Source organism: Pseudomonas sp. BF-RE-21 (genome assembly GCF_019947305.1).
Lineage (GTDB): Bacteria > Pseudomonadota > Gammaproteobacteria > Pseudomonadales > Pseudomonadaceae > Aquipseudomonas > Aquipseudomonas migulae.
In genome coordinates, this window is the sequence record NZ_JAGYGF010000057.1 from 1 (window position 1) to 43693 (window position 43693).

38 protein-coding genes, 1 other RNA gene and 1 pseudogene are annotated in these 43693 nt (G+C 60.7%); 22 read left to right on the forward strand and 18 right to left on the reverse strand.

From position 1 onward, the window contains the following. Positions 1-72: 72 nt before the first annotated feature. The 4 genes from KGB25_RS25515 to KGB25_RS25530 all read right to left on the reverse strand — a co-directional run bounded on the left by KGB25_RS25515 (position 73) and on the right by KGB25_RS25530 (position 3519). Positions 73-651: a BON domain-containing protein gene (locus KGB25_RS25515; protein WP_008025960.1), complete on the reverse strand. Its 579-nt coding sequence runs from the start codon at positions 649-651 to the stop codon at positions 73-75. Beyond that, positions 648-1241, reverse strand: coding sequence for a phosphoheptose isomerase (locus KGB25_RS25520; protein WP_008025961.1), 594 nt, complete (start codon positions 1239-1241; stop codon positions 648-650). Before KGB25_RS25520 ends, KGB25_RS25515 begins: the two co-directional genes overlap by 4 nt. A gap of 104 nt (positions 1242-1345) precedes the next feature. Beyond that, positions 1346-1708 carry a YraN family protein gene (locus KGB25_RS25525; protein ID WP_008025963.1) on the reverse strand — a complete coding sequence of 121 codons (363 nt, stop codon included), beginning with the start codon at positions 1706-1708 and terminating at the stop codon, positions 1346-1348. Next, entirely contained in the window at positions 1708-3519 is a 1812-nt protein-coding gene (locus tag KGB25_RS25530; RefSeq protein ID WP_008037284.1) for a penicillin-binding protein activator, read from the reverse strand. Before KGB25_RS25530 ends, KGB25_RS25525 begins: the two co-directional genes overlap by 1 nt. A 176-nt stretch (positions 3520-3695) precedes the next feature. Between KGB25_RS25530 and rsmI the strand changes: the two genes are divergently transcribed. The 18 genes from rsmI (at position 3696) to lpxC (ending at position 23186) form a co-directional block, all read left to right on the forward strand. Next, the gene (gene rsmI, locus KGB25_RS25535) at positions 3696-4601 is read left to right on the forward strand and encodes a 16S rRNA (cytidine(1402)-2'-O)-methyltransferase (RefSeq protein ID WP_162130705.1); all 906 of its coding nucleotides are present in this window, start codon (positions 3696-3698) and stop codon (positions 4599-4601) included. 75 nt (positions 4602-4676) lie between these two features. Next, positions 4677-5030: RNase P RNA component class A (gene rnpB, locus KGB25_RS25540), an RNA gene on the forward strand. A gap of 353 nt (positions 5031-5383) precedes the next feature. Next, entirely contained in the window at positions 5384-5839 is a 456-nt protein-coding gene (mraZ, locus tag KGB25_RS25545; protein ID WP_008025967.1) for a division/cell wall cluster transcriptional repressor MraZ, read from the forward strand. Then, a complete protein-coding gene (gene rsmH / locus KGB25_RS25550; protein ID WP_404943254.1) occupies positions 5836-6783 on the forward strand; it encodes a 16S rRNA (cytosine(1402)-N(4))-methyltransferase RsmH in 948 nt (315 codons plus the stop codon). The genes mraZ and rsmH overlap by 4 nt, the downstream gene beginning before the upstream one ends. Beyond that, positions 6780-7073 (forward strand): cell division protein FtsL, encoded by a 294-nt coding sequence (gene ftsL, locus KGB25_RS25555; RefSeq protein ID WP_032828607.1) that lies wholly within the window; start codon positions 6780-6782, stop codon positions 7071-7073. Before rsmH ends, ftsL begins: the two co-directional genes overlap by 4 nt. Continuing rightward, positions 7073-8812, forward strand: a complete 1740-nt coding sequence (locus KGB25_RS25560; RefSeq protein WP_177318160.1) for a peptidoglycan D,D-transpeptidase FtsI family protein — start codon at positions 7073-7075, stop codon at positions 8810-8812. Before ftsL ends, KGB25_RS25560 begins: the two co-directional genes overlap by 1 nt. After that, entirely contained in the window at positions 8812-10275 is a 1464-nt protein-coding gene (locus tag KGB25_RS25565; protein WP_223437230.1) for a UDP-N-acetylmuramoyl-L-alanyl-D-glutamate--2,6-diaminopimelate ligase, read from the forward strand. Before KGB25_RS25560 ends, KGB25_RS25565 begins: the two co-directional genes overlap by 1 nt. Beyond that, on the forward strand, positions 10268-11635 hold the full coding sequence (locus KGB25_RS25570) for a UDP-N-acetylmuramoyl-tripeptide--D-alanyl-D-alanine ligase (protein WP_008025974.1): 1368 nt from the start codon (positions 10268-10270) through the stop codon (positions 11633-11635). Before KGB25_RS25565 ends, KGB25_RS25570 begins: the two co-directional genes overlap by 8 nt. Next, the gene (gene mraY / locus KGB25_RS25575) at positions 11635-12717 is read left to right on the forward strand and encodes a phospho-N-acetylmuramoyl-pentapeptide-transferase (RefSeq protein WP_008037292.1); all 1083 of its coding nucleotides are present in this window, start codon (positions 11635-11637) and stop codon (positions 12715-12717) included. The genes KGB25_RS25570 and mraY overlap by 1 nt, the downstream gene beginning before the upstream one ends. A gap of 6 nt (positions 12718-12723) precedes the next feature. Continuing rightward, positions 12724-14070: a UDP-N-acetylmuramoyl-L-alanine--D-glutamate ligase gene (gene murD / locus KGB25_RS25580; RefSeq protein ID WP_223437232.1), complete on the forward strand. Its 1347-nt coding sequence runs from the start codon at positions 12724-12726 to the stop codon at positions 14068-14070. Further along, positions 14067-15284 carry a putative lipid II flippase FtsW gene (ftsW, locus tag KGB25_RS25585; RefSeq protein ID WP_008037295.1) on the forward strand — a complete coding sequence of 406 codons (1218 nt, stop codon included), beginning with the start codon at positions 14067-14069 and terminating at the stop codon, positions 15282-15284. The genes murD and ftsW overlap by 4 nt, the downstream gene beginning before the upstream one ends. Then, complete coding sequence (gene murG / locus KGB25_RS25590; protein ID WP_008037296.1) at positions 15274-16344, forward strand: undecaprenyldiphospho-muramoylpentapeptide beta-N-acetylglucosaminyltransferase; 1071 nt, start codon at positions 15274-15276, stop codon at positions 16342-16344. The genes ftsW and murG overlap by 11 nt, the downstream gene beginning before the upstream one ends. Next, positions 16337-17797, forward strand: a complete 1461-nt coding sequence (murC, locus tag KGB25_RS25595) for a UDP-N-acetylmuramate--L-alanine ligase (RefSeq protein WP_008037298.1) — start codon at positions 16337-16339, stop codon at positions 17795-17797. Before murG ends, murC begins: the two co-directional genes overlap by 8 nt. Continuing rightward, positions 17794-18750, forward strand: coding sequence for a D-alanine--D-alanine ligase (locus KGB25_RS25600; protein WP_223437234.1), 957 nt, complete (start codon positions 17794-17796; stop codon positions 18748-18750). The genes murC and KGB25_RS25600 overlap by 4 nt, the downstream gene beginning before the upstream one ends. A 4-nt stretch (positions 18751-18754) precedes the next feature. Continuing rightward, a complete protein-coding gene (locus KGB25_RS25605) occupies positions 18755-19624 on the forward strand; it encodes a cell division protein FtsQ/DivIB (protein ID WP_008025986.1) in 870 nt (289 codons plus the stop codon). Between the two features lie 14 nt (positions 19625-19638). Next, entirely contained in the window at positions 19639-20898 is a 1260-nt protein-coding gene (gene ftsA / locus KGB25_RS25610; RefSeq protein WP_008025987.1) for a cell division protein FtsA, read from the forward strand. Positions 20899-20968: 70 nt separating this feature from the next. Beyond that, positions 20969-22162, forward strand: coding sequence for a cell division protein FtsZ (ftsZ, locus tag KGB25_RS25615; RefSeq protein ID WP_008025988.1), 1194 nt, complete (start codon positions 20969-20971; stop codon positions 22160-22162). Positions 22163-22274: 112 nt separating this feature from the next. After that, positions 22275-23186, forward strand: a complete 912-nt coding sequence (lpxC, locus tag KGB25_RS25620) for a UDP-3-O-acyl-N-acetylglucosamine deacetylase (protein WP_008025989.1) — start codon at positions 22275-22277, stop codon at positions 23184-23186. Positions 23187-23365: 179 nt separating this feature from the next. Here lpxC and KGB25_RS25625 read toward each other — a convergent pair whose 3' ends face one another. The 7 genes from KGB25_RS25625 to KGB25_RS25655 all read right to left on the reverse strand — a co-directional run bounded on the left by KGB25_RS25625 (position 23366) and on the right by KGB25_RS25655 (position 33270). Next, positions 23366-24862, reverse strand: coding sequence for a sensor domain-containing diguanylate cyclase (locus tag KGB25_RS25625; RefSeq protein ID WP_223437236.1), 1497 nt, complete (start codon positions 24860-24862; stop codon positions 23366-23368). A 147-nt stretch (positions 24863-25009) separates the two neighbouring features. Further along, positions 25010-26320 carry an OprD family porin gene (locus KGB25_RS25630; protein ID WP_223437238.1) on the reverse strand — a complete coding sequence of 437 codons (1311 nt, stop codon included), beginning with the start codon at positions 26318-26320 and terminating at the stop codon, positions 25010-25012. Between the two features lie 194 nt (positions 26321-26514). Further along, entirely contained in the window at positions 26515-26739 is a 225-nt protein-coding gene (locus tag KGB25_RS25635) for a hypothetical protein (protein ID WP_032832350.1), read from the reverse strand. Positions 26740-26970: 231 nt separating this feature from the next. Continuing rightward, entirely contained in the window at positions 26971-28335 is a 1365-nt protein-coding gene (locus KGB25_RS25640) for a heavy metal sensor histidine kinase (RefSeq protein ID WP_223437240.1), read from the reverse strand. Beyond that, positions 28325-29002 (reverse strand): heavy metal response regulator transcription factor, encoded by a 678-nt coding sequence (locus KGB25_RS25645; RefSeq protein WP_007916978.1) that lies wholly within the window; start codon positions 29000-29002, stop codon positions 28325-28327. Before KGB25_RS25645 ends, KGB25_RS25640 begins: the two co-directional genes overlap by 11 nt. Before the next feature lie 9 nt (positions 29003-29011). Beyond that, complete coding sequence (locus KGB25_RS25650; protein WP_223437242.1) at positions 29012-32113, reverse strand: multidrug efflux RND transporter permease subunit; 3102 nt, start codon at positions 32111-32113, stop codon at positions 29012-29014. After that, on the reverse strand, positions 32110-33270 hold the full coding sequence (locus tag KGB25_RS25655) for an efflux RND transporter periplasmic adaptor subunit (protein WP_008032295.1): 1161 nt from the start codon (positions 33268-33270) through the stop codon (positions 32110-32112). The genes KGB25_RS25650 and KGB25_RS25655 overlap by 4 nt, the downstream gene beginning before the upstream one ends. Before the next feature lie 339 nt (positions 33271-33609). Between KGB25_RS25655 and KGB25_RS25660 the strand changes: the two genes are divergently transcribed. The 3 genes and pseudogenes from KGB25_RS25660 (at position 33610) to KGB25_RS25665 (ending at position 35606) form a co-directional block, all read left to right on the forward strand. Beyond that, positions 33610-33867 carry a hypothetical protein gene (locus KGB25_RS25660; protein WP_008026610.1) on the forward strand — a complete coding sequence of 86 codons (258 nt, stop codon included), beginning with the start codon at positions 33610-33612 and terminating at the stop codon, positions 33865-33867. 155 nt (positions 33868-34022) lie between these two features. After that, a pseudogene (locus tag KGB25_RS30705) lies at positions 34023-34304 on the forward strand (PAS domain-containing protein); the annotation flags it as partial. 258 nt (positions 34305-34562) lie between these two features. Next, entirely contained in the window at positions 34563-35606 is a 1044-nt protein-coding gene (locus KGB25_RS25665) for a methyl-accepting chemotaxis protein (protein ID WP_411740534.1), read from the forward strand. Here the strand turns inward: KGB25_RS25665 and KGB25_RS25670 are convergent. The 5 genes from KGB25_RS25670 to norR form a co-directional block, all read right to left on the reverse strand. Beyond that, positions 35603-36352 (reverse strand): YkgJ family cysteine cluster protein, encoded by a 750-nt coding sequence (locus tag KGB25_RS25670; protein WP_008037308.1) that lies wholly within the window; start codon positions 36350-36352, stop codon positions 35603-35605. The two genes, KGB25_RS25665 and KGB25_RS25670, sit on opposite strands and share 4 nt — an antisense overlap. Before the next feature lie 83 nt (positions 36353-36435). Next, positions 36436-36762, reverse strand: coding sequence for a hypothetical protein (locus KGB25_RS25675; RefSeq protein ID WP_223437244.1), 327 nt, complete (start codon positions 36760-36762; stop codon positions 36436-36438). Positions 36763-36906: 144 nt separating this feature from the next. Then, positions 36907-37365 carry a GNAT family N-acetyltransferase gene (locus tag KGB25_RS25680; RefSeq protein ID WP_223437245.1) on the reverse strand — a complete coding sequence of 153 codons (459 nt, stop codon included), beginning with the start codon at positions 37363-37365 and terminating at the stop codon, positions 36907-36909. Positions 37366-37390: 25 nt separating this feature from the next. Next, on the reverse strand, positions 37391-38293 hold the full coding sequence (locus tag KGB25_RS25685; RefSeq protein ID WP_008026621.1) for a chemotaxis protein CheV: 903 nt from the start codon (positions 38291-38293) through the stop codon (positions 37391-37393). 222 nt (positions 38294-38515) lie between these two features. Then, positions 38516-40066: a nitric oxide reductase transcriptional regulator NorR gene (gene norR, locus KGB25_RS25690; RefSeq protein WP_207286064.1), complete on the reverse strand. Its 1551-nt coding sequence runs from the start codon at positions 40064-40066 to the stop codon at positions 38516-38518. A gap of 156 nt (positions 40067-40222) precedes the next feature. Here norR and hmpA point away from each other — a divergent pair, with 156 nt between their 5' ends. Further along, positions 40223-41404 carry an NO-inducible flavohemoprotein gene (gene hmpA, locus KGB25_RS25695; RefSeq protein ID WP_223437247.1) on the forward strand — a complete coding sequence of 394 codons (1182 nt, stop codon included), beginning with the start codon at positions 40223-40225 and terminating at the stop codon, positions 41402-41404. Between the two features lie 326 nt (positions 41405-41730). On the opposite strand, the gene KGB25_RS25700 is transcribed toward hmpA, so the two are convergent. Together KGB25_RS25700 and KGB25_RS25705 are read right to left on the reverse strand one after the other, a co-directional pair. After that, positions 41731-42357, reverse strand: coding sequence for a transcriptional regulator (locus tag KGB25_RS25700; protein ID WP_008026625.1), 627 nt, complete (start codon positions 42355-42357; stop codon positions 41731-41733). 90 nt (positions 42358-42447) lie between these two features. Next, positions 42448-43575: an NAD(P)/FAD-dependent oxidoreductase gene (locus KGB25_RS25705; RefSeq protein ID WP_192228978.1), complete on the reverse strand. Its 1128-nt coding sequence runs from the start codon at positions 43573-43575 to the stop codon at positions 42448-42450. Between the last annotated feature and the right edge of the window lie 118 nt (positions 43576-43693).

Sequence of the window (43693 nt, forward strand, 5' to 3'; positions counted from 1 at the left end):
CGCCATCGCCGGCAAGCCGGCTCCTACAAGGGTGAAGGTCTTCTCAAGAATGCCGTCACCAATCAACAGGTATCAGTCGATGTACTCAAACAACTTCACAATCTTCTGCACGCCGGAAACGCCCTGCACCAGATTGGTCGCCTGGGCGGCTTCCTGCTTGGTCAGCAGACCCAGCAAATAGACGATGCCGTTTTCAGTGACAACCTTGATGCGAGAGCCCGGGATGTTCGGATCGGTGAGCATCTGGGTCTTGATCTTGGAGGTCAGCCAGGTGTCGTTCTGGCGGGCGAGGAAGCCGGAAGGCGGCAGCACCTGCAGTTCGTTGTGCACCGTTTTCACGCGCTGCACGGCGGCAGCGGCCTGTTCGGCCTTGGCCTTGAGGTCGGCGCGCGGCGTTTGGCCGGCGAGCAGTACGACGCCGTTGAAGCTGGTGACGACGATGTGCGAATCGTTGTCCAGGGCCGGGTCGGCCTTGGCGATGTTCACGCCGACTTTGGTGTCGATCAGAGAGTCGTCGATCTTGCTGCCTAAGGTGCGTGTGCCGCGATCATCATCGATCGGCGCTTCACGGCTGGCATTCACCACCGAGGTGCAGCCGCTGATGCCGAGGCACAGGGTCAAGGCCAGAAGGCCTAGGCGATTAGGGGTCATTCTTCACTCCCGAACAGTTGGCTGTCGATCAAGTCGCAAAGGCAATGGATCGCCAGCAGGTGGACTTCCTGAATACGTGCGGTGACGTTGGCCGGTACGCGAATCTCGACGTCCTCGGGCAATAGCAGCGACGCCATGCCGCCGCCATCGCGGCCCGTCAATGCTACGACAATCATTTCGCGATCATGTGCGGCCTGGATCGCTTGAATAATGTTCGCCGAGTTGCCGCTGGTGGAAATCGCCAGCAGTACGTCGCCTGGCTGGCCGAGCGCGCGGATCTGCTTGGAGAAGATTTCGTTGTAGCTGTAGTCGTTGGCGATCGAGGTGATCGTCGAACTGTCGGTGGTCAACGCGATGGCCGGCAGGCTCGGGCGCTCACGTTCAAAGCGGTTGAGCAGCTCGGACGAGAAATGCTGGGCATCGCCCGCGGAACCGCCGTTGCCGCAGGAGAGCATTTTGCCCTCGTTGAGCAGGGCGTTGACCATCACTTGGCTGGCTTGCTCGATGTGCGGTGCAAGTACGTCCATCGCCATTTGCTTGGTGTCGATACTGGCCTGAAAAAGCTGGCGAATTCGGGATTGCATGTCCATCTGTGTGACCTTAATTAGCGCGGCTACTCGGCACATGAATGTGCAGCCCGCAAAGCAAAGAGCAAAATTGTCGGGTGAAAGTGTCCGGTTCGGGACGCACGCGATCAGCTGTCGAAGGCATTCTGCAGCCAGTTCAACTGATCGAGGCTGCTATCGATGGCAACCACGTCGAAACGGCAAGGGGAATTGGCCCAACGCGACTCGCGCTGAAGAAAATACTGCGCGGCAAAAATCAGTTTCTGCCGTTTGCGCTCATCGATGCTATCGAGCGCGCCACCCCATTGAGTGTTTTTTCTGTAGCGAACTTCAACGAATACTACTGTATCGCCATCAAGCATGACCAGATCAAGCTCGCCGCGTTTACACAACCAGTTCTGCGCCAGCAGGCGCAGACCCTGTTGTTGCAGATGCTCGAGCGCATGGCGCTCGGCATCTTTACCGCTTTGCTGGCGTGACCGGTCAGGCATCAGCGCGGGGTGTCCGGCAGGCGTTGAACCTGGCCGTTGGCGAACTGTGCCCACGGCAACTGGCGCACGACGCGCTGGTTCTGAGTCATGCCCAGGCTACCCGATTGACCTTCGATGCGGCTGTCCGGCAGCGCCTTGAGTTGCCCCAGGCGCGGAGCCAGGCGGTAGGCGTCGACGCCCATCGCATACAAACGACCCAGGCTGCCGGCGGCTTGTGGCCATTGTGTGGTCACTTGCTTGCGCAGCGGATCATTGGCGTCCAGCAACCATGGGGTTTCGCAGAAGCGAATGCCGTTCATGTCGTTGTACTGGTTCACGTCGCCGCTGGCACTGAATACGTGGGAGGTGGCATAAACCGGCACATCGCCTGCGTATTGGAAGTTCAGGGTCGGTTTGATCTGCTGGGCTTGCTGAGGTGTGGCGGCCAGGAAGATGAACTCGATGTCCTGGCGACGCGAAGGCTGGGCAGCGACCTGCGAACCGACGGTGCTTTGCAGGCTCTTGGCGCGGCCTTCGCTCTGGCGCAGCTGGAACATGTCGGCAATCTGCTGGGCCAGTTGCACTGGCTGATCAACGCGCTCGGTGGCAACGATGCTGCCGCCGTTTGCCTGCCAGTCCTGGCTGAACGCTCGGAGTACGCGGTCGCCCCATTCGCCTTTTGGCACCATGATCGCGGCGCGATGCAGGCCATCGGCGCGAGCGCGACGGGACACTTCGCGGGCTTCGTCTTCAGCGGCAAGACCGAACTGGAACAACTGGGCCGGGCCTTGTTCGCCTTCGCTGTAGTTCAGCGCCAGGGTCGTGATCGGCAGCTGCGGGCGAGTGCTGAGCTGTTTGACCAGTGGTTTTTCCAGCGGACCGACAACCAGTTGCACGCCATCGGCCTGAGCCTTGCGATAGAACTCGTCAAGGGAAGTCAGGCGCGAGCTGTCATAGAACTCGATGGCAGGCGGCTTCTGGCCGGCCTGTTGAGCCTGGTAGTGCGCTGCCATGAAACCTTCGCGAAGCGCTTTGCCAACCGATGCCAGCGGGCCGTCTTGCGGCAGCAGCAGGGCGATCTTGCTCAGAGGCTGGCTGGCCAGTTCCTTGAGTTTGGTCAGTGACAGCGGCAACTGAATGGCGGCTGGGTGTTTAGGGTTCTGGGCGCGCCAGTTGTCGATCGCAGCTTGTTGTTGCTCAAGCGTGCCGGCCGTTTTAACCGCCAGCGCCAGGCCCATCCAGCCACCGAGGTCGTCCTTGGTGGTTGGTTGCAATTGGTCGGTTGGCAGCGAAGCGATCAGGGTCCAGATCGCTTCGTGGTTTTTGCCTGCCGCTTCACCGCTCAACATCGGCGCGATGAAAATACGCTCCCGTGCGGCGGCGAGGGTCTGGCCATCGGCCTCAAGGGCGCGGGCGTGCACGGTGCCGGTGCGAATCTGTTGTTCCTCCGGCAATTCACCCAGGCGTTGCAGGCTTGGATGGCTCAAAGCGGTCAGCGCCGCTTTCGGCTGATTGCGGGTCATGGCCAGTTCAGCCGCCAGTGTGTTGGCGAAGACCTGTTGGCCTGGCTTGAGTTGCTCGACCGGCACTTGTTGCAGGATTTGCGCGGACTGGCCGGCATTGCCCTGGCGATAAGCGAGGTCGGCCGCGCTCAGGCGAAACAGCGCGGCTTGTTCCGGCGTTTTGCTTTTGGCGGCCTGATCGAGCAGTTGCTCGATACTGGCATCCGGGGTCCGTGGAAGTTCGCCAAGGCTGGAAGAGGGCGAGCTGGCGCAAGCCGCCAGCAAGGCAGCGAGGCAGAGGGCAGTGAACAGCCGCAGGCAAGCGATCATGTAGTGTTCCTGATACTCGATCAAATAAGCGTGGAATTGTACCCAAGCACTGGCCGGGGCGCGATGCTACTGGCGTGAATCGATCAATTTAGCTCGTACAAATGTTGCAGCACTGCACCGTAGCCTGAAAAACCCGGGGTTGCTTGCGCGTATCGCAATCGTCGCTACGCGCTACAATGGCGGCTTTTACCGATCATGAGGTGTGCGCTTTGACTGCTCCAGGTGCTTTGAATTCCGCTGCTGGCTCGCTTTATGTGGTGGCGACGCCCATCGGCAACCTGGACGACATCAGTGCGCGCGCGCTGAAGATCCTGCGCGAAGTGGCATTGATCGCTGCCGAAGACACCCGTCACTCCCAGCGGTTGATGCAGCATTTCGGCATCCCCACGCCGCTGGCGGCTTGCCACGAACACAACGAGCGGGATGAAGGTAGCCGCTTTATTACCCGCCTGCTCGCCGGTGACGATGTGGCGCTGATCTCCGACGCCGGGACGCCGCTGATCTCCGATCCGGGTTATCACCTGGTGCGTCAGGCCCGTGCGGCCGGAATCAATGTCGTGCCGGTCCCGGGGGCTTGTGCATTGATTGCGGCGCTGTCGGCGGCGGGTTTGCCGTCGGACCGTTTTATCTTCGAAGGCTTCCTGCCGGCCAAGGCGGTCGGTCGTCGGGCTCGTCTGGAGCTGGTAAAGGAAGAGCCGCGCACGCTGATTTTCTACGAGGCCCCGCACCGGATCCTGGAATGCCTGCAAGACATGGAGCTGGTCTTCGGTGGCGAGCGTCTGGCGTTGCTGGCGCGCGAACTGACCAAAACCTTCGAAACCCTGAAAGGCCTGCCATTGGCCGAGCTGCGCGAGTTTGTCGAGTCGGACAGCAATCAGCAGCGCGGTGAGTGCGTGGTGTTGGTGGCGGGCTGGTCCGCCCCCGAGACGGAAGATGCCGTCAGCAGTGAAGCCATGCGCATCCTCAATCTGTTGCTCGAAGAAATGCCGCTCAAGCGGGCCGCAGCATTGGCCGCGCAAATTACCGGCGAACGCAAGAATGTCCTGTATCAGGTCGCGCTGGATAAGCAGAAGGGCGAGTAAATCCCGACGTGCAGGCGTGGCTGATGGCGTTTAACGCTTGTTCTTCGGCCGCTCTGCCGTTAACCTTCGCGGCGGAGAGTCGATCGGACAGTCGCTGCCCTCTATGAAAATTAGGGGGGGGAGGAAAGTCCGGGCTCCATAGGGCGAAGTGCCAGGTAATGCCTGGGAGGCGTGAGCCTACGGAAAGTGCCACAGAAAATAACCGCCTAAGCGCTTCGGCGCCGGTAAGGGTGAAAAGGTGCGGTAAGAGCGCACCGCACGTCTGGCAACAGTTCGTGGCTAGGTAAACCCCACTTGGAGCAAGACCAAATAGGGTCCCAAGGCGTGGCCCGCGCTGGGACCGGGTAGGTTGCTAAAGATGTCCAGTGATGGCCATCGTAGACGAATGACTGTTCAAGACAGAACCCGGCTTACAGATCGACTCTCCACCTTTTTCCCTCCCTGTTTGAATCGTTGAGCAGGGCGCTCGTAATGGCAATTTCCCTCCTGCACAATCAATCGCATAACCTCTTTTGTAATACCGAAAAAATCTTACTCTTAACAAACTACTTTAACTTCTGAACGCAGCCTTCTGTGCTGATTCAAGTTATCGAGCAAATTCATCCGCCAGATTGCCGTTACCCCTCCCAATACGCTCCTAAATCTCAGTTCTGTAAGGGTTTTCCTTTAATCCGCGCCTTGACGGTGCGGTGGCCGCATTCCTATAGTGTGCGCAAGTGGTGGAAAGTGGCATGAAGTGGGTTTTTTGAACGCAAAACGCTAATATTTGGAGAAACGCTGACGTGTTTCGCGGAGCTAACGCTATCAGTCTCGACGCAAAGGGCCGTCTCGCCATGCCGAGCCGGTACCGTGACGAGCTCGTTTCGCGTAGTTCCGGTCAGTTAATCGTCACAATTGATGCCGTTGATCCGTGTTTGTGTGTTTACCCCCTCGATGAGTGGGAAATTATTGAAACCAAACTGCGCGCACTGCCTTCGCTTCGCGAAGAGAACCGCCGCCTGCAACGTTTACTGATTGGTAATGCCGTCGACCTCGAGCTCGATGGCAGTGGTCGTTTCCTGGTTCCGCCGCGTCTTCGTGAATATGCCCGGCTGGATAAGCGCGCGATGCTGGTAGGCCAACTGAACAAGTTCCAATTGTGGGACGAGGATGCCTGGGATGCGGTTTCTGCCGCTGACCTGGCTGCTATTCAACAACCGGGCGCCATGCCTGATGAACTGCGTGATTTGATCCTGTGACTATTGATAGCGGCTTTAACCACATCACCGTACTGCTTGACGAAGCCGTCGAGGCTCTCGCCGTACGTCCTGATGGCTGCTATCTGGACGGCACGTTCGGGCGCGGCGGACACAGCCGGTTGATCCTCAGCCAGCTTGGTCCCGAGGGTCGGTTGCTGGGATTCGACAAGGATCCTCAAGCGATTGCCACCGGGCAGACGCTAGCGGCCGAAGACGGCCGCTTTGTCGTTGTGCAGCGCAGCTTTGCCGAGCTCGGTTCGGAAGTTGCCGAACGCGGTCTGGCCGGCAAGGTCAGCGGTGTTCTGCTTGACCTGGGCGTGTCTTCGCCGCAACTCGACGACCCTGAGCGCGGTTTCAGTTTCCTCAATGATGGCCCGCTGGACATGCGCATGGACCCGTCCCGCGGGATCAGCGCTGCCGAATTCGTCAACACCGCGCCGGTGGAAGAAATCGCCCGGGTGTTCAAGGAATACGGCGAAGAACGTTTCTCCGGCCGCATGGCCCGTGCCGTGGCCGAGCGTCGCGACATCAAGCCGTTCGAACGCACCGGCGATCTGGCTGAAGTCCTGAAAGTCGCCAACCCGGCATGGGAAAAGGGCAAGAACCCTGCGACCCGTGCATTCCAGGGCCTGCGTATTCACGTCAACAACGAACTGGGCGATCTGGAAACCGGCCTTGAAGCTGCGCTGGAATCCCTGGAAATCGGTGGCCGCCTGGTGGTCATCAGTTTTCACTCGCTGGAAGACCGCATCGTCAAACTGTTCATGCGCAAGCTGGTGAAAGGCGAAGCCGACAACCTGCCGCGCAACCTGCCGGTCCGTCACGTCGCGTTCGAACCGAAAATCAAAATCCATGGCAAAGCGCAGTCCGCCTCCGAGGCCGAACTCAAAGCCAACCCACGTTCCCGTAGCGCCGTCATGCGCGTGGCGGAGAAGCTGCGGTGAGCAAGCTTTTCGCCAAGCCACTTCCCGGCGGAAGCTTTTTCATGCTCCTGCTGTTTGTTGGCGTGCTCGTGTCGGCCATCGGCGTGTCGTACAGCGCCCACTGGAACCGTCAGCTGTTGAACTCGCTTTACAACGAGTTGAGCGTGCGCGACAAGGCGCAGGCGGAATGGGGCCGGTTGATTCTCGAGCAGAGCACCTGGACGGCGCACAGCCGCATCGAAGTCCTGGCCACCGAGCAACTGAAGATGCACATTCCTGGCGCCGCTGACGTGCAGATGGTGGCGCCATGATGAAACTCGAAGGCGCACTCTTTCCATGGCGGTTTCGCCTGGTGGTGGGTTTGCTCGGCGTCATGGTCGCGGCAATTTGCTGGCGCATCATTGACCTGCAAGTGGTCGACCGTGCCTTCCTGAAAGGCCAGGGCGACGCGCGCAGCGTTCGTCATATTCCAATTCCGGCTCACCGTGGTCTGATCACCGACCGTAACGGCGAGCCTTTGGCTGTCAGTACTCCGGTCACCACGTTGTGGGCCAACGCCAAGGAAATGCAAACGGCCAAAGAGAAGTGGCCAGCATTGGCGGCCGCGTTGGGTCAGGATCCGAAAGCCCTCGCCGAACGTCTCGAAGCTCAGGCTAATAAAGAATTTATCTATCTGGTGCGCGGGCTGACGCCTGAGCAAGGCCAGTCCGTGCTCGACCTGAAGGTGCCGGGCGTCTACGGCATCGAAGAATTCCGCCGTTTCTACCCGGCCGGTGAAGTGACTGCTCATATGGTCGGCTTTACCGACATTGATGACCACGGTCGTGAAGGTGTCGAGCTGGCCTATGACGAATGGCTCGCCGGTGTCCCTGGCAAGCGGCAGGTCATCAAGGACCGGCGCGGTCGACTTATCAAAGATGTTCAGGTGACCAAAAACGCCAAGGCCGGTAAGCCCTTGGCGTTGTCCATTGACCTGCGTCTGCAATACCTGGCCAACCGCGAACTGCGCAACGCGATCATCGAGAACGGCGCGAAAGCCGGCAGCCTGGTGATCATGGACGTGAAGACCGGCGAGATCCTCGCCATGGTCAACCAGCCGACCTACAACCCGAACAACCGTCGCAACCTGCAACCGGCGATGATGCGTAACCGCGCAATGATCGACGTGTTCGAACCGGGTTCGACCATGAAAGCGATCTCCATGAGTGCCGCGATCGAAACCGGCCGCTGGAAACCGACCGACACCGTCGAGGTGTACCCGGGCAGCCTGCAGATTGGCAAGTACACCATCAAGGACGTATCCAAGACTGAAGGTCCGGTACTCGACCTGACCGGCATTCTGATCAACTCCAGTAACGTCGGCATGAGTAAGGTCGCGTTCGATATCGGCGGCGAAACCATTTTCCGTCTGGCGCAGAAAGTCGGCCTCGGCCAGGACACCGGCCTCGGCTTCCCGGGCGAGCGCGTGGGCAACCTGCCGAACTACCGCGAATGGCGCAAGGCTGAAACCGCCACGCTGTCCTATGGCTACGGTATTTCCGTGACCGCGATCCAGTTGGTCCACGCCTTCTCGGCACTGGCCAACAACGGTCGCCTCGCGCCACTGACCCTGATCAAGACCGACAAGGCGCCGCAAACCACGCAAGTGCTGCCGGAAGCCGTGGCCAAGACCATGCAAACCATGCTGCAACAAGTGATCGAAGCCCCGCGCGGTGTATTCCGTGCGCAAGTGCCGGCGTATCACGTCGGCGGCAAGTCCGGTACCGCGCGTAAAACGTCGGTCGGCACCAAAGGCTATGCCGAGAATTCCTACCGCTCGCTGTTCGCAGGCTTCGGCCCGATGAGCGATCCGCGATACGCCATCGTGGTGGTGATCGATGAACCGACCAAAGCCGGCTATTTCGGTGGCCTGGTATCGGCGCCGGTGTTCAGCAAAGTGATGTCCGGGACCCTGCGCCTGATGAACGTCACGCCGGACAACCTGCCGCCGGTGCAACAAGCCAACGCAACACCGGTTGTTCCGCTGAAAGCCAATGGAGGGCGCGGCTGATGTCTCTGAGCCTGAACAAGATTTTCGCCCACGCCGGCCGCGATCTGTTGATCCGCGAACTGACACTGGACAGCCGTAATGTACGGGCTGGCGATCTGTTTCTTGCCGTTCCTGGTGGCAAGTTTGACGGTCGCGCGCACATTGCCGACGCCTTGCAGCGCGGTGCTGCAGCCGTGGCGTATGAAGTCGAAGGCGCAACCGTGCTGCCGATCACCGACGTGCCACTGATTCCGGTCAAAGGCCTGGCGGCGCAGCTGTCCGATATCGCCGGGCGTTTCTACGGTGAACCGAGCCGCCACCTGAACCTGGTCGGCGTGACCGGCACCAACGGCAAAACCAGCGTGACCCAATTGGTTGCGCAAGCACTGGATTTGCTCGGCCAGCATTGCGGCATTGTCGGCACACTGGGCACCGGTTTCTACGGCGCGCTGGAAAGCGGGCTGCACACCACACCGAACCCGATCGCCGTACAAGCGACCCTCGCCGACCTGAAAAAGGCCGGCGCCAAAGCCGTGGCCATGGAAGTGTCTTCCCATGGTCTGGATCAGGGCCGCGTAACGGCATTGGCGTTTGATGTGGCGGTGATGACCAATCTGTCCCGCGATCATCTGGATTACCACGGCACCATGCAGGCCTACGGCGAAGCCAAGGCCAAGCTGTTCGACTGGAACGATCTGAAATGCCGGGTGGTGAACCTCGACGACGATTTCGGCCGGCAACTGGCTGCTGAAAAACGTGAGTCGCGCTTGATCACCTATAGCCTGCTCGACAGCAGCGCCTACCTGTTTTGCCGCGAAGCGCAGTTCGACGACGAAGGCGTGCGCGCCACGTTGGTCACGCCGCAAGGCGAGCATCATCTGCGCAGCACCTTGCTCGGTCGCTTCAACCTGAGCAACGTCCTGGCTGCGGTCGGGGCCTTGCTCGGTCTCGACTACGCGCTGGACGAAATCCTCAAGGTCCTGCCGAAACTCGAAGGCCCGGCCGGCCGCATGCAGCGCCTGGGCGGCGGTAATCAGCCGCTGGTGGTGGTCGATTACGCCCACACCCCGGATGCGCTGGAAAAAGTATTGATGGCCCTGCGTCCGCACGCCAAAGGTCGCTTGCTGTGCCTGTTCGGCTGCGGCGGTGATCGCGATCGCGGCAAGCGCCCGCTGATGGCTGAAGTGGTCGAGCGTCTTGCTGACGGCGTGCTGGTCACCGATGACAATCCGCGCACCGAAGACCCGGCAGTGATTTTCGATGACATCCGCGCCGGTTTCACCAACGTGGATAAGGTGACGTTTGTCGCTGGTCGTGGCCAGGCCATTGCGCAATTGATCGCCAGTGCTTCGGTGGATGACGTGATTGTCCTGGCCGGTAAAGGTCACGAGGACTATCAGGAAATCAACGGCCAGCGTCATGACTTCTCTGATCTGGTCGAGGCTGATCGCGCACTGACCGCGTGGGAGGTGGCTCATGCTTAAACACTTGAAACTGAGCGAACTGACCGGCGCGCTGAATGGCCGCATGATCATCGCCGATGCCACGTTCGATGGCGTCAGCATCGACAGCCGTGCGATCAAGCCGGGCCAACTGTTTATTGCCTTGACCGGCCCGCGTTTCGACGGCCATGACTATCTGAACGACGTGGCGAACAAAGGCGCGGTGGCTGCCCTGGTCGAGCGCGAAGTGCCCGACAGTGGGCTGCCGCAATTGCTGGTCAAGGACGCCCGTCAGGCCCTTGGGCAACTGGGTGCGATGAACCGTGCTGCGTTTACTCACCCAGTCGCCGCCATCACCGGCTCCAGCGGCAAGACCACGGTCAAGGAAATGCTTGCGAGCATCCTGCGCACACGCGGTCCGGTGTTGGCGACCCGTGGCAACCTGAACAATGATCTCGGCGTGCCGCTGACCTTGCTTGAACTCGCGCCGGAACATACCGCCGCCGTGATCGAGCTGGGTGCTTCGCGGCTCGGCGAAATTGCCTACACCGTCGGCATGACCAAGCCCCACGTGGCCGTGCTCAACAACGCCGGGACCGCCCACGTCGGCGAGTTCGGCGGGCCGGAAAAAATCGTGGAAGCCAAGGGCGAGATTATTGAAGGGCTGGCGGCCGATGGCATCGCCGTGCTCAATCTTGACGACAAGGCCTTCGACATCTGGAAGACCCGCGCCGCCGGTCGCAAAGTGCTGACCTTCGCCCTGAGCAACGTCAGCGCCGACTTCTACGCCAGCGATCTGGACCGCGATGCTCGCGGTTGCCCGGCGTTCAATCTGCACAGCCCTGACGGTGTGGAGCGCGTTCAACTGAACCTGCTCGGCACCCATAACGTCGCCAATGCCATGGCCGCCGCCGCTGCCGCTCACGCCTTGGGCGTGTCGCTGTCCGGCATCGCCACCGGCCTCGGCGCGGTGCAGCCGGTCAAGGGTCGCACCGTCGCGCAACTGGCCAGCAATGGCATGCGCGTGATCGATGACACTTACAACGCGAACCCCACCTCGATGTGCGCGGCCGTTGATATACTCGCCGGCTTTTCCGGCCGCACCGTTCTGGTGCTCGGGGATATCGGCGAGTTGGGCGACTGGGCGGAGCAGGGGCACCGCGACGTGGGCGAGTATGCCCGTGGCAAGGTTTCTGCGCTTTACGCGGTCGGGCCATTGATGACTCACGCCGTAAACGCTTTTGGCGAGCAGGCTTATCACTTCACCACTCAGGCTGAACTGATCAAGGCCCTCGGCGCCGAGCAAGACACAAACACCACCATTTTGATCAAGGGCTCGCGCAGCGCTGCGATGGAAAACATCGTCGCCGCTTTGTGCGGGTCCAGTCTGGAGAAACATTAATGCTGCTGCTGCTAGCGGAGTATCTGCAACAGTTCTACAAAGGCTTCGCGGTCTTTCAGTACCTGACCCTGCGCGGGATTCTCGGTGTGCTGACCGCGCTGGTTTTGTCGCTGTGCTATGGCCCGTGGATGATCCGCACGTTGCAGAACCGTCAGATCGGTCAATCCGTTCGTAACGACGGCCCGCAATCGCACCTGTCCAAATCCGGCACCCCGACCATGGGTGGCGCGCTGATCCTGTCGTCCATCGGCGTCAGCACCTTGCTCTGGGCTGACCTGAGCAACCGCTATGTGTGGACCGTGTTGCTGGTGACGTTGCTGTTCGGTGCCATCGGCTGGGTCGATGACTATCGCAAGGTCATCGAGAAAAACTCCAAAGGCCTGCCGAGCCGCTGGAAGTATTTCTGGCAGTCGGTGTTTGGCCTCGGCGCGGCGATCTTCCTCTATATGACCGCCGCGACGCCGGTTGAAACCACCCTGATCCTGCCAATGCTCAAGGACTACAGCATTCCGCTGGGCGCAGGTTTCATCGTGCTGACTTACTTCGTGATCGTCGGTTCGAGCAACGCGGTCAACCTGACCGACGGCCTCGACGGCCTGGCGATCATGCCGACCGTGATGGTCGGTGGTGGTCTGGGGATCTTCTGCTACCTGTCGGGTAACGTGAAATTCGCCGAATACCTGCTGATCCCGTACGTACCCGGCGCCGGTGAACTGATCGTGTTCTGCGGTGCGTTGATCGGTGCGGGCCTCGGCTTCCTCTGGTTCAACACCTACCCGGCACAAGTCTTCATGGGCGACGTCGGCGCGCTGGCGCTGGGCGCGGCCCTGGGCACCATCGCGGTGATCGTTCGCCAGGAAATCGTCCTGTTCATCATGGGCGGCGTGTTCGTGATGGAGACCCTGTCAGTCGTCATTCAGGTTGCCTCCTTCAAACTGACCGGTCGCCGTGTGTTCCGCATGGCACCGATTCACCACCACTTTGAACTCAAGGGCTGGCCCGAGCCGCGTGTGATCGTCCGTTTCTGGATCATCACCGTGATTCTCGTGCTGGTCGGCCTTGCCACCCTGAAGCTGAGGTAGAAACTCGTGTCTCTGATCGCTTCTGACCACTTCCGCATCGTTGTCGGCCTCGGCAAGAGCGGCATGTCCCTGGTTCGCTTCCTGGCGAACCGGGGCACGTCGTTTGCCGTGGCCGATACGCGGGAAAATCCACCGGAACTGGCCACGCTCAAGCGTGACTATCCGCACGTGGAAGTGCGTTGTGGCGAGCTGGACGTCGAATTCCTGTGCCGCGCCGACGAGCTCTACGTGAGCCCCGGCCTGGCGCTGGCGACCCCGGCCCTGCAGGCGGCCGCCGCTCGTGGCGTGAAGCTGTCCGGCGACATCGAGCTGTTCGCGCGTAACGCGAAGGCGCCGATTGTCGCCATCAGCGGCTCCAATGCGAAAAGCACCGTGACCACGCTGGTGGGCGAGATGGCGGCTGCGGCCGGCAAGCGCGTCGCTGTCGGCGGCAACCTCGGTACGCCGGCGCTGGACCTGCTTCGCGATGACATCGAGTTGTACGTGATGGAACTGTCGAGCTTCCAGCTCGAAACCACCGACCAGCTCAACGCCGAAGTGGCGACCGTGCTCAACGTCAGCGAAGACCACATGGACCGCTACAGCGGCCTGCCGGCCTATCACCTGGCCAAGCACCGGATTTTCCGTGGCGCCAAGCAGTTCGTGGTCAACCGTCAGGACGCCCTGAGCCGTCCGTTGATGGGCGAAGGTCAGCCCTGCTGGACCTTCGGTTTGAGCAAACCCGATTTCAAGGCGTTTGGTATCCGCGAAGAAGACGGCGAGAAATACCTCGCCTTCGAATTCCAGAACCTGATGCCGGTGCGCGAGCTGAAAATTCGCGGCGCCCACAATCAGTCGAATGCTCTGGCAGCGCTAGCCCTGGGCCACGCGGTCGGCCTGCCGTTCGACGCCATGCTGTCGAGCCTGCGCACGTTCGCCGGTCTCGAACATCGCTGCCAGTGGGTTCGTGACCTGGACGGCGTGAGCTACTACAACGATTCCAAAGCCACCAACGTCGGCGCCGCACTGGCCGCCATCGAAGGCCTGGGCGCGGACATCGACGGCAAGGTCGTGCTGATCGCCGGTGGCGACGGCAAGGGTGCCGAGTTCAATGATCTGCGTGATCCGGTGGCGGCCAACTGCCGCGCCGTGATCCTGATGGGCCGCGACTCCGACAAGATCGGTGAGGCCATTGGCGACGCCGTGCCGCTGATCCGCGCTGCTTCGCTGGTTGAAGCGGTGCAGCAATGCCGCGCCGCTGCGCAACCGGGCGACGTGGTGCTGTTGTCGCCGGCCTGCGCCAGTTTCGACATGTTCAAGAATTACGAAGACCGCGGTCACCAGTTCGTCCAGGCAGTGGAGGATCTGGCATGAGCCTGCTCAACATCATCAAGCCGTTTCCTTCGCCGCTCATCACCGGGCGCGGCATCGACCTCGATTTTCCGATGCTCGCCGGTTGCCTGGCCTTGCTCGGCCTCGGACTGGTCATGATCGCCTCGGCTTCGACCGAAGTGGGCGCCGTGCAGTCGGGCAGTGCCCTGTACTACATGACTCGCCACTTGATCTACGTGGTGCTGGGCCTGTCTGCCTGCATCGTTACCATGATGATTCCGATCGCCACCTGGCAACGCCTGGGCTGGCTGATGCTGATCGGTGCGTTCGGCTTGCTGGTGATGGTGATCATTCCGGGGATCGGCCGTGAAGTGAACGGTTCGATGCGCTGGATCGGTTTCAGTTTCTTCAACGTTCAGCCTTCCGAGATTGCCAAGGTGTTCGTGGTGATCTACCTCGCCGGTTATCTGGTGCGTCGCCAGAAAGAAGTGCGTGAAAGCTGGATGGGCTTCTTCAAGCCGTTCATCGTGCTGCTGCCGATGGCGGGCCTGTTGCTGATGGAGCCGGACTTCGGTGCCACCGTCGTGATGATGGGCGCGGCTGCGGCGATGCTGTTCCTTGGCGGGGTCGGGCTGTTCCGGTTCTCGTTGATGGTGGTCCTGGCGGTTGCGGCGGTGGTGTTGTTGATTCAGGTGCAGCCATACCGGATGGCGCGTCTGACCAACTTTGCCGACCCGTGGGCCGACCAGTTCGGCGCCGGTTATCAGTTGTCGCAAGCATTGATCGCGTTCGGTCGCGGTGAGTGGCTGGGCGTAGGCCTGGGCAACAGCGTGCAGAAACAGTTCTACCTGCCGGAAGCCCACACCGACTTCGTGTTCTCGGTTCTGGCCGAAGAGCTGGGTGCCGTGGGTTCCCTGTGCACCGTGGCGCTGTTCGTCTTTGTCTGTATTCGCGGCATGTACATCGGTTATTGGGCCGAGAAGGCCAAGCAGTTCTTTGCTGCCTATATTGCGTACGGTCTGTCGTTCCTGTGGATTGGTCAGTTCCTGATCAATATCGGGGTGAACGTCGGCCTGCTGCCAACCAAAGGCCTGACCTTGCCGTTCCTCAGTTATGGCGGCAGTTCGTTGGTGATCTGCTGTGCCTGTCTCGGCTTGTTGCTGCGCATTGAGTGGGAGAGTCGAACCCACCTGGGCAGTGAGGAGATGGAGTTCCATGAGAGCGACTTCGCCGAGGAGCCGACCCATGGGCGCTAACGTATTGATCATGGCGGGCGGCACCGGCGGACACGTGTTTCCGGCGCTGGCTTGCGCTCGCGAGTTCCAGGCCCGCGGTTACACCGTGCATTGGCTTGGCACGCCGCGTGGCATCGAAAATGACCTGGTGCCGATGGCCGGCATCGAGCTGCACCGGATCAACGCCAGCGGTCTGCGCGGCAAGGGCAAGTTGTCCCTGCTCAAGGCGCCGTTGATGTTGCTCAAATCCGTCTGGCAGGCGCGGGCGATCATTCGCCAGTTGCGGCCGGTGTGCGTGGTCGGTTTCGGTGGTTATGTGACCGGTCCTGGCGGCGTTGCAGCCAAACTGGCCGGTGTGCCGGTGATCGTTCACGAACAGAACGCCGTGGCCGGTACCGCCAATCGGTTGCTGGTGCCGTTGGCCGCCCGAGTCTGTGAAGCGTTCCCCGACACCTTTACCCTGTCGGACAGCCGACGGACCACCGGTAACCCGGTGCGCACCGAGCTGTTCCTCGACACACCGCGACCTGCCCTGGCTGGTCGCAAGGCGCGTTTGCTGATCCTCGGCGGAAGCCTGGGCGCAGAACCGTTGAACAAATTACTGCCTGAAGCCCTGTCGCACGTCGCCCCCGACCTGCGTCCGGACGTGTTCCATCAGGCTGGGAAAAACCACGATGAAGTGACTGCAGAGCGCTATCGCGCGGCTGGCGTCGAGGCGCAAGTGCAGCCTTTCATCAAAGACATGGCCCACGCCTATGGCTGGGCCGACCTGGTGGTGTGCCGCGCAGGCGCGTTGACCATCAGTGAACTGGCTGCCGCCGGTCTGCCCTCGATGCTGGTGCCTTTGCCCCACGCGATCGACGATCACCAGACCCGCAACGCCGATTATTTGGCCCGTGAAGGCGCTGCCTTCCTGATGCCGCAAAGAACGACTGGCGCAGCGGATCTTGCCGCACGCCTGACAGAGGTCCTGATGCAACCACAACGACTCACCGACATGGCCACTGCGGCACGCCGCCTGGCCAAACCCGATGCGACCCGTAACGTGGTCGATACCTGCCTGGAGGTGGCCCATGGTTGAGAATCAGAAAGCCATGCCGCACCCGGAAATGCGCCGTATCCGTCGTATCCACTTCGTCGGTATCGGCGGCGTGGGCATGTGCGGGATCGCCGAAGTGTTGCTGAACCTGGGCTATGAAGTGTCCGGTTCCGACCTGAAAGCTTCGCCGGTCACCGAGCGTCTCGAATCATTCGGCGCCCAGATCTTTATCGGCCACCGTGCCGAGAACGCCGCTGCCGCCGACGTGCTGGTGGTATCGAGCGCGGTGAACACCTCCAACCCGGAAGTCGCCACTGCGCTTGAACGCCGTATTCCGGTGGTGCCGCGTGCCGAGATGCTGGCCGAGCTGATGCGCTATCGCCACGGCATCGCCGTCGCCGGTACCCACGGCAAAACCACCACCACCAGCCTGATCGCTTCGGTATTTGCGGCCGGTGGCCTCGATCCGACGTTCGTCATCGGTGGTCGTCTGAATGCCGCGGGCACCAATGCCCAGCTCGGCACCAGCCGCTACCTGATCGCCGAAGCCGACGAAAGCGACGCCAGCTTCCTGCACTTGCAGCCGCTGGTGGCCGTGGTCACCAACATCGACGCCGACCACATGGCGACCTACGACGGTGACTTCAACAAACTGAAGAAAACCTTCGTCGAGTTCCTGCACAACCTGCCGTTCTACGGTCTGGCGGTGGTGTGCCTGGACGATCCGGTGGTGCGTGAAATTCTGCCGCAGGTCAAACGTCCGGTCGTCACGTACGGTTTCGGCGATGACTGCGATGTGCGTGCGATCAATGTGCGTCAGCAGGGCATGCAGACTTTCTTCACCGTGCTGCGTCCTGACCGCGAGCCGCTGGATGTCTCGGTGAACATGCCGGGCAACCACAACGTGCTGAACGCGCTGGCCACCATCTGCATCGCCACTGACGAAGGCGTCAGCGATGAAGCCATCGTCCAGGGCCTGTCCGGGTTCCAGGGTGTCGGCCGACGCTTCCAGGTCTATGGCGAACTGCCGGTCGAAGATGGCAGCGTGATGCTGGTCGACGACTACGGTCACCACCCGACCGAAGTCGCGGCCGTGATCAAGGCCGTGCGTGGTGGCTGGCCGGAGCGCCGTCTGGTGATGGTCTACCAGCCGCACCGTTACAGCCGCACCCGCGACCTGTACGACGATTTCGTCAATGTACTGGCCGACGCCAACGTGCTGTTGCTGATGGAAGTCTATCCGGCCGGCGAAGAGCCGATCCCGGGTGCCGACAGCCGCAAGCTGTGCAACAGCATCCGTCAGCGCGGTCAGCTCGACCCGATCTACATCGAGCGCGGTGTCGATCTCGCGCCTGTCGTCAAGCCGCTGCTGCGTGCCGGCGACATCCTGTTGTGCCAGGGCGCCGGTGATATCGGCGGTCTCGCACCGAAACTGTTGAAGAGTCCGTTGTTCGCTGGCGCCGTTGCCGCGCCAAGCGTGGGGAAGTTGAAATGACTGCTGCTTACGCCAACCTCGTCTCCACTGTCGCGCCGAAAGATTTCGGCCGCGTTGCCGTGCTGTTCGGCGGCAAGAGTGCGGAGCGTGAAGTTTCCCTGAAGTCGGGCAACGCGGTTCTCGCAGCGCTGCAAAGCGCCGGTGTGGACGCGTTCGGTCTCGATGTCGGTGATGACCTGTTGCAGCGTTTGCTCAACGATAAAATCGACCGCGCGTTCATCATTCTCCACGGTCGTGGCGGTGAAGACGGCAGCATGCAAGGCCTGCTGGAATGCCTGGGCATTCCGTACACCGGCAGCGGCATTCTGGCGTCGGCGTTGGCCATGGACAAGCTGCGCACCAAGCAGGTGTGGCACAGCCTCGGCATTCCGACGCCACGCCACGCGGTACTGAGCTCCGAGGCCGATTGTATTTCGGCGGCGACGGAACTGGGCTTCCCTTTGATCGTCAAACCGGCCCATGAAGGTTCAAGTATCGGGATGGCCAAAGTGACTTCCGCGCCGGAGTTGATCGACGCGTGGAAAGCGGCCAGTACCTACGATTCGCAAGTGTTGGTCGAGCAATGGATTCAAGGTCCGGAGTTCACCATCGCCACCCTGCGTGACCAGGTGTTGCCACCGATTGCCCTGGGCACGACACACAGTTTCTACGACTACGACGCCAAGTACGTGGCTTCCGATACCCAGTACCGGATCCCGTGCGGCCTCGACAGCAACAAGGAAAAAGAACTGATGGACCTCACGGCGAAAGCCTGTGAGGCGCTGGGTATCGCCGGTTGGGGCAGGGCTGACGTGATGCAGGACGCCGACGGGCAGTTCTGGTTCCTGGAAGTCAACACCGCACCGGGCATGACCGATCACAGTCTGGTCCCGATGGCGGCCCGTGCCGCCGGTCTGGATTTCCAGCAATTGGTCCTGGCGATCCTGGCCGCCAGTGTTGAGGTTCGAGGGTAAGACCATGCAAGGCGCACAGCTAAGACATCAGCCCCCTCCAGCACCCGGCCGCAAGCCGGTGCCGCGGGGTGCCAGCCGAATGGTGGCCAAAGAGCCGATGTCTGCGCGCCTGCCGAAAGCCAATTTTGGTTTTCTGAAAAGCCTGTTCTGGCCAGTGCTGCTGGTCGCGCTGGGGTTTGGCACTTACGAAGGCGCACAGCGTTTGCTGCCGTACGCCGACCGGCCAATCACCAAGATCGCGGTGCAGGGCGACCTGAGTTACATCAGCCAGCAAGCGGTGCAGCAGCGAATCGCCCCGTACGTGGCGTCGAGCTTCTTCACTATCGACCTGGCGAGCATGCGCACCGAGCTGGAACAGATGCCATGGATTGCCCACGCCGAAGTGCGTCGGGTGTGGCCGGATCAAGTGGTGATCCGCCTGGAAGAACAACTGCCGGTGGCCCGTTGGGGCGACGAATCGCTGTTGAACAACCAGGGTCAGGCGTTCACCCCGCGTGAGCTGGCGAACTACGAACACTTGCCACAGCTGTTCGGCCCACAACGGGCTCAGCAGCAAGTGATGCAGCAATACCAGGTGCTGAGCCAGATGCTCAGGCCGTTGGGCTTCTCGATTGCACGCCTGGAGTTGCGTGAACGAGGCAGCTGGTTCCTGACCACCGGCGCCGGCAGTTCGGGCCCGGGGATCGAACTGCTGCTGGGCCGCGGCAACCTGGTGGAAAAGATGCGCCGCTTCATTGCCATCTACGACAAGACGCTTAAAGAACAGATTACGAACATTGCGCGCATCGATCTGCGCTACGCCAACGGCCTCGCTGTTGGCTGGCGGGAACCTGTAGCGCCTACGACAGCCCAACCCGCTGTCGCGAAGAATTAAGAGAGGCAGGACCCATGGCAAACGTGCAAAGCGGCAAAATGATCGTCGGTCTCGATATCGGCACCTCCAAGGTGGTGGCGCTGGTAGGCGAGGTCTCGGACGACGGCACGCTGGAAATCGTCGGGATCGGCACTCATCCGTCCCGCGGCCTGAAAAAAGGCGTGGTGGTGAACATCGAGTCCACCGTGCAATCGATCCAGCGCGCCATCGAAGAAGCGCAGCTGATGGCCGGTTGCCGGATCCACTCGGCGTTCGTCGGCGTGGCCGGCAATCACATCCGCAGCCTGAACTCCCACGGCATCGTTGCGATTCGTGATCGCGAAGTCAGCTCCGCCGACCTTGAGCGCGTTCTCGACGCTGCCCAGGCTGTGGCGATCCCGGCTGACCAGCGCGTGCTGCACACCCTGCCGCAGGATTACGTGATCGATAACCAGGAAGGCGTGCGTGAGCCTCTGGGCATGTCCGGCGTACGTCTGGAAGCCAAGGTCCACGTGGTCACCTGCGCCGTCAACGCCGCACAGAACATTGAAAAATGCGTGCGCCGCTGCGGTCTGGAAATCGACGACATCATTCTCGAGCAACTGGCGTCCGCGTACTCGGTACTGACCGACGACGAGAAAGAGCTGGGCGTGTGCCTGGTGGACATCGGCGGTGGCACCACCGACATCGCGATCTTCACCGAAGGCGCGATCCGTCACACCGCAGTGATCCCGATTGCGGGCGATCAGGTGACCAACGACATCGCCATGGCGTTGCGCACCCCGACCCAGTACGCCGAAGAAATCAAGATTCGCTACGCCTGTGCCCTGGCCAAGCTGGCCGGTGCCGGTGAAACCATCAAGGTCCCGAGCGTTGGCGACCGTCCACCGCGCGAGCTGTCCCGCCAGGCCCTGGCCGAAGTGGTCGAGCCGCGTTACGACGAACTGTTCACGCTGATCCAGGCTGAACTGCGCCGCAGCGGCTACGAAGACCTGATCCCGGCCGGCATCGTGCTGACCGGTGGTACGTCGAAGATGGAAGGCGCGGTCGAACTGGCCGAAGAGATTTTCCACATGCCGGTCCGCCTGGGCGTGCCGCATGGCGTGAAGGGTCTCGACGACGTGGTGCGCAACCCGATTTATTCCACCGGCGTCGGCCTGTTGATGTACGGCCTGCAGAAGCAGTCCGACGGGATTTCGTTCTCGGGCATCAGCAGCCGCGACAGCTACAGCAATGACGAACCGAAAGCCGCCTTGCTCGATCGCATCAAGAGCTGGGTACAAGGCAACTTCTGAAGAATTACCGCAGCACCGTTGTAGATACAGGCAGTAGGCGAAAAAACTAGAGAATCAAAGGAGAGGGAAAATGTTCGAACTCGTAGACAACATCCCCGCAAGCCCGGTCATTAAGGTTATCGGTGTTGGCGGAGGCGGCGGCAACGCTGTCAATCACATGGTCAAGAGCAACATTGAAGGCGTTGAATTCATCTGCGCCAACACTGATGCCCAGGCGCTGAAGAGCATCAGCGCGCGGACCATCCTGCAACTGGGCACCAGCGTGACCAAAGGTCTCGGCGCCGGCGCCAACCCTGAAGTAGGTCGTCAGGCCGCTCTCGAAGATCGCGAGCGCATTGCCGAAGTCCTGCAGGGCACCAACATGGTGTTCATCACCACCGGCATGGGCGGCGGTACCGGTACCGGTGCTGCGCCGATCATTGCTGAAGTGGCCAAGGAAATGGGGATCCTCACCGTTGCGGTGGTGACCCGTCCGTTCCCGTTCGAAGGTCGCAAGCGTATGCAACTGGCCGACGAAGGCATCCGCCTGCTGTCGGAAAGCGTCGACTCGTTGATCACCATTCCCAACGAGAAGCTGCTGACCATCCTCGGTAAAGACGCCAGCCTGCTGTCGGCTTTCGCCAAGGCAGACGATGTACTGGCCGGTGCCGTTCGCGGTATCTCCGACATCATCAAGCGTCCGGGCATGATCAACGTCGACTTTGCCGACGTTCGTACCGTGATGAGTGAAATGGGCATGGCGATGATGGGCACTGGCTGCGCCAGTGGTCCGAACCGTGCACGCGAAGCTACCGAAGCGGCCATTCGCAACCCGCTGCTGGAAGACGTGAACCTGCAAGGTGCACGCGGCATCCTGGTGAACATCACCGCCGGTCCTGACCTGTCTCTGGGTGAGTACTCCGACGTGGGTAGCATCATCGAAGCCTTCGCTTCCGAGCACGCGATGGTCAAGGTCGGTACCGTTATCGATCCGGACATGCGCGACGAGCTGCACGTAACAGTCGTTGCCACCGGTCTGGGCGCGAAAATCGAGAAGCCTGTGAAGGTCATCGACAATACCGTTCACACTTCCATGGCGCCGCAACCGCAACAATCGGCTCCCGCTCGTCAGGAAGCTCCAGCGGTGAACTACCGTGACCTGGACCGTCCGACCGTCATGCGCAACCAGGCTCAGGCCGGTGCTGCGACTGCCGCGAAGATGAATCCGCAAGATGATCTGGACTACCTGGACATCCCGGCTTTCCTGCGTCGTCAGGCCGATTAATGGAATGTATCAGGGCTATGAAGGTGATTGGTGTTCAGCAAAGGTCTGGTCTGCTATCATCGCCAGCCTTTGTTGATACCAGTTCGCAATTTGCGCTGAAGCGGCCCAAGCCATGATTAAACAACGCACACTGAAAAATATTATCCGTGCCACCGGTGTAGGTCTGCACTCCGGGGAGAAGGTATACCTGACCCTCAAGCCTGCACCGATCGACACCGGAATCGTCTTTCGCCGTGCCGACCTCGATCCAGTGGTCGAGATCCCGGCTCGTGCTGCCAACGTCGGCGAGACAACTATGTCGACGACGCTGGTCAACGGTGACGTGAAAGTGGACACGGTTGAGCACTTGCTCTCGGCCATGGCCGGCCTGGGCATCGATAACGCCTACGTCGAGCTCTCCGCGTCCGAAGTCCCGATCATGGATGGTAGCGCTGGACCTTTCGTTTTCCTGATTCAATCGGCCGGCCTGGAAGAACAGGACGCAGCCAAGAAGTTCATCCGGATCCTGCGGGAAGTGACAGTGGAAGACGGCGACAAGCGCGCCACTTTCGTCCCTTTCGAAGGCTTCAAGGTGAGTTTCGAGATCGATTTCGATCACCCGGTTTTCCGTAACCGCACACAAAGTGCAAGCGTGGATTTTTCCAGCACTTCGTTCGTAAAAGAAGTCAGCCGCGCCCGTACCTTTGGTTTCATGAGTGACATCGAGTACCTGCGCAAGCACAACCTCGCACTCGGCGGTAGCGTTGAAAACGCTATTGTGGTCGACGCGGATGGTGTACTGAACGAAGACGGCCTTCGCTATGAAGACGAATTCGTGAAGCACAAGATCCTCGATGCAATTGGTGACCTCTACCTGCTGGGCAATAGCCTGATTGGTGAGTTCAAGGGCTTCAAGTCCGGACATGCATTGAACAACCAGCTGCTGCGCAAGTTGATTGAGCAGCCAGATGCTTGGGAAGTCGTGACTTTCGAAGACGCCAGCACTGCACCGATCTCTTACATGCGTCCGGTTGCGGCGGTGTAAGTAAAAACCTCTCTAGTTTTTAAAGGCTGCCTTCGGGTGGCCTTTTTTTATGCCTGCCAGAAAGTTATGCGGTGGTAGTGATGACGCCTTCGCGGGCAAGCCTCGCTCCTACAGGGTACGCATTGCACTTGTAGGAGCGAGGCTTGCCCGCGAAGAGGCCGGCCGCTACAGCGAAGATCTCACTCCGTAGCCACCACCCGATTGCGCCCACTTTCCTTGGCCTGGTACAGCGCTTTGTCCGCCGCAAACAGCAACTGTTCAAGGCTGGTATCGGTGGTCGAAGTCCAGGTACTGATGCCGATACTGACAGTAATCGGCGATTCCACGCCCGCCACAAACGGCAGTTGTTCCACCGCAGACCGAATGTGTTCAGCAATTTGCCGCGCGCCTGCGCTGTCCGTTTCCGCCAGCACCACCGAGAACTCCTCCCCTCCGTAGCGGGCGACCAGATCCGTTGGGCGCCGCACGTTCTCGGCGATCACCTTGGCCAGTGCCCGTAGCGCATCGTCACCCGCCTGATGGCCATGTTGATCGTTGAACGCCTTGAAGTGGTCGGCATCGATCATCAACACCGACAGCGGTTTGCCGGAGCGTTGCGCGCGAAACCACTCATGGCGCAGGGTTTGATCGAGCGTTCGGCGGTTGGCTACACCGGTCAAGGCATCGGTGGCGGCCAGTTGTGCCAGCTCGTGTTCGGCGTTGTGACGCCGGCGCAACTCACGGCGTAGCAACCACGTCAGCCACAGCAGGCTTACGCACAAGGCTACGGTTGCAGAGCTGACCACCACTGCCGTGCGCTTCCAGGCCGCAAAAACTTCATCACTGGACAGCGCAACGATGACGATCAGTGGCAAATTTCCGACCTTGGAAAAGGTGTACAGACGCTTGTCACGGTATCGATCGGACATGCTGGTGAAGCTGCCATTGCCTTCTTTGACGATGCGCTGGAAATTGGGGCGATTACTGAAATCCTTGCCAATCAGCTCTTCGGCCAGGCGTGGTTGTTGGGCCAGGAGAATCCCATTCTTGCTGATCAGATTGACCGTGCTATCGCGGCCGATGCTCAAACTGTTGAACAACTGATCGAAGTAACTCAAGCGCATGGCGGCTTCGGCTACTCCCAGAAACTCACCCTGGGAGCCGCTCAGCCGTCGACTGAAACTGATACGCCAATCCTGTTCGGGCGACCTGGCTCTAAAGGGGGGGCTGATGAACATGCCCGGGTCCGGGTTGTTCACGTGAGATTGAAAGTATTCGCGATCGGCGTAGTTGCCTTGCCTGGGCTCCACCGAAGCCGAGTCGGCGATCACGTCGCCCTTGTTGTCGAGCAACAAAATATTGCCCTTGTACGGCGCGGCAGTGGCGCGGTCGAAATAGGCCATATGGCGAATGGCTGGAGATACGCTCTTGAGATCCTCTCGCTGGGAGGCGGCGATCAAGCCCAGCAGGGAAATATCATAGAGTTCGACATTGCGCAGCACGTCGGCGTCGATCAATTGCACGATGTTGTTGGCGGCGCGAGCGGCGGACAATTCGGCGTTGGCGCGCTCACGGATCAGCAGAAACGTCACGATGCTGAGTATCGCAATCACCAACAGCACACTGCCGAGAATCAGAAGTCGCTCCGATCGTGTCGACCCGATCGGATCTTGAGATTTCACACTGCTCACACTCATGGTTCTGGCTTCTGCAAATAAGGTGTTATGAAAGTTTTTTACAAGAGTCGGGCAGAGTCCCAGAAACCGGTCGCGTCCAGAGGGCTTGTATAAAGGCCGGATAAAAAAAAGGCCAGCAAAAGATGCTGGCCTTTTGCTTAGCGAAGCTTAGAAGACATTCAGCGTGTAGTCGACGATCAGCCGATATTCATCAGTGTCCTGATCCAGCGCGCCATAACCGTTGCCCCCACGGTTGGTGGCCCATTGCAGGCGCACCGCCAGGTCCTTGGTCTTGCCGCCCTGGACCACGTACTTCAGATCAATGTCACGCTCCCAGTGCTTGGCATTTTTGCCGTCGGCGCTGTACCACGAGGCGTAGCCGCGGCTGTCTGGATCGGCTTTGGTCAGGTCCAGCTCGCCCCGGGAGTAAGACACCGCCGAGGTCAGGCCGGGTAGGCCGAGTCCGATAAAGTCGTAGGCGTACTTGAGTTTCCACGAGCGTTCATTCGGGCCATTGAAGTCGGAATACTGCTGGGAGTTGTCGAGAAAAATGCTGTCGCCCTGGCTGATGTAGTCGAACGGCGTGTTGCCGTTGACCCGCTGGTACGCGGCGGTGACGCTGTGATTGCCCACGCCGACGGTGAAATGCAGGCTGTAAGTGTTGTTGTCGATGTTGCCCAGCAGCGCATCGCCGGTGTCCTGCGTGTGATAAACGTGCAGGCCCGGATTGAGACTGATCAGTTCGTTCAGCGCGTAGGTGTAATCCAGGTCGTAGTAGTACTGGTTCCAGATGTCCTTGAGTTCGGCGGCGTAAAGGCTGCTGGTCAACCCCGGCAGGCCGCTCCAGGCTACGCCGGCCCAGTTCAGGTGCTGGCTTTCGTCGCCCTCGGCGAGGCTGCCATAGGACGTGCCGATGCGCGTATGACCGCTTTGGTTGTAGGGCTTGGTGAAACTCGCCTGGCCACCTTCGATCAGAAAGCCGTCGAAGCTGTGATTGGTCAAGCTGACGCCGCGAAAGGTCTGCGGCAGCATGCGCGTCTCGCCGCCGGCGATCACCGGGTTGGCGAGAAACAGGTCACCGGCCTTCAGCTCGGTATCGAAGGCGCGCATTTTCAGCGTGCCACCCGCCGTCGAAAACGACCCCGGCGCTTTGCCGTTGCCATCGCCGACCGGCAGGATGCTCGAATTATCGGTGCCGCCACCGCCGTCGAGCTTGAGCCCGAGCATGGCGTGGGCATCCAGACCGAAACCGACGGTGCCTTCGGTAAAACCCGATTCGAAGACCCCCAGGAAACCCTGGCCCCATTCAACGTTGTCGTCCGCCTGCTGCAGGCGGTTACGGTTCATGTAGTAGTTGCGGGCATTGAGGTTGAGGCTCGAACCTTCGACAAAACCTTCTTGATCGGCGGCCTTGGCGTTGATCGGCATCGTTACGGCGATTGCAATGAACAGCGGATTGAATCTTTGAGGGAAACGCACTAGCGGTACAGCTCCTTGGGTCTACTGAACACTTCATTGTTTTGAAGTGCGGGATGTTTCTTGTCAGGGAAGACGAACCGGACAGCATTTGAACCACAACAAAAAAAAGCCGCTGATAGCAGCGGCTTTGAAGACAACTTTTCAACAGGAAGAGCCGACGAAAAGTGTCGAGGGAAATAGAGCGATGTGAGCGATCAGCTATCTTTCTCGACCCGTGGCTGGGCCTGAATGGTCGACGCTTGAGGGGTTTGCGCAGCGCCCTGCGCCTTGGCCGTCATTTCGCTCTGATGTTCTTCAAACGCTGCAGCGCGCGCTGCATTGTGTGCGACGAAGGACTGCGACTCTTCAGCCATGGCGAATGGAGAGAGGAACAAAGAGGACAAAACGAAAGCGCTGGCAATACCCATAGTGTTGGACATCTTTAAAACCTTCTTGCTTGGCAAGTGCTGTTTGGTGGCGCAAAGATAAGGATCCTGGCCGATGGGAAACAGAGCCAATTCAATAAAGGACTGTTGCGGGATAAGCAAAGATCACCGATTTGTAGGAGCCAGCTTGCTGGCGATCGGTCTTCAGTTTTGCGCTGTTTTCGAAGACGCCATCGCTGGCAAGCCAGCTCCTACAGGGGGGGGGGGGCGAGATTTTCAGGTCTGTCAGACGGGAAGGTGAATACCGAAGGTATTCATGCCGTGGTCACTGCGCACAAACACATCCCCGCCGTGCATCAACGCAATCGCCTTGACGATCGCCAGCCCCAGGCCGTGGTTGTTGCCACTGTTGCTGCGCGATGCATCGACCCGGTAGAAGCGCTCGAACAATCGCGGCAGATGTTCGTTGGCAATCGGTGCACCGGGGTTTGCCACGCCGATGCTGACTTGATGGTCCTCGACGTCGATCTGCACCTGAATCACCTGTCCGGGCTCGGTGTGTTGCACCGCGTTGCTCAGCAAGTTGATCAACGCCCGACGCAGGTGTGCGATCTCGATCCGTACCTGCGCATCGCCACGGACCTGCACTTGAACCTGCGCGTCTTCAAGAATGAAATCCAGATACTCCAGCGTCGTCGCCACTTCATCCGCCAGCGAGGTGGACGTCAGTTTGGTGGCCTTGCTGCCCTGATCCGCACTGGCGAGGAACAGCATGTCGTTGATGATCGAACGCAGTCGCTCAAGCTCCTCAAGATTCGATTGCAGCACTTCGAAATAGTGTTCCGCCGAACGCCCGCGCGTCAGCGCAACCTGGGTCTGACCAATCAGATTGGTCAGCGGTGAGCGCAGTTCATGTGCGACGTCGGCATTGAACGACTCAAGCCGCGAGTAAGCCTGTTCGACCCGTTCCAGGGTGGAGTTGAACGAGTTGACGAACTGATTGAGCTCCGGCGGCAACGACGATAAGCGCAAACGCCCGGAACGCAGCGGCGGCGCCAGGCGCTGAGCCTCCTGAGACAACTTGATCAACGGCTTGAGGCCGATCCGCGCCACCCAATAACCGAGTGCCGAAGCCAGCAGCACGCCGACAACCGCCAGGCTGATCAGCGCAATCAGCAGATGATGCTGGGTTTGAAAAAACGTCTCGGTGTCGATGCCGATCATAAAGCGCAGCGGCGGGCGTTGATCCTTGGCCGGGAACTGGCTGACCAGCACTTTCATTGGATAAGGCTGGCCCGGCAGCTGCAAATCGCGCATGCCCAGCGGGCCTTCAGCGAAGGCGCGGATCTGCGGCGTCGGGTTGCCATATTCGTAGTGCGGATCGCCGCTGGTGATCCAGAAACTGATGCGTTTGTCTTCTTCGCCGAGCAGCTTGAGCTTGTTGTTGATCTTCACCCAATGCTCGGGCGTGCCGTAACGGCCGACGGTGGATTCGAGCACGCTGTAACGTGCGTCCAGCTCGGCTTCGGGCAGCAAACCCAGGCCTTTGTCGACCTGCTGATAGAGCGCCCAGCCGATCAGCAGAAACACCAAAAGCGCCACCAGCGTGAACATTCCACTGAGGCGCAGGGCAATCGAATTACTGGACACCACGGCTCTCCAGCACATAACCCATGCCCCGGATCGTGTGCAGCAGTTTCTCGTCAAACGGCCCGTCGAGTTTGGCGCGCAGGCGTTTGATCGCGACTTCGACGACGTTGGCGTCGCTGTCGAAATTGATGTCCCAGACCATTTCCGCAATCGCCGTTTTCGAGAGGATTTCCCCTTGCCGACGGGCCAGCACGCTGAGCAGCGAGAACTCCTTGGCGGTCAGGTCCAGACGCGTGCCGGCGCGGGTGGCCTTGCGGCTGATCAAATCTATCCACAGGTCGGCGATGCTCACCTGCACCGGTTCATGACCGCCGCTGCGCCGGGTCAGCGCTTGCAGGCGCGCCACCAGTTCGAGGAAGGAAAACGGTTTGCCGAGGTAATCGTCGGCGCCGTCGCGCAGGCCTTTGATGCGGTCTTCGACACGTTCGCGGGCGGTGAGCATGATCACCGGGGTTTGTTTGCGCGCACGCAAGGCGCGCAGTACGCCGAAGCCGTCTAGGCCCGGCAACATCACGTCGAGGACGATCACCGCGTAGTCGCTTTCCAGCGCCAGGTGCAGGCCTTCAACGCCGTCCCGCGCCAGGTCCACGGTGTAACCCTGTTCCGTCAGGCCGCGGTGCAGATAGTCCGCGGTTTTTTCCTCGTCTTCGATAATCAGAACGCGCATGACCCCGCCTCAGTCTGTGGTCGCCAGCACCGGCATCGGTGCGGGTTTGGGCCGATGGAAAAGCCGCTCAAGCCACAAGTATATGACCGGAGTGGTGAACAGCGTCAGCGCCTGGCTCACCAGCAAGCCGCCGACCACCGCGATCCCCAACGGCTGGCGCAGTTCGGCGCCGGTGCCGTAGCCGAGCATCAGCGGCAGCGCGCCGAGCAGGGCGGCGAGGGTGGTCATGATGATCGGCCGGAACCGCGTGATGCAGGCCTGGAAAATCGCCTCTTCCGGCGGCAGGCCACGGTTGCGCTGAGCGTCGAGCGCGAAGTCGATCATCAGGATGCCGTTTTTCTTCACGATACCGATCAGCAACACCAGCCCGATCAACGCCATGATCGAAAAATCCTGGCCGCAAATCCACAGCATGATCACCGCCCCGAGCCCCGCCGAGGGCAAGGTCGAGATGATGGTCAACGGGTGCACGAAGCTCTCATAGAGCACGCCGAGAATGATGTACACCGCCACCAGCGCCGCCAGAATCAGCCACGGCTGGCTGGCCAGCGAACTCTGGAACGCCTGGGCCGCGCCCTGGAAGTTGCCGCTCATGGCGGCCGGCATGCCGATCTCGGCCTTGGCCTGGTTGAGCATGATCACCGCATCGCCAAGCGCCACGCCGGGCGCCAGGTTGAACGACAGGTTGGCGGCCGGGAACATCCCGTCATGGGCGATCGACAACGGGCCAACCGTCGGCGCATCGAATTTCGCCAGCGCCGACAGCGGCACCATTTCCCCACTGAGCGGCGAGCGCAGGTAGAAATAATTGAGGCTTTCAGCTTTGCCGCGTTGCCTGGTGTCCAGTTCCAGGATCACGTTGTACTGGTTGATCTGGGTCTGGAATTCGTTGATCTGCCGCTGACCGAACGCATCGTACAGCGCTTCGTCGACATCGCTGGCGGTCAGGCCGAAACGCGCGGCGGCGCTGCGGTCGATGCTGATGTGGGTGATGCTGCCGCCCAGTTGCAGGTCGTTGGAAATGTCGCGGAACGCCGGGTTGGCGCGCAGTTTTTCGGTCAGGCGCTGGGTCCAGGTGCTGAGGGTCGCGCCGTCGTTGCTCTTGAGCACGTATTGGTACTGCGCGCGACTCGGGCCGGAGCTGAGGTTGATGTCCTGGCCGGCGCGCAGGTACAGCACGATGCCCGGGACTTTCATCAGTTGCGGACGGATGCGGTCGATGAACTGGCTGGCCGAGACGTCGCGCTCACTGCGTTTTTTCAGGGAAATCCAGAAGCGGCCGTTGGCGATGGTCTGGTTGCTGCCGGAGACGCCGACGGAGTGGGAAAACGCCGCGACCGCTGGATCTGCCGCGACGATCTCCGCCATCGCCAGGTGTTTTTTCACCATGTCGCCGTAGGAAATATCGGCGGCGGCTTCGGTGGTGCCGAGGACAAAACCGGTGTCCTGCACCGGGAAGAAACCCTTCGGAATGAAGATGTAGCCGGCGATGGCCAGGGCCAGGGACATGCCGAACACCCCGATCATCAATTTCTGATGGGCGAGGGCACGGCGCAGGAGCTTTTCGTAGCCGGCCAGCAAGCGTTCGCCAAAGGTTTTTTTGCTGTGGGCGTGATGCACCGGCGCACGCATGAACAGCGCGGCGAGGGTCGGCGCCAACGTCAGCGACACCACCACTGAAATCATGATCGTAGACGTGGCCGTCAGGGCGAACTCCTTGAACAGCCGCCCGACCACGCCGCCCATGAACAGCAGCGGAATGAACGCCGCCACCAGCGAAAAACTGATCGAGACCACGGTAAAACCAATCTCGCCGGCGCCCTTGATCGCCGCCTCGCGCATGCCGTCGCCGGCCTCCAGGTGTCGGTGAATGTTCTCCACCACGACAATCGCATCGTCGACCACAAACCCCACGGCCACCACGATCGCCACCAGTGTCAGGTTGTTCAGGCTGAAGCCCATGATGTACATCAGGGCAAAACTGGCGACCAGCGACACACCCAGCACCGCCGACACGATCAGCGTCGCCGACCACTGACGCAGGAACAGCGCCATCACCGCCACCACCAGCATGATCGCGATCAGCAGGGTGACTTCCACCTCATGCAACGAGGCGCGGATGGTCTGGGTCCGGTCAACCAACACTTTGACCTGCACCGACGCCGGCAGCATCGCTTCGAGAGCGGGCAGGGCGGCCTGAATGCGATCCACGGTCTCGACGATGTTGGCCCCCGGTTGCCGGGAAATCACCAGGTTCACGCCGGGTTTGTCACCGGCCCAGGCTTGCACGTAGGCATCTTCCGAACCGTTGACGACTTTGGCGACATCCTTCAGGTGAACCGGTGCACCGTCCTTGTAGGAAACGATGAGTTGGCTGTATTCCTCGGGGTGGAACAACTGATCGTTGGTCGACAGCGTCGAGATGCTCGACTCGCCATACAACGCACCTTTGGCCAGGTTGAGGCTGGTGTTCTGGATCGCCAGACGAATGTCCGCCAGCGTCAGGCCGATGGCGGCGAGTTTGTCTGCCGAGGCTTGAACGCGAATCGCCGGACGTTGCTGGCCGGTGATGTTGATCTGGCCTACACCGTCGATCTGGCTGATCTGACGGGACAGCAGGGTTTCCACCAGATCGCTGAGTTCGGGGCCGGGCATCAGGGTCGAGTTGATGCTGAGAATCAGCACCGGGCTGTCGGCCGGGTTGACCTTGCGCCAGGTCGGAAGGTTCGGCATGTCCTTGGGCAGTTTGCCGGCGGCGGTGTTGATCGCGGCCTGCACTTCCTGCGCGGCGGTGTCGATGCTTTTGTCGAGGGTGAATTGCAGGGTCAGGTTGGTCGAGCCGAGGGCGCTGCTCGAGGTCATCTGGGTCACGCCGGGAATGGCGCTGAATTGCACTTCAAGCGGCGTGGCCACCGAGGAGGCCATGGTTTCCGGGCTGGCGCCGGGCAGTTGCGCGGCCACCTGGATGGTCGGGAATTCGGCTTCCGGCAGCGGCGCGATGGGCAACCGTGGGAACGCAATGACACCGAGCAATACCAGGGCAAACGTCAGCAGGATCGTCGCTACCGGATGATCGATGCACCACGCAGAAACCGAGCCGTGGCCCTTCATGGTTTCGACTCCGTTTGCACCATTTGCGCGGGGTCAGTCAGCACCTGGACCGTCGAACCGGGCTTGAGGCGCGACTGACCGTCGCTTACCAGCACGTCGCCCGGTTTCACGCCTTTGATGATGTCCTGACCGCTGCCTTGATAGACCATCTGCACCTGGACGGTTTCAACCTTGTCACCTTTGACCCGGTACACGAAGTGTTGATCGAGGCCACGTTGTACGACGGTGGGCGGCACCACCAGCGCATCCTTTTCCAGCGCTGTCTGAATTTTTACCGTTACCAGCAGGCCCGGCCACAGTTTCTGCCCGGGGTTGTTGAATTCGGCCTTGGCGCGGATGGTCCCGGTGTTGGCGTTGATCTGGTTGTCGATCAGGGTCAGGTGGCCTTCGCCCAGCAGGTTGCCGGTTTCGCCGTCGGTGTCGGCACCGATGTAGGCCTTCACCTGGGCGTGTTCCGGATCGTTGATCAGGCCTTGCAGGGTTGGCAGCATTTGCTGTGGCAGGGAAAACTCCACGGCAATCGGGTCGATCTGCGTCACCGTGAACAAGCCTTGGGTGTCGGTCATGCGCAGGAAGTTGCCTTCGTCCACCGTACGAATCCCCACGCGACCGCTGACCGGGGAGCGAATCTGTGTGTAGGAAAGCTGCACCTGAGCGGCGTCAATCGACGCCTGATTGCCTTGGGCGGTGGCTTTGAGCTGGTTGACCAGCGCTTGTTGCTGGTCGTAAGTCTGTTTGGATACGCCGTCGTCGACGCTCAGCAGTTTGTAACGCTTGAGGTTGACCAGTGCCACTTGCAGCTGCGCCTGGCTTTCGCCGAGCTGTGCGCGGGCCTGATCCAGGCTGGCGCGGATCGAGCGATCATCGATGGTGGCGAGCAAATCACCCTTGTTCACCAATTGACCTTCCTTGACCAGGATTCTGGTGAGGATGCCGTCGATCTGCGGACGTACCACGACGCTGTGCAGGGACAGCACCGAGCCGATGCCGCTGACGTAACGAGGGACGTCTTTTTCGGCGACGTTGACCACTCGAACCGGGATCGCCGTGGGCGCGGCGAGTCTGGCCGTGGCCGGTTTGGTGGCGTACCACACGCCCAGCGCTGCCAGGACAATCAGGAGGGCGGCGAGCAGGGCGGGTTTTTTCTGAATTCGCATGCGAGTGGGGCGCCGGGGCTGGGAGGACGGAATTTTGTCAGGGTTATACCTTCCTTTATAAACCTGTTCGCCGGTCAGGAAGGTGACTGCTAACTGACGGCGCTGTCAGTTTGGGATGTGTGGTGACTGAACTGCCGCCATCGCCGGCAAGCCGGCTCCTACAAAGTACACCGCGAACCCTTGTAGGAGCCGGCTTGCCGGCGATGGCGGCAGTTCAGTCACCACAAAACCCGACGGACTCACTCGCCACGTGAAGCCTGTCGCCCTCGACACAGGTATACTGCCGCCTTTCGCGGCTCGCTGACTGGGCCCGACTCTTTTGCATCACCCGGAGCTTTCATGACTTCCCCGACACAACCGCCGGTTGCCGACGCTTTGAGCGACGACCAGGCAGACCTGCCAGACAGCGTCGACTCCAGCGCAGACAGCGAAACCAAAGCCGCGATCCCGGCATTCAAGTTCCCGTTCAAACCGGGTGAACTGGCCGCTGCGAAAACCGCCAGCCAGCCCTGGTACAAGAACGGCGCCAAGAACGGCCACACCAAGACCCCCGGCGCAGCGCCTCCCGGCACCCGTCGTTCGATGGGCAAACGCTGAGTTTTAACGCCCCCCCGCCATTGGCCATCGGCCGCGGTTTTCAATCGCGGTGATGGCTAAGTGCTCATATCCTGAGCCAGATCAACGTTTGTGGAATCAGTGCGCTTAGAGTCAGCAGCCCTGCCGACTCTTTCCATCCAACGAGCGCGCTTTCCATGAAGATCAACCTCCCGGTGACCGGCCGTAATGTCGACGTTGCGGCTGATGCGAATATCCTCTCGACCACTGATCTGACCAGCGCGATCACCTACGCCAACGACGACTTCATCAACATCTGCGGTTACAGCCGCGAGGAGTTGCTGGGCTCGACGCACAACTTGCTGCGCCACCCGGACATGCCGGCGGCGGCTTTCGCGCATATGTGGCAGACCCTTAAAAGCGGCCGCTCATGGATGGGGCTGGTGAAAAATCGCTGCAAGAATGGCGATCACTATTGGGTGAGCGCGTATGCCACGCCGGTGACGCAGAACGGTAAAGCCGTGGAGTATCAGTCGGTCCGGACAAAACCCTCGGCGCGGCAGATCGAAGCTGCGGAAAAAGCCTACGCACAGCTTCGCAGTGGTCGTACATCACTGTGGCAGCGGCTCCCCGTGCTCGGTCTGGGTCTCAAGGTGACGGCGTTGTTCAGCGCGACATTGGCCTGCGTGGTGGGTATCGAAGCGTGGCTGAACCCTTCGTCAGCCGTTTTCGGCGTACTGGCGTTTGTCGTGGGCAGTGGTTTGGCAGCGGTCGGAACCGGATTCATGTTGCGTCCGCTGAAAGTGTTGACCGAACGCGCCCGGCAGATTGCCGACAACCCGTTGAGTCAGGCTGTTTACACCGGTCGCCGCGATCAGTTCGGCCAGATCGAGTTTGCCTTCCAGATGCTCGAAGCGCAGATCGGCGCGGTGGTGGGGCGCATCGGCGATGCCTCGCAGCGCTTGGCCGGGCACGCGGCGGAACTGGTCGAACACCTGCAAGGCAGTCATAACAGCACGCTGGCCCAGCAGGCTGAAACCGATCAGGTGGCGGCGGCGATTCACCAGATGTCTGCCAGCGTGGCCGAGGTTGCCGGTCATGCGCAGCAGGCGTCCCAGGCGGCTGACCTGGCCGGCAACGAAACCCGTGAAGGTCATCAATTGGTGAGTGAAAGTCGCCATGCGGTGCTGCGTCTGGCCGAGGAGCTGGCGCGCGCCACCGAGGTGATTCATCAACTGGAGGGGCACAGCAGCGAGATTACCGGCGTGCTGGATGTGATTCGCAGCATCGCCGAGCAAACCAATCTGCTGGCCCTCAACGCGGCCATCGAAGCGGCGCGTGCCGGGGATGCCGGGCGCGGTTTCGCGGTGGTGGCCGATGAAGTCCGTGGCCTGGCCCAGCGTACCCAGCAATCGACCAACGAGATTCAGCGCATGATCAGCACCCTGCAAAACGGCACGCGGGACGCGGTGGTGGTGATGCAACAAAGCAGTGAACAGGTGGACAACAGCGTCGAACAGGCCCGACGCGCCGCCGATTCGCTGGACGCGATCAGTCGGCGGGTCAATCAGATCACGCAAATGAGCCTGCAAATCGCTTCGGCGGTGGAAGAGCAGAGCAGCGTCAGCGAAGACATCAACCGCAACATCATCAGTATTCGCTCAGCCTGCGAGGTCACGGTCAGTGAGGGGCAGCAAAGCCAGGCGAATTCCACCGATGTGGCGGGGCTGGCGGGGGACTTGCGGTTGTTGGCGCAAGAGTTTTGGCGAGCCCGCCGTTAAGCCGCGCGCAACGAAATGAAGGCATAGTTGAGCGGCGTCTCGGTGGCCACGTGCGCACCCGCCGCCAACACTTGCCCGGCGATGTCGTCACCCGATACGTGGAACTGCCAGTCACTGTCCGATCCTGTCAGCGGTTGTTGTGCCACCTGATCGATGACTGTGGCGAACGCGCTCATGTCCGGCAGATACGCAGTGAATCCATCGCCCTTCAGGGCCGTGGTCCGAATCCCCAGTGAGGCGCAAATCGCATCTTTGGTGCGGATATCGTCGCGATCCGCCTGACGGGAACGCTGGATGAGTCCTGCGAGCTCGTGATCGACCAATTCACCGCCAATGATCAGATCCGGGCCTTTTTCCCACGATTCCGGCGGGCATTCCTTGATCGCCGGGTTGAGGGGGATGTGCGGATTGATTTCCATCGGATAGATGCGGCACACCAGCGGCCGGCGTTCGTAGATGCGGCAGAGGTTGTCTTCGTCAAGATTCCGGCAGGGACCGACGTTGTACGCCGCAAACGTGATGGCCACGTAGGCCTCGCAGTCGCCGCTTTGAACCACCACCGAACGGCGCTCGGCATGTTCGCGTTGCTGCACCGGCAGGCCAAGGCCGTTGCCGAGGAAACCTTCCACCAGCACGATCACCTGACCGCCGTCGGCCGCCCACATCCGGGCTTCGGCCAGGGTCAGGGGGACGTGATGGTCATTGCAGCATTTGCCGCAACCTACGCAGGAAAACGTTGTATTCATTGAAAGATCAGTCGCTTGTCAGGGCCCGAAATGGCGACAGAATGCCACCGCAGAAGTCAGCGACGAAGCAAGTTATGCGCCATTTACCGGGATTTGGCGGGCAGGCGGATGGAGTCCCATTCGGTCACGTAGGCGGTTTTGCTTTTTTTGTTGTAGAGGCACAGCTCGGTGCCTTGCTGGCCTTTCATGTGTTTTTGCGGGTAGCGGCCTTGCAGGAGCACGGCGGTGTAGTCGACACGGTCATCGAACTGTGCGGCTTTGCCGACGGGGGAAGCGTCCGTCAGGCCGCTGGCCTTGATGCAACTGGCGAGCGTGGCTTTGTCGAAAGCGGCCCAGGCGTCTGGGCTGGAGGCGTGGGTTTGGGTGGCGAGGGCGGTGAGGCAGAGGACGGTGAGGGTGGTGGCTTTCATGGGTCAGGCATCCTTGGGCATGGGTGGGCCGAGTATGCCTGATGGGATGAGGTTGAATGTGTCGGCCCTTTCGCGGGCAAGCCTCGCTCCTACAGGTACGGTGATCACAATGTAGGAGCGAGGCTTGCCCGCAAAGGCGATGTATCAGGCCGGAACCGGCTCCCGGCGGACCACAATCATCCCGGCACTTTCATACAACCGCTGCGCCCGAAGGTTGTCTTCCAATACCTTCAAATCCACAAAACCTTCGCGACGCTGCTGAAACACGTTGAATGCATTCAACAACAACGCCCGGCCCAAACCCTGACCCTGGGCTCGCGGGTGCACGACCAGATTCTTGATGTAGGCGCTGGTCCAGCACTGGCATACACCCACGATACCGTCGGTATCCTGCGCAATGAAGCACAGGGAGGGATCGTATTCAGGGTCCGTCTCAAACCGCTGTTGCCAGATATCCAATGCCGGCACGCGCCCGCCACCGTCCAGATAACCCAGTTCCATCAAACGATGAACGTCTTCTGCCAGTTCTGGACGATATTCGTGCAGGACAATGCCCTGAGGCCAGGTGATTGCGGGCAAAACCTCCGCCAGGTTGCGCCGCATCAGAAAACAAAAAACCTCGGCCAACTCAGTGACCTTGTTCGGCGACCGCCTTGGCCGCTTCGATCAGGCACTTGGTCAGGTCCGGCGAAGAGAACTTGGTCAGCACCGCGTTGGCGCCGGCCAGACGCGCTTTTTCGCTGTTCATCGCGCTGTCCAGCGAGGTGTGCAGCAGCACATACAGGTGCGCAAAATCCGGGGTTTCGCGCAGGGTGCGGGTGAAGGCGTAGCCGTCCATCTCTGACATTTCGATGTCTGAAACAATCAGGTTGATCTGCTGGGCGGTGCCTTGCAGGTCCAGCAGGCAATCGATGGCTTCCTTGGCACTGCGCGCGGTATGGCATTGCAGGCCGAGGTTGCGCAGGGTGTGCACCGATTGTTGCAGGGCCACCTGGCTGTCGTCGACCACCAGAATCCGCGCGTTGCCGAGCACTTCCGCGTCTTCCATGCTCAGTTCGGTCGGGGCCGTTTCGATCTGCGCCGGGGCGATGCCGTGGATGACCTTTTCGATGTCCAGCACCTGCACCAGCGTGCCGTCGACCGAGGTCACGCCAGTGATGTACGAGCGCACACCGCCGGAGCCGAAGGGCGGAGGACGGATGTCGGTGGTCAGGCAGTGGACGATCTTGCTCACCGCCTGAACATGCAGGCCCTGCTTGGAGCGGCTGACGTCGGTGACGATCAGGCAGCCGCCATTCGGGTCTTCCAGCGGCCGCTCGCCGATCGCACGGCTCAGGTCGATCACCGACAACGACGCGCCGCGCAGGGTGGCGATGCCTTTGACGTGAGGATGCGACTCCGGCAGCTTGGTCAGCGGCGGGCAGGGGATGATTTCACTGACCTTGAGCAGGTTGATCGCCATCAACTTGCCGCTGCGCAAGGTAAACAGCAGAAGCGAAAGTGAGTCTGCGCGGGCTTTGGTGGAGGACATAAAAACCTTCTGTGGAAAAAGGTGATGGGCGAATGGAAGTCGCCAAAAGCTATCGATGCCGGGTTATCGACTTGATGGGGGCAGGCTTTAGGCTAAATGCCGATGCAATCGAAATGCTACCCCGAACCTGTAGGAGCCAGCTTGCTGGCGATAGCATTTCCGCGGTCAGTCAGACAAACCGCGGCGATACCATCGCCAGCAAGCCGGCTCCTACAAAAGCGTTCATTTCATGCCGAGTCTTTTGGCCATTCTTCCGAGATTTGCCCGATCCAAGCCTAGCTCACGCGCCGCGCTCGCCCAGTTATTGTGGTGCCGATCCAGGCACGCGCTGATCAATTGCCGCTGATAACTTTCAGTCGCCTCGCGCAAATCCCCTGACACCAACGTCACTGGCGTCGCGGTCGGCGACTCGGGCGTTACCTCAACGCTGCCACTGGGCAAATCCAGATCCGCCGCACTCAAGCTGAGAATCTTCGGCCGTTCCCTGCAGTTACCCAGCGCTTTCAACGCGCTGCGCCCAATCAAGTGCTCCAGCTCTCGCACGTTACCTGGCCAGTCATACGCGAGCAGCGACGCCTGGGCATCGCTGTTCAGGCGCAGGCTGTTGAGGCCCATGCGCGAACGGTTCTGCTCCAGGAAGAAACCGCTGAGCAGCAGCACATCCCGCCCGCGATCTCGCAGGGCCGGCACCAATAGCGGGTAAACGCTCAAACGGTGGTAGAAGTCGGCACGATAACGGCCACTGCGCACTTCCTCAGCCAGGTCGCGATTGGTCGCGGCGATGAGTCGCACATCGACTTGATGTTCCTTGTCCGAACCCAGTCGCTGCAATTGACCGCTTTGCAGCACGCGCAGCAATTTGGCCTGCACCGTCAGCGACAGTTCGCCGACTTCATCGAGAAACAGCGTGCCGCCATTGGCCAGTTCGAATTTGCCGCGACGGTCGCTGGTTGCCCCGGTGAAGGCGCCGCGCACATGGCCGAACAGTTCGCTTTCCACCAGCGTATCCGGCAGCGCGGCGCAGTTGAGGCTGATGATCGGCTTGTCGGCCCGGGGCGAGGCGGCGTGAATCGCTTGGGCCACCAACTCCTTGCCGACCCCGGTTTCACCGGTGATCAACACGGTCAGGTCACTGCCGCCGACCAGGCTGATCTCTTCGACCAAGCGTTTGTGGGCCTTGCTCTGACCGATCATTTCGCGGTTCTGCTGGCCGCTGGCCTGTCGGTACACCTCGGCGCGCTGATGCTCGTCTTCGACACGATTGGCCAGCCGTTCGATGCGCTCGGCGGCATTGACCGTGGCGGCGGCAAGGCTGGCGAAGGCTTGCAGGGCGTCCAGTTCGATCGGTTCCAAGCGTTCCGGGTCGAGGGCGTCGAGGGTCAGCAAACCCCACGGACGTTCGTCGATAAACAGCGGGCAACCCATGCAGTCATGGACTTCAAGGTGATCGTCGAGGCCATCGACCAGTCCGTCATAAGGATCGGGCATGTCGCTGTCGGCGGCGAAGCGGGTCGGGCCGGGGCTGCTGAGCAGGGCTTCAAAGCGAGGGTGTTCGCTGACCTTGAAGCGCCGGCCGAGGGTGTCGGTGCTCAAGCCGTCGACGGCCAGCGGCACCAGCCACTCGCCATCGAGGCGCAGTAGCGCGGCGGCGTCGCAGGGAAGCAAGGCGCGCATGGCTTCGAGCAGGCGCCGATAGCGCTCACCCTCGGGGAGTTCGCGGGACAGGTCCGAGACCAGGGGAAGCAGTGTGGTGAGCAAGGATTTTGCAGTCATAGTGACTCCGTGTAGTCGGTATGACTATAAGTCAGGGGGTGTCGTTATGACTAGAATGTTTTTAACTTATTGATTTATAACGACTAAATAACTGGCACGGAAACTGATAAGCATAGGGCAGTCAGTTAGAAAACCAAGCCGTTCAGGAGTCACCTTATGCTTAGCGTTCAAGACCGTGCAATCGTCAAATCCACTGTGCCGTTGCTGGAAAGCGGTGGTGAAGCATTGATCACGCATTTTTACCGCATGATGCTCTCCGAATACCCGGAAGTCCGCCCGCTGTTCAACCAGGCGCACCAGGCCTCCGGTGATCAACCCCGTGCCCTGGCCAACGGCGTGTTGATGTATGCGCGCCACATCGATCAGCTCGACCAATTGGGCGACCTGGTGGCCAAGATCATCAACAAGCACGTGGCGCTGCAAATCCTCCCGGAACACTACCCGATTGTCGGCACCTGCCTGTTGCGTGCGATTTCCGAAGTGTTGGGTGAAGAGATTGCCACACCGGAAGTGATGAGCGCCTGGGGCGCGGCGTACGGTCAACTGGCCGAGATCCTGATCGGCGCTGAAACCAGCATCTACGACCAGAAAGAACAGGCACCGGGCGGCTGGCGCGGTGCGCGGGAGTTCATCGTTGCGGCCAAGGTCGAGGAAAGCGCGGAAATCATCTCGTTCTACTTCGAACCGGCAGACAAAGGTCCGATCCTCGCGGCAGACCCCGGCCAGTACATCGGCATGAAACTGATCCTCGATGGTGAAGAGATTCGTCGTAACTATTCGCTGTCGGCCCTGGCGAACAAAGGCCAGTACCGTATCAGCGTCAAGCGTGAACACGGTGGCCGTGCCTCGAACCATTTGCATGATCAACTGCATGTAGGCGCCAGCATTCAGCTGTTCCCGCCATCGGGCGAATTCACCCTGAGCGACAGCGATAAACCGTTGGTGCTGATCAGCGGCGGCGTCGGTATTACCCCGACCCTGGCGATGCTGGAAGCGGCACTGGAAACCAAGCGGCCGGTGCATTTTATCCACTGCGCACGCAATGGCAGCGTTCACGCGTTCCGTGACTGGATTGATGGATTGGCTGAGCGTCACCCGCAACTCAAGCGTTTCTACTGCTACGACGAAGATGACGGCGTGAGCCCGGCGGCGCACAAGGTCGGGTTGTTGAGTGAGGAGCAACTGGGTGAGTGGTTGCCGCAACAACGCGATCTGGATGCGTACTTCCTGGGGCCTAAAGGCTTCATGGCGGCGGTGAAGCGTCACCTGAAAGCCTTGGGTGTACCGGAGAAGCAAAGCCGCTACGAGTTCTTCGGCCCGGCTTCGGCGTTGGAATAAACATCAAACCCGTAGGAGCAAGGCTTGCCTGCGAAGGCGTCTTTGAGATCGCCTTCGCCGGCAAGCCGTGCTCCTACAGATTTGGGGACGCATCAGAGTTGTGTGACTGGCGCAGAACCTTGTAGGAGCCGGCTTGCCGGCGATGGCGTCTTCAAAATCGCCATCGCCAGCAAGCTGGCTCCTACAGGTTTTTGGGGGGGCTCAACATCGTGTGGTTTGCGCAGAACCTTGTAGGAGCTGGCTTGCCGGCGATGGCGATCTTGAAGACGCCTTCGCAGGCAAGCCGTGCTCCTACAGGGCGTGTGTCGCTGGCAATCCGGGGTGTTTCAGCCTTTCAATTCTTTCAAATGCTTGTACACCGTCGCCCGTCCCATGTTCAGCACGTTGGCCACATAGTTCGAGGCGCTTTTGCCTTTGAAGGCGCCTTCGGCGTGCAGGGCCAGTACCAGTTCGCGTTTGTGGTCGCGGGTCAGCAGGTTCAGGCTCAGTTGACGTTCGCGCAGCCAGCCGTGAAGGAAGGTATTGATGCGCTCCTGCCAGTCATCGCGGAACAGTGAATCCGGTTGCGGGATCAGCTTGCTCGGCGACAGGAACAGGTCCAGCGCGGCCTTGGCATTTTCGAACAGCGAAATATTCAGATTGATGCACAGCACCGCCAGCGGATGACCGTCGCTGTCGCGCAGCACGCTGCTCAGGCTGCGAATTTTCTGACCATCCCAATTCAACTTTTCGTACGGCCCGATGTTTCGTTCGCTGATGTCATCGCTGAGCATGTCTTCCAGCGCCGAGTCGTCACCCACTTCCCGTTTCGACAGGTTGTTGGCGATGTAGTCGACTTTCTGTGTGCGCAGATCGTGCAGCACCACCTCGGCGTGGGGGAAGAACAACGTAGCGATGGCATCGGCGATCGCGCGGAAGTTGTCCAGGGCCGGGTCTTTTACAGGTGCGTTCATACAATGGAGCTCCAGGCAGCGTCAGCGCCCTGCAAAAAGGGCGCTGGAAGTTTGCCGTAATCGTGTCGACGCGTCACCTGAGGACGCCGGTCAGCCCAGGCGAGCAGGGGACAGCATCCCGGCGTCCAGGCCAAAACGCTTGAGTTGCTCGGGCAGTGCTTCACCGCGTACCAGCGCGGCGCTGGCCTGGCCCATGGCGGGCGAGGTCTGGATGCCGTAACCGCCTTGCGCCGCAACCCAGAACAGCCCCGGCACCTGCAGATCGAAACCGGACAGCAAATCGCCATCGGCGACGAAGCTGCGCAGGCCGGCCCAGGTGCGGGTCGGGCGTCGGATGGTCAGGGTGGTGGCTTCTTCGATCTGGTAAATGCCCATGGCGATGTCCAGTTCTTCGGGCTGCACGTCGTGTGGTTCAACCGGGTCGGCGTTGGCCGGCGAGCCAAGGAACATGCCGGCGTCCGGCTTCATGTAGAACGACTCGTCGAGGCTGACCAGCATCGGCCAATGGTGGATGTCCGCGCCTTCCGGCCCGGCGAAGATGAATGCTGCACGGCGTTTCGGTTGTAGACCTAGCGGCTTCGCGCCGGCCAGTTCGCCGATCTTGTCGGCCCAGGCGCCGGCAGCGTTGATGATGACCGGTGCGCTGAAGGTCTGGCTGTTGGTTTGAACCTGCCACACACCTTCGCCGTCGCGGGTCAGGCTCAGGACTTCAGTGTCGGTATGCACTTCACTTTTATTGCGGCGGATGCCACGCAGGTAACCCTGGTGCAAGGCGTCGGTGTCGATGTCGCTGGCGGTCGGATCGTAGATCGCGCCGTGGACTTTTTCCCGGCGCAGGATCGGCAGACGCGCGCAGGCCTCGTCGGCGCTGAGCAGTTGCATCTCTGGCACCGTGGCTTTGGCGCTCAGGTATTGATTGTTCAGTTCGGCCGGGTCGCCGGTGAAGTCCACGGTCATTTCGCCGCGCGGGGTCAGCAGCGGGTGTTCGCAGAAACCGGCAGGCGGGGCGTCGAAGAAGTCGCGGCTGGCCTGGGTCAATGCCCGGACCTGCGGTGTGCCGTAAGCGGCGGTGAATAGCGCCGCCGAGCGTCCGGTGGAGTGGTAGGCCGGATGGGATTCGCGTTCGAGCACGATCACTCGGGCGTGCTGCGACAGCCAGAAACCGGTGGAAGCGCCGGCAATCCCGCCGCCGATGATGATGAAGTCTGCCTGGCTCATGAATGTCTCCTGTCGAGCGCAAATGCCAATAGTGTCGGTGCCCCCTGTAGGAGCGAGGCTTGCCCGCGAAGGCGGTGTGTCATTCTCAATATATGTTTAATGACACACCGCCTTCGCG

Excerpts from the sequence above, each read along its gene's own strand:
- KGB25_RS25515 (WP_008025960.1), bottom strand. The coding sequence starts at position 651 with ATGACCCCTAATCGCCTAGGCCTTCTGGCCTTGACCCTGTGCCTCGGC.
- KGB25_RS25520 (WP_008025961.1), bottom strand. The coding sequence starts at position 1,241 with ATGGACATGCAATCCCGAATTCGCCAGCTTTTTCAGGCCAGTATCGAC.
- KGB25_RS25525 (WP_008025963.1), bottom strand. The coding sequence starts at position 1,708 with ATGCCTGACCGGTCACGCCAGCAAAGCGGTAAAGATGCCGAGCGCCAT.
- KGB25_RS25530 (WP_008037284.1), bottom strand. The coding sequence starts at position 3,519 with ATGATCGCTTGCCTGCGGCTGTTCACTGCCCTCTGCCTCGCTGCCTTG.
- rsmI (WP_162130705.1), top strand. The coding sequence starts at position 3,696 with ATGGCGGCTTTTACCGATCATGAGGTGTGCGCTTTGACTGCTCCAGGT.
- KGB25_RS25560 (WP_177318160.1), top strand. The coding sequence starts at position 7,073 with ATGAAACTCGAAGGCGCACTCTTTCCATGGCGGTTTCGCCTGGTGGTG.
- KGB25_RS25565 (WP_223437230.1), top strand. The coding sequence starts at position 8,812 with ATGTCTCTGAGCCTGAACAAGATTTTCGCCCACGCCGGCCGCGATCTG.
- KGB25_RS25570 (WP_008025974.1), top strand. The coding sequence starts at position 10,268 with ATGCTTAAACACTTGAAACTGAGCGAACTGACCGGCGCGCTGAATGGC.
- mraY (WP_008037292.1), top strand. The coding sequence starts at position 11,635 with ATGCTGCTGCTGCTAGCGGAGTATCTGCAACAGTTCTACAAAGGCTTC.
- ftsW (WP_008037295.1), top strand. The coding sequence starts at position 14,067 with ATGAGCCTGCTCAACATCATCAAGCCGTTTCCTTCGCCGCTCATCACC.
- murG (WP_008037296.1), top strand. The coding sequence starts at position 15,274 with ATGGGCGCTAACGTATTGATCATGGCGGGCGGCACCGGCGGACACGTG.
- murC (WP_008037298.1), top strand. The coding sequence starts at position 16,337 with ATGGTTGAGAATCAGAAAGCCATGCCGCACCCGGAAATGCGCCGTATC.
- KGB25_RS25600 (WP_223437234.1), top strand. The coding sequence starts at position 17,794 with ATGACTGCTGCTTACGCCAACCTCGTCTCCACTGTCGCGCCGAAAGAT.
- KGB25_RS25605 (WP_008025986.1), top strand. The coding sequence starts at position 18,755 with ATGCAAGGCGCACAGCTAAGACATCAGCCCCCTCCAGCACCCGGCCGC.
- ftsA (WP_008025987.1), top strand. The coding sequence starts at position 19,639 with ATGGCAAACGTGCAAAGCGGCAAAATGATCGTCGGTCTCGATATCGGC.
- ftsZ (WP_008025988.1), top strand. The coding sequence starts at position 20,969 with ATGTTCGAACTCGTAGACAACATCCCCGCAAGCCCGGTCATTAAGGTT.
- lpxC (WP_008025989.1), top strand. The coding sequence starts at position 22,275 with ATGATTAAACAACGCACACTGAAAAATATTATCCGTGCCACCGGTGTA.
- KGB25_RS25625 (WP_223437236.1), bottom strand. The coding sequence starts at position 24,862 with ATGAGTGTGAGCAGTGTGAAATCTCAAGATCCGATCGGGTCGACACGA.
- KGB25_RS25635 (WP_032832350.1), bottom strand. The coding sequence starts at position 26,739 with ATGTCCAACACTATGGGTATTGCCAGCGCTTTCGTTTTGTCCTCTTTG.
- KGB25_RS25645 (WP_007916978.1), bottom strand. The coding sequence starts at position 29,002 with ATGCGCGTTCTGATTATCGAAGACGAGGAAAAAACCGCGGACTATCTG.
- KGB25_RS25650 (WP_223437242.1), bottom strand. The coding sequence starts at position 32,113 with ATGAAGGGCCACGGCTCGGTTTCTGCGTGGTGCATCGATCATCCGGTA.
- KGB25_RS25655 (WP_008032295.1), bottom strand. The coding sequence starts at position 33,270 with ATGCGAATTCAGAAAAAACCCGCCCTGCTCGCCGCCCTCCTGATTGTC.
- KGB25_RS25660 (WP_008026610.1), top strand. The coding sequence starts at position 33,610 with ATGACTTCCCCGACACAACCGCCGGTTGCCGACGCTTTGAGCGACGAC.
- KGB25_RS25670 (WP_008037308.1), bottom strand. The coding sequence starts at position 36,352 with ATGAATACAACGTTTTCCTGCGTAGGTTGCGGCAAATGCTGCAATGAC.
- KGB25_RS25675 (WP_223437244.1), bottom strand. The coding sequence starts at position 36,762 with ATGAAAGCCACCACCCTCACCGTCCTCTGCCTCACCGCCCTCGCCACC.
- KGB25_RS25680 (WP_223437245.1), bottom strand. The coding sequence starts at position 37,365 with ATGCGGCGCAACCTGGCGGAGGTTTTGCCCGCAATCACCTGGCCTCAG.
- KGB25_RS25685 (WP_008026621.1), bottom strand. The coding sequence starts at position 38,293 with ATGTCCTCCACCAAAGCCCGCGCAGACTCACTTTCGCTTCTGCTGTTT.
- norR (WP_207286064.1), bottom strand. The coding sequence starts at position 40,066 with ATGACTGCAAAATCCTTGCTCACCACACTGCTTCCCCTGGTCTCGGAC.
- hmpA (WP_223437247.1), top strand. The coding sequence starts at position 40,223 with ATGCTTAGCGTTCAAGACCGTGCAATCGTCAAATCCACTGTGCCGTTG.
- KGB25_RS25700 (WP_008026625.1), bottom strand. The coding sequence starts at position 42,357 with ATGAACGCACCTGTAAAAGACCCGGCCCTGGACAACTTCCGCGCGATC.
- KGB25_RS25705 (WP_192228978.1), bottom strand. The coding sequence starts at position 43,575 with ATGAGCCAGGCAGACTTCATCATCATCGGCGGCGGGATTGCCGGCGCT.